42 protein-coding genes and 1 pseudogene (1 of these 43 only partly in view) are annotated in these 56,781 nt (G+C 73.0%); 20 read left to right on the top strand and 23 right to left on the bottom strand.

All coding sequences use genetic code 11. The features are described 5' to 3' along the window. The 3 genes in view from ACLIBK_RS10920 to ACLIBK_RS10910 are tightly spaced (each overlapping or abutting the next) and all read right to left on the bottom strand, a layout consistent with a single transcriptional unit that may run on beyond the window. Positions 1–1,523, bottom strand: partial view of an ABC transporter substrate-binding protein gene (locus ACLIBK_RS10920; RefSeq protein ID WP_415387287.1) — the 5' portion only. It extends 37 nt beyond the left edge of the window; 1,523 of the gene's 1,560 nt are visible here — the first part of the coding sequence; the start codon lies at positions 1,521–1,523; its stop codon lies off the left edge, out of view. Continuing rightward, on the bottom strand, positions 1,520–2,689 hold the full coding sequence (locus ACLIBK_RS10915; protein ID WP_415387286.1) for an ABC transporter ATP-binding protein: 1,170 nt from the start codon (positions 2,687–2,689) through the stop codon (positions 1,520–1,522). The genes ACLIBK_RS10920 and ACLIBK_RS10915 overlap by 4 nt, the downstream gene beginning before the upstream one ends. Then, positions 2,686–3,675 (bottom strand): ABC transporter ATP-binding protein, encoded by a 990-nt coding sequence (locus tag ACLIBK_RS10910; protein WP_415387285.1) that lies wholly within the window; start codon positions 3,673–3,675, stop codon positions 2,686–2,688. The genes ACLIBK_RS10915 and ACLIBK_RS10910 overlap by 4 nt, the downstream gene beginning before the upstream one ends. A 409-nt stretch (positions 3,676–4,084) precedes the next feature. Here ACLIBK_RS10910 and ACLIBK_RS10905 point away from each other — a divergent pair, with 409 nt between their 5' ends. Next, positions 4,085–5,593, top strand: a complete 1,509-nt coding sequence (locus tag ACLIBK_RS10905) for a YifB family Mg chelatase-like AAA ATPase (RefSeq protein WP_415387284.1) — start codon at positions 4,085–4,087, stop codon at positions 5,591–5,593. A 143-nt stretch (positions 5,594–5,736) separates the two neighbouring features. Here ACLIBK_RS10905 and ACLIBK_RS10900 read toward each other — a convergent pair whose 3' ends face one another. After that, complete coding sequence (locus ACLIBK_RS10900; RefSeq protein ID WP_415387283.1) at positions 5,737–6,114, bottom strand: YraN family protein; 378 nt, start codon at positions 6,112–6,114, stop codon at positions 5,737–5,739. A 33-nt stretch (positions 6,115–6,147) separates the two neighbouring features. Between ACLIBK_RS10900 and ggt the strand changes: the two genes are divergently transcribed. From ggt to ACLIBK_RS10885, 3 genes are all read left to right on the top strand, one after another. Beyond that, on the top strand, positions 6,148–7,986 hold the full coding sequence (gene ggt / locus ACLIBK_RS10895; RefSeq protein WP_415387282.1) for a gamma-glutamyltransferase: 1,839 nt from the start codon (positions 6,148–6,150) through the stop codon (positions 7,984–7,986). Between the two features lie 208 nt (positions 7,987–8,194). After that, positions 8,195–8,893: a MarC family protein gene (locus ACLIBK_RS10890; protein ID WP_415387281.1), complete on the top strand. Its 699-nt coding sequence runs from the start codon at positions 8,195–8,197 to the stop codon at positions 8,891–8,893. Positions 8,894–9,182: 289 nt separating this feature from the next. Next, a complete protein-coding gene (locus ACLIBK_RS10885; RefSeq protein ID WP_415387280.1) occupies positions 9,183–9,662 on the top strand; it encodes a CreA family protein in 480 nt (159 codons plus the stop codon). A gap of 112 nt (positions 9,663–9,774) precedes the next feature. Here ACLIBK_RS10885 and ACLIBK_RS10880 read toward each other — a convergent pair whose 3' ends face one another. Further along, positions 9,775–10,842: an AI-2E family transporter gene (locus ACLIBK_RS10880; protein WP_415387279.1), complete on the bottom strand. Its 1,068-nt coding sequence runs from the start codon at positions 10,840–10,842 to the stop codon at positions 9,775–9,777. A 169-nt stretch (positions 10,843–11,011) separates the two neighbouring features. Here ACLIBK_RS10880 and otnI point away from each other — a divergent pair, with 169 nt between their 5' ends. The 3 genes from otnI to ACLIBK_RS10865 all read left to right on the top strand — a co-directional run bounded on the left by otnI (position 11,012) and on the right by ACLIBK_RS10865 (position 13,894). Beyond that, positions 11,012–11,791 (top strand): 2-oxo-tetronate isomerase, encoded by a 780-nt coding sequence (gene otnI / locus ACLIBK_RS10875; protein ID WP_415387278.1) that lies wholly within the window; start codon positions 11,012–11,014, stop codon positions 11,789–11,791. A 208-nt stretch (positions 11,792–11,999) separates the two neighbouring features. After that, positions 12,000–12,872 (top strand): 2-hydroxy-3-oxopropionate reductase, encoded by an 873-nt coding sequence (locus ACLIBK_RS10870; RefSeq protein WP_415387277.1) that lies wholly within the window; start codon positions 12,000–12,002, stop codon positions 12,870–12,872. 143 nt (positions 12,873–13,015) lie between these two features. Further along, a complete protein-coding gene (locus tag ACLIBK_RS10865; RefSeq protein WP_415387276.1) occupies positions 13,016–13,894 on the top strand; it encodes a helix-turn-helix domain-containing protein in 879 nt (292 codons plus the stop codon). Between the two features lie 112 nt (positions 13,895–14,006). On the opposite strand, the gene ACLIBK_RS10860 is transcribed toward ACLIBK_RS10865, so the two are convergent. The 5 genes from ACLIBK_RS10860 to ACLIBK_RS10840 all read right to left on the bottom strand — a co-directional run bounded on the left by ACLIBK_RS10860 (position 14,007) and on the right by ACLIBK_RS10840 (position 24,674). After that, entirely contained in the window at positions 14,007–16,799 is a 2,793-nt protein-coding gene (locus ACLIBK_RS10860) for a GNAT family N-acetyltransferase (protein WP_415387275.1), read from the bottom strand. A 223-nt stretch (positions 16,800–17,022) separates the two neighbouring features. Further along, complete coding sequence (locus ACLIBK_RS10855; protein WP_415387274.1) at positions 17,023–18,696, bottom strand: thiamine pyrophosphate-dependent enzyme; 1,674 nt, start codon at positions 18,694–18,696, stop codon at positions 17,023–17,025. Positions 18,697–18,798: 102 nt separating this feature from the next. Then, entirely contained in the window at positions 18,799–20,304 is a 1,506-nt protein-coding gene (locus ACLIBK_RS10850; protein WP_415387273.1) for an amidohydrolase family protein, read from the bottom strand. A 118-nt stretch (positions 20,305–20,422) separates the two neighbouring features. Beyond that, on the bottom strand, positions 20,423–23,545 hold the full coding sequence (locus tag ACLIBK_RS10845) for an efflux RND transporter permease subunit (RefSeq protein WP_415387272.1): 3,123 nt from the start codon (positions 23,543–23,545) through the stop codon (positions 20,423–20,425). 13 nt (positions 23,546–23,558) lie between these two features. Then, positions 23,559–24,674, bottom strand: coding sequence for an efflux RND transporter periplasmic adaptor subunit (locus ACLIBK_RS10840; RefSeq protein WP_415387271.1), 1,116 nt, complete (start codon positions 24,672–24,674; stop codon positions 23,559–23,561). 295 nt (positions 24,675–24,969) lie between these two features. Between ACLIBK_RS10840 and ACLIBK_RS10835 the strand changes: the two genes are divergently transcribed. Together ACLIBK_RS10835 and ACLIBK_RS10830 are read left to right on the top strand one after the other, a co-directional pair. Further along, on the top strand, positions 24,970–25,224 hold the full coding sequence (locus tag ACLIBK_RS10835; protein ID WP_415387270.1) for an Lrp/AsnC ligand binding domain-containing protein: 255 nt from the start codon (positions 24,970–24,972) through the stop codon (positions 25,222–25,224). Between the two features lie 127 nt (positions 25,225–25,351). Next, positions 25,352–25,627 carry a hypothetical protein gene (locus ACLIBK_RS10830; protein WP_415387269.1) on the top strand — a complete coding sequence of 92 codons (276 nt, stop codon included), beginning with the start codon at positions 25,352–25,354 and terminating at the stop codon, positions 25,625–25,627. Positions 25,628–25,799: 172 nt separating this feature from the next. Here the strand turns inward: ACLIBK_RS10830 and ACLIBK_RS10825 are convergent, their stop codons facing one another. Continuing rightward, positions 25,800–26,282, bottom strand: coding sequence for an O-acetyl-ADP-ribose deacetylase (locus ACLIBK_RS10825; RefSeq protein ID WP_415387414.1), 483 nt, complete (start codon positions 26,280–26,282; stop codon positions 25,800–25,802). Positions 26,283–26,327: 45 nt separating this feature from the next. Further along, on the bottom strand, positions 26,328–27,944 hold the full coding sequence (locus ACLIBK_RS10820; RefSeq protein WP_415387413.1) for a gamma-glutamyltransferase family protein: 1,617 nt from the start codon (positions 27,942–27,944) through the stop codon (positions 26,328–26,330). 189 nt (positions 27,945–28,133) lie between these two features. Here ACLIBK_RS10820 and ACLIBK_RS10815 point away from each other — a divergent pair, with 189 nt between their 5' ends. The 4 genes from ACLIBK_RS10815 (at position 28,134) to ACLIBK_RS10800 (ending at position 30,417) form a co-directional block, all read left to right on the top strand. Continuing rightward, complete coding sequence (locus ACLIBK_RS10815) at positions 28,134–28,475, top strand: tRNA-binding protein (protein ID WP_415387268.1); 342 nt, start codon at positions 28,134–28,136, stop codon at positions 28,473–28,475. Between the two features lie 13 nt (positions 28,476–28,488). Beyond that, positions 28,489–28,977 (top strand): xanthine phosphoribosyltransferase, encoded by a 489-nt coding sequence (gpt, locus tag ACLIBK_RS10810; RefSeq protein WP_415387267.1) that lies wholly within the window; start codon positions 28,489–28,491, stop codon positions 28,975–28,977. Between the two features lie 99 nt (positions 28,978–29,076). Continuing rightward, the gene (locus tag ACLIBK_RS10805) at positions 29,077–29,625 is read left to right on the top strand and encodes a DUF4142 domain-containing protein (protein ID WP_415387266.1); all 549 of its coding nucleotides are present in this window, start codon (positions 29,077–29,079) and stop codon (positions 29,623–29,625) included. A 264-nt stretch (positions 29,626–29,889) separates the two neighbouring features. Next, positions 29,890–30,417 (top strand): DUF4142 domain-containing protein, encoded by a 528-nt coding sequence (locus ACLIBK_RS10800; RefSeq protein ID WP_415387265.1) that lies wholly within the window; start codon positions 29,890–29,892, stop codon positions 30,415–30,417. 30 nt (positions 30,418–30,447) lie between these two features. Here the strand turns inward: ACLIBK_RS10800 and ACLIBK_RS10795 are convergent, their stop codons facing one another. After that, entirely contained in the window at positions 30,448–31,749 is a 1,302-nt protein-coding gene (locus ACLIBK_RS10795) for a hemolysin family protein (protein WP_415387264.1), read from the bottom strand. 227 nt (positions 31,750–31,976) lie between these two features. Here ACLIBK_RS10795 and ACLIBK_RS10790 point away from each other — a divergent pair, with 227 nt between their 5' ends. From ACLIBK_RS10790 to ACLIBK_RS10780, 3 genes are all read left to right on the top strand, one after another. Then, positions 31,977–34,802, top strand: coding sequence for a glycosyltransferase (locus tag ACLIBK_RS10790; RefSeq protein WP_415387263.1), 2,826 nt, complete (start codon positions 31,977–31,979; stop codon positions 34,800–34,802). Beyond that, on the top strand, positions 34,795–35,244 hold the full coding sequence (locus ACLIBK_RS10785) for a DUF3429 domain-containing protein (RefSeq protein WP_415387262.1): 450 nt from the start codon (positions 34,795–34,797) through the stop codon (positions 35,242–35,244). The genes ACLIBK_RS10790 and ACLIBK_RS10785 overlap by 8 nt, the downstream gene beginning before the upstream one ends. A 78-nt stretch (positions 35,245–35,322) precedes the next feature. Continuing rightward, positions 35,323–35,586 carry a hypothetical protein gene (locus tag ACLIBK_RS10780; RefSeq protein ID WP_415387261.1) on the top strand — a complete coding sequence of 88 codons (264 nt, stop codon included), beginning with the start codon at positions 35,323–35,325 and terminating at the stop codon, positions 35,584–35,586. Positions 35,587–35,739: 153 nt separating this feature from the next. Here the strand turns inward: ACLIBK_RS10780 and ACLIBK_RS10775 are convergent, their stop codons facing one another. Beyond that, complete coding sequence (locus ACLIBK_RS10775; protein ID WP_415387260.1) at positions 35,740–37,227, bottom strand: M81 family metallopeptidase; 1,488 nt, start codon at positions 37,225–37,227, stop codon at positions 35,740–35,742. A gap of 38 nt (positions 37,228–37,265) precedes the next feature. Further along, positions 37,266–38,555, bottom strand: coding sequence for an ArgE/DapE family deacylase (locus tag ACLIBK_RS10770; RefSeq protein WP_415387259.1), 1,290 nt, complete (start codon positions 38,553–38,555; stop codon positions 37,266–37,268). A 452-nt stretch (positions 38,556–39,007) separates the two neighbouring features. On the opposite strand from ACLIBK_RS10770, the gene ACLIBK_RS10765 reads away from it, so the two are divergent. After that, positions 39,008–44,095: a DUF4347 domain-containing protein gene (locus tag ACLIBK_RS10765; RefSeq protein ID WP_415387258.1), complete on the top strand. Its 5,088-nt coding sequence runs from the start codon at positions 39,008–39,010 to the stop codon at positions 44,093–44,095. Between the two features lie 76 nt (positions 44,096–44,171). Here ACLIBK_RS10765 and ACLIBK_RS10760 read toward each other — a convergent pair whose 3' ends face one another. Both ACLIBK_RS10760 and ychF read right to left on the bottom strand, forming a co-directional pair. Further along, positions 44,172–45,242: an AbrB family transcriptional regulator gene (locus ACLIBK_RS10760; protein WP_415387257.1), complete on the bottom strand. Its 1,071-nt coding sequence runs from the start codon at positions 45,240–45,242 to the stop codon at positions 44,172–44,174. Between the two features lie 9 nt (positions 45,243–45,251). Then, positions 45,252–46,346, bottom strand: coding sequence for a redox-regulated ATPase YchF (gene ychF / locus ACLIBK_RS10755; protein WP_415387256.1), 1,095 nt, complete (start codon positions 46,344–46,346; stop codon positions 45,252–45,254). 301 nt (positions 46,347–46,647) lie between these two features. Here ychF and ACLIBK_RS10750 point away from each other — a divergent pair, with 301 nt between their 5' ends. Continuing rightward, positions 46,648–47,649, top strand: a complete 1,002-nt coding sequence (locus ACLIBK_RS10750; protein ID WP_415387255.1) for a glycosyltransferase — start codon at positions 46,648–46,650, stop codon at positions 47,647–47,649. A gap of 66 nt (positions 47,650–47,715) precedes the next feature. Here ACLIBK_RS10750 and ACLIBK_RS10745 read toward each other — a convergent pair whose 3' ends face one another. The 3 genes and pseudogenes from ACLIBK_RS10745 to ACLIBK_RS10735 form a co-directional block, all read right to left on the bottom strand. Next, positions 47,716–48,084, bottom strand: a complete 369-nt coding sequence (locus ACLIBK_RS10745) for an ArsC/Spx/MgsR family protein (protein WP_415387254.1) — start codon at positions 48,082–48,084, stop codon at positions 47,716–47,718. 45 nt (positions 48,085–48,129) lie between these two features. Then, the gene (gene pth / locus ACLIBK_RS10740) at positions 48,130–48,702 is read right to left on the bottom strand and encodes an aminoacyl-tRNA hydrolase (RefSeq protein WP_415387253.1); all 573 of its coding nucleotides are present in this window, start codon (positions 48,700–48,702) and stop codon (positions 48,130–48,132) included. A 95-nt stretch (positions 48,703–48,797) separates the two neighbouring features. Next, a pseudogene (locus ACLIBK_RS10735) lies at positions 48,798–49,448 on the bottom strand (50S ribosomal protein L25/general stress protein Ctc); the annotation flags it as partial. A 164-nt stretch (positions 49,449–49,612) separates the two neighbouring features. Here ACLIBK_RS10735 and ACLIBK_RS10730 point away from each other — a divergent pair. Continuing rightward, a complete protein-coding gene (locus tag ACLIBK_RS10730) occupies positions 49,613–52,312 on the top strand; it encodes a DUF2339 domain-containing protein (RefSeq protein ID WP_415387252.1) in 2,700 nt (899 codons plus the stop codon). Between the two features lie 359 nt (positions 52,313–52,671). On the opposite strand, the gene ACLIBK_RS10725 is transcribed toward ACLIBK_RS10730, so the two are convergent. From ACLIBK_RS10725 to ACLIBK_RS10715, 3 genes are read right to left on the bottom strand one after another with little or no spacing between them, the layout of a single operon-like run. Continuing rightward, positions 52,672–53,250, bottom strand: a complete 579-nt coding sequence (locus tag ACLIBK_RS10725) for a histidine phosphatase family protein (protein WP_415387251.1) — start codon at positions 53,248–53,250, stop codon at positions 52,672–52,674. Next, positions 53,250–53,870 carry a glutathione S-transferase family protein gene (locus ACLIBK_RS10720; protein WP_415387250.1) on the bottom strand — a complete coding sequence of 207 codons (621 nt, stop codon included), beginning with the start codon at positions 53,868–53,870 and terminating at the stop codon, positions 53,250–53,252. Before ACLIBK_RS10720 ends, ACLIBK_RS10725 begins: the two co-directional genes overlap by 1 nt. A gap of 52 nt (positions 53,871–53,922) precedes the next feature. Then, positions 53,923–54,855 carry a ribose-phosphate pyrophosphokinase gene (locus tag ACLIBK_RS10715; RefSeq protein ID WP_415387249.1) on the bottom strand — a complete coding sequence of 311 codons (933 nt, stop codon included), beginning with the start codon at positions 54,853–54,855 and terminating at the stop codon, positions 53,923–53,925. A gap of 308 nt (positions 54,856–55,163) precedes the next feature. On the opposite strand from ACLIBK_RS10715, the gene ACLIBK_RS10710 reads away from it, so the two are divergent. Continuing rightward, complete coding sequence (locus ACLIBK_RS10710) at positions 55,164–56,579, top strand: carbohydrate porin (RefSeq protein WP_415387248.1); 1,416 nt, start codon at positions 55,164–55,166, stop codon at positions 56,577–56,579. Positions 56,580–56,781 lie beyond the last annotated feature (202 nt).

Here is a 56,781-nt window from a genome sequence, read left to right as displayed (position 1 = left end):
TCGGGATGCGGGCGGAAGTTCTGCACCCGCGTGTTCATCGCGGCGATGTTGCGGATGTGCCAGAGGTAGAGGCGGGAATGGTCCTGCCGCAGCGCGATCTGCCACATGCGGCCATACAGCTCGCGCCGCTTGGCCACGTCCGGCTCGACACGGGCGGCCTCGATCAGGCGGTCCACCTCGGGGTTGCTGTACTTGTTGTCGTTCTGCCCGCCGGTGCTGTGCAGAAAGGCGTAGATGTTGCCGTCGGCGTCCGGCCGGCCGGACCAGCCGCTGAGGTAGAGCTGGAAGTCGCCGCGCGCCGCCGCCTGCAGGCCGGAGGCGAATTCCACGGCGTTGATGCGCAGGGCGAAGCCGGCCTCGGCCGCCATGGCCTGCATCACCTCCACGGCCTGGCGCTGCTCCGGGACGTTGGCGACCATGACCTCCACCGGGAAGGGGATGGGCACCCCGGCCTCGCGTAGCAGCTGCTTGGCGCGTTCCGGGTCGCGGCGGGGCAGCGGGATTTCCGGCGCGAAGAAGGGAGATTCCGGGCCCACCGACTGGGTGGCGGGGGCGAAGGCGCCGTCGAACACCACCTGGATCAGCGCCTCGCGGTCGATGGCGATTTCCAGCGCCTCGCGCACGCGGGGGTCCTGGCCCATGGGCGTCTGGGCGCGCGGGCCGTTGTTCATGTTGATGGTCAGGCCCCAGTAGCCCAGCGCGTCATTGGCCACGACGCGCATGTTGCGGGCGGCGCGGACCTCTGCCACGTCGGAGGGGGCGATGTCGTGGGTGATGTCCACCGCGCCGGAGCGCAGGTTGGCCGAGCGCACGGAACTGTCGGTGATCACCTGGTAGGTGACGCGCTCGAGGTGGATGCGCCCGGCATCCCAGTAATCCGGGAAGCGCTGCAGGGTGATGTGGTCCTGGGCCACGCGCTCCACCCAGCGGAAGGGGCCGGCGCAGACCGGGCGCATGCCGAAGTCGCGCCCGCCCGCTTCCGCCGCCTTGGGCGACACGATGATGCCGGCGCGGTCGGCGAGCTGGGACAGGAAGGGCGCGGAGGGGGCCTGGAGGCGGATGCGCACCGTCAGCGGGTCCACCACCTCGACGGCCTGCATGATGCCAATCTCGGAGCGCCGGAAGGAGCCCTGCATCGTCATGTGACGGTTCAGCGAGTAGCGCACCGCTTCGGCATCCATCGGCTCGCCGTCGTGGAACTTCACGTTGGGGCGCAGCGTGAGGATCAGCGTCCTGGGGTCTTCCCAGCGATAGCCGGTGGCGAGCTGGGGCACGACCTCCAGCTTGTCGCTGATGTCGAAGAGCTTGTCGCAGAGCCCGGCAAAGACGATGCGCCCCACCAGCGACCGCGCCAGGGTGGGGTCCATGATGTCGGGGTCGCCGTAGATGGCGACGCGCAGGTTCCCCGCGGGGGCCTGGGCCTGCGCCACGAAGGGCACGGCGGCGAGGGCGACGCCGAAGCCCGCGGCGAGGGCCGCGGCGGAGCGCGCGGCAGGTGCCGCGGCGTGGGGGCGGATGGTCATGCGGCGGCTCCGGCGTTCTTGTCCGCGAAGAAGGATTGCAGGCGTTCCAGCCGGGCGCCACCGCCGCGGTGCTCGCTGATGGCGGGCATGGCCGGCAGCACGTCCTGGAAATGGCAGGCGGCGCGGCGCAACGAAGTTTCCGTGGCGCCTGCCAGCAGCGGCTCCTGTTCCCGGCACAGCGGCTGCACGTAGGGGCAGCGGGTGTGGAAGCGGCAGGCGGCGGGTGGCGCGATTGGGCTGGGCAGGTCGCCGTGCAGCGGCGCGCCGCCGCCGGCGCCGGGCACGGAGGCCAGCAGCGCCCGCGTGTAGGGGTGGCGCGGGGAGCCGAAGACGGCGTCGGCCGGGCCTTCCTCCACGATGCGGCCGAGATACATCACCGCCACCCGGTCGGCGACGTGGCGCACCACGGCGAGGTCGTGGGAGATCAGCACGAAGGCCAGGCGCAGCTCGCGGATCAGGTCCTGGAGGAGGTTGATGACCTGGGCCTGCACGGACACGTCCAGGGCGGAGACCGGCTCGTCGCCCACGATCAGGCGGGGGCCGCTGGCGAGCGCCCGGGCAATGGCGATGCGCTGGCGCTGGCCGCCGGAGAATTCGTGCGGCCAGCGATCGGCGTGTTCCGGGCGCAGCCCGACGCGGCTGAGCAGGGAGGCGACGCGCTCGCGCTCGCCGCTGCGGGGCACGACCCCGTGCAGGCGCAGGGGTTCGGCCACCGCCTGCCCCACCGTCATGCGCGGGTCCAGGCTGGCATAAGGGTCCTGGAAGATCATCTGCATGAAACGGCGGCGGTCGCGCAGGCCGCGGGCGGAGAGCTTGCCCAGATCCTCGCCGCCGAAGCGCACCGTGCCGGCATCGGGCGTGTCCAGCCGCAGGGCGAGGCGGCCCAGGGTGGACTTGCCGCAGCCGCTCTCGCCCACCACGGCCAGGACCTCGCCCTCGGCGACCGAGAGCGAGACGCCGTCCACGGCGCGCACGGCGCCGCGCTTGCGGCCGAGGCTGTCGCGCACGGGGAAGTGGCGGACCAGCCCGTCCAGCTGCAGCAGCGGCGGCGCGGCGGAGGGGAGCGGGGCGGCCGAGGGCGCCCCGGCGGCGGCCAGGGCCGGCGGGGCCGCGTGCGGCACGGCCGTGTCGGGGCCGGCGGGGGTGTCGGTCAGCGGGGCGCTCATGCGGCCTCCAGGATCTGGTCGAGCGGCGCGCGCCAGCAGGCGGAGCGCTGGCCGGGGCCGACCTCGATTAGCGGCGGCTGCTCGTCGCACTTGGCAATACGGAAGGGGCAGCGGGCCTTGAAGCGGCAGCCCGGGGGCGGATTGGCCAGGTCGGGCACGGTGCCCTCCACGCTGGCCAGGCGGCCGCCGCGCTCGCCATCGAGGCGCGGGGCGGCGCCCAGCAGGCCGACGGTGTAGGGGTGCTGCGGGGTGGAAAGGACCTGCCGGGTGGGGCCGGTCTCGGCGATGCGGCCGGCATACATCACCACCACCTCGTCCGCATGGTCGGCCACCACGCCGAGGTCATGGGTGATCAGCAGCACCGCCGTGCCGGTGTCGCGGCGGAGGTCGTCCAGCAGACTGAGGATCTGCGCCTGCACCGTGACGTCCAGGGCAGTGGTCGGTTCGTCGGCAATCAGCACGCGCGGGCGGCAGGCCAGGGCCATGGCGATCATCACGCGCTGCCGCATCCCGCCCGAAAGCTGGTGCGGGTATTGCCGCGCCCGCCGGGCCGCTTCGGGGATGCGCACGGCGTTCAGCATGGCCACCGCCCGGGCATCGGCGGCGGCGCGGTCCAGGCCCTGGTGCAGGCGCAGCGCCTCGGCCACCTGCTCGCCCGCGGTGAAGGCGGGGTTCAGGCTGGTCATGGGTTCCTGGAAGATCATCGCCAGCTCCTGCCCGCGCAGCAGGCGGCGCTGCTCGGCCGGCAGTTCGGCGATCTCGCGGCCTTCCAGGCGGATGGTGCCGTCGATCCGGCCCGACGGGGGCAGCAGTCCCATGACGGCCAGGGAGGTGACGGACTTGCCGCAGCCGCTTTCCCCCACCAGGGCTACGGTGCGGCCGGCGGGCAGGGAAAAGCTGACCCCGTCCAGCACGCGCAGCGGCCCGCGCTCGGTGTTGAAGGTGACGGCGAGGTCGATGACCTCCAGGACGCTGTTGTGGCTCACGCGGCGATTGCCTTCCGTGGCGCGCCGTGGCGCGCGGTCGTGTCGGGCCCGCCGCGGTGGTCGCGGCTGGCCAAGAAGCGTCGGGTGCGCCCGCGGCCCCGCCCCGCGGTGCCGGGATGGGTCGCGGCCGCGCCGGGCCGTTCGTTGCGCCGCGGGCCCGGAGCACCGGCGGAACAGGAACGGGCGGCTCCGACGACGCTCAGCTCGCCGGTGGCAGGGTCACGGGCGAGAATGCTCCAACTCATGCGTCACAGTGTAAGCATATGCTGTGCCGGGCGCGAACTCGCGGCAGCCCCGGGGGCGCCGGATCCCGGTCACGCCGGCACGAGGTCCGCGCATCCCGGCCCGCGGCGGCCCGGCCCTGGCCGTCCGGTTGAGCCCTCCGGGCTGGCCCACTACCGTGCCGGGCATGACCATCGCCCGAATCGCGACCTTCGCCCTGAGCGGTATCGAGGCGGTCGCGATGGAGGTGCAGATCCAGGTATCCGCGGGCCTCCCGTCCTTTTCGGTCGTGGGCATGCCGAGCAAGGCGGTGTTCGAGAGCCGCGAGCGCGTCCGCGCCGTGCTGGGCAGCCTGGGCCTGGCGCTGCCGCCCAAGCGGGTGCTGGTGAACCTCGCGCCCGCCGACCTGCCCAAGGAAGGGACACAGTTCGACCTGCCCATCGCCCTGGCGCTGCTGGCCGCCATCGGAGTGCTGCCGCAGGAGGACCTGCTGGGCTTCGCCGCCCTGGGGGAGCTGGCGCTGGACGGTGCCATCGGGCCGGTGCCGGGGGTGCTGCCGGCGGCCATGGCGGCGGGGGCGCGCGACCTCGGGCTGATCTGCCCGGCGGCGCAGGGGCCGGAGGCCGCCTGGGCCGGCAATGTGGAGGTTCTGGCGGCCCCTGACCTGCAGAGCCTGATCGCGCATTTCGCCGGGCGGCAGCTGTTGAGCCCGCCGCAGCCCCCGGCGCTGTTGCCGGCCGCCTCGCGCGGGCCCTGCCTGGCGGAGGTGCGCGGGCAGGAAAGCGCCAAGCGGGCGCTGGAGATCGCGGCCGCTGGTGCGCACCATCTGCTGATGGTCGGCCCTCCTGGGGCCGGGAAGTCCATGCTGGCGGCGCGGCTACCCGGGCTGCTGCCCGACCTGACGCCGGCCGAAGCGCTGGAGGTCAGCCAGGTGCATTCCGTCGCCGGCACGCTGGCGGGCGGGCGCATCGAGGCGCGGCCACCCTTCCGGGATCCGCACCATTCCGCCTCGCAGGCGGCGCTGATCGGCGGCGGGCCGCGCGCCCGGCCGGGCGAGATCAGCATGGCGCATCGCGGCGTGCTGTTCCTGGACGAGCTGCCGGAATTTCCCCGCCCCGCGCTGGAAGCGCTGCGGCAGCCGCTGGAAAGCGGGCGGGTGGTGATCAGCCGGGTGGCGGCGCACGTCACCTATCCCGCACAGGTGCAGCTGGTGGCGGCGATGAACCCCTGCCGCTGCGGCTACCTGGGCGCGCCGCCGCGCGAATGCGGCCGCGCCCCGCGCTGCGGCGAGGATTACCGCAACAAGCTGTCCGGCCCGGTGCTGGACCGGCTGGACATGGTGATCGAGGTGCAGCCGATCCCGGCCGCCGAGCTGGGCTCCACTCCGGCGGGGGAGCCCAGCCGCGTGGTGGCGGCGCGGGTGGCCGCGGCGCGCGGGGCGCAGCGGGCGCGCTGGGGCGAGGACGGGCCGCGCACCAATGCGGAAGCCTCGCTGGAACAGCTTCAACCGGGCCTGCAGCCCGAGGCGTTGCGGCTGGCGGAACAGGCGATCGACCGGCTGGGCCTGTCCAACCGCGCCTTCGTGCGGACGCTGCGGGTGGCGCGCTCCATTGCCGACCTGGCCGGCAGCGCGGCAGTGGAACGCGCCCATGTGGCGGAAGCCCTGGCCTATCGGCAGCGGTCGGCAGCGCACTGAGGGGGGAAAGGCAGGAAGCCGGGGGGAAGTATCCCCCCGGACCCCCTTCTATTTTCGGGAGTCTGGGGGTGCGTCCGTGGCCACAGTGGCGCTCTTAACCCCCGAAAGAAGGAGGGGGTTCGGGGGAGTTCACTCCCCCGGCCTTACTCCTGCCGGAAGGCATCCGCGATGCGCCGCACCGCGCCCGCCGCATCCACCAGCACCACGTCGAAGCGGATACCCGCCGCGCCGTGGCCGGGGTGTTCTGCCAGCCAGACCTCCGCCGCGGCGACCAAGCGTGCACGCTGCCGCGGCCCGAGGGCGTGGGCGGCATCGGCCAGGGTGGGGCGCGCCTTGACCTCCACGAAGGCCAGCAGCCCTTCCCGTTCCACCACCAGGTCCAGCTCGCCCAGCGGGGTGCGGTAGCGGCGGGCCAGCACCGCCCAGCCGTCGCGCGTCAGCCCCGCCACCGCCGCATCCTCGGCGCGGTGGCCCCTGGTTTCGGCCGCGCGGCGCCGCGCGCGTGTCGCCTCACTGTGCATCCCCTATGGTGCGCCGCCGCAGCGGAGTCGGTCATGCAACATCTCCTCGCCCTCCTGCCGCTGCTCGGCACCCTGTTGCTCGCCGCGCCCGCCGTTCTGGCCCAGGGCACGCCGCCCGCCCTGCCGCCCCAGGCGACGCCGCCCTCCATTCTGGCCCAGGGAGCGCCGCCCACCGTTCTGCCGCAGGGGCCGGCGCCCACCGCGGCGCCACCTGCCGGGCCGGCGCGCATGGTGGTGGCGGCGCATCCCCTGGCCGCCGCCGCCGGGCTGGCCATGCTGCGCGAGGGCGGCAGCGCCGTGGACGCGGCGGTGGCGGCGCAGGCGGTGCTGGCGCTGGTGGAGCCGCAATCCTCCGGCCTCGGCGGCGGGGCGCTGCTGCTGCACTGGGACGCGGCGGCCCGGCAGGTCAGCGCGTGGGACGGGCGGGAAACCGCCCCCGCCGCGGCCCATGGCGCGCTGTTCCTGCGCGACGGGCAGCCCCTGCCCTTTGCCGAAGCCGTGCTGTCCGGCCGCGCCGTGGGCGTGCCCGGCACGATCCCGATGCTGGAAGCGGCGCACCGGGCCGGCGGCAAGCTGCCCTGGGCGCGGCTCTTTGCCCCCGCCATCGCCCTGGCGCGCGAGGGCTTTCCCATCTCGGCCCGGCTGGCCGCCACCATTGCCGGCGACGTGGAACGGCTGCGCCGCGACCCCGGCAGCCGCGCCTATTTCCTGGCGCCCGACGGCGCGCCGCTGCCGGAGGGCACGGTGCTGCGCAATCCCGCCCTGGCGGACACCTTGCAGGCAGTGGCCGAGGGCGGCGCCGCGGCCCTGCAGCGCGGGCCCATCGCGGCCGAGATCGCCGCCGCCGTGCGCACGCACGGCCAGGGCGGGCTGATGACCACGGACGACCTGGCCGGCTACGCCCCGCGGCGGCGCGAGGCGCTCTGCGGCCCGTATCGCGCCTTCGTGGTGTGCGGCTTCCCGCCGCCGTCTTCCGGCGGGGTGGCGGTGGCGCAGATCCTGGGCGTGCTGGAACATTTCGACCTGTCCACCCTGGACCCGCGCGGCGCCGACGCGGCGCAGCTGCTGGCCGAGGCCGGGCGTCTGGCCTTCGCCGACCGCGCGCTGTTCCTGGCCGACACCGACTTCGTGCCGGCGCCGATCCGCGGCCTGCTGGACCCCGCCTATCTCACGGCGCGGGCGCAGCTGGTGGACCGCGACCGCGCCATGCCGCCGCCGCGCGCCGGCAACCCGCGCTGGCGCGATCCCCGGCGCACCCCGCCGGGGGGCGATGCGGGGCCGACACCGCTGCCCGCGGCGCCCATGCCGCCGCAGCCGGAACACGGCACCAGCCACCTGTCCGTGGTGGACGCGGCCGGCGGCGCCGTGGCCATGACCACCACGGTGGAGGACAGCTTCGGCGCGCGGCTGATGGTGCGCGGCTTCCTGCTCAACAACGAGCTGACCGACTTCTCCTTCCGGCCGGAGGTGGAGGGCCGCCCCGTGGCCAACCGCGTCGAAGGCGGGAAGCGGCCGCGTTCCTCCATGTCGCCGACGCTGGTGTTCAGCCGCGACGGGCAGCTGGTGGCGGCGCTGGGCTCGGCCGGCGGGTCGCGGATCATCGGCTACGTCGCGCAGGCGGTGGTGGCCATGCTGGACTGGGGGATGGACCCGCAGGCGGCGCTGGGCCTGCCGCATGTCGGTACGGTCGGCGGGGCGGTGGAGCTGGAAGAGGGCACGGCCGCCGCCGCCCTGGCACCGGCCCTACAGGCGCGCGGCCAAGTCACGGAGCTACGGGCCATGGCCTCCGGCACCCAGGCCATCCGGGTGGTGCCGGGCGGGTTGCAGGGCGGGGTCGACCCGCGCCGCGAAGGCGCCGTGGCGGCGGAGTAGCGGGGTCGAGTCTGGAAGGAGCAGAAAGCCGGGGGGAAGTATCCCCCCGGACCCCCTTCTATTTTCGGGAGTTTTGGGGTGCGCCGGTGGTGGCCGCGGCTCTTAAACTCTCGAAAGAAGGAGGGGGTCTGGGGGAGTTCACTCCCCCGGCCTTTGACCAGCGCGGCACGGCTTGCCAGCCCCGCCCGCCTTCCGGATGATCCGGTTCATGCAGCCCGATGCGCATCCGGTGGGCAGCCTGATCGGCGCCTTCCTGCTGGCCTTTCCGGCGCTGTTCTCCATCGTCAACCCGCTGGGCGGGGCGCTGATCTTCAGCCAAGTGCTGGCCGACCGTCCGCCGGCGGAGCGCACCCGCATTGCCCGCCGGGTCGGCGCCTATTCCCTGATCGTGCTGCTGGTGTCGCTCTGGGCCGGTTCCTACGTGCTCAGCTTCTTCGGGATTTCGCTGGGCGCGCTGCGCATCGCGGGCGGGCTGGTGGTGGCGATCCGCGCCTGGGGCCTGCTGACCGAGCCCGAGGAACACGAGGCGCGCAAGGAGCAGCAGGCCGCCCCTGCCAGCGATGCCGAGGATGTCGCCTTTTTTCCTCTCACCCTGCCCTTCACCACCGGGCCGGGCAGCATTTCCGTGGCAGTGGCGCTGGGCTCGGCGCGTCCGGCCAGCGGCAGCGGCAGCGGGCTGCTGTCCTTCTTCTTCGGCGCCAGCCTGGCCGCGGCGGTGATCGCCCTGTTCGTGTGGATCGCCTACAGCTCGGCCGACCGGCTGATCGGGCTGCTCGGCTCGGCCGGGACGCGGGTGGTGATGCGGCTGGCGGCCTTCCTGCTGCTCTGCATCGGCGTGCAGATCCTGAGCACCGGCGTGCAGGACCTGCTGGAGCCGCTGCTGCACGGGGCGCGCGCGCCGGGCTGAGGGCATGGCGCCCACGGGATGCGCGGCGCGGCGGGTTGGCGGCGAGCGCGGCCCGTCCCGGCCGGTGGTGCAGCCCCACGCGGTGCCGGTGATGCCATCTACGCTGCGCCGGCGGTGCCACCCACGCCGTGTCGGCGGTGCCACCCACGCCGTGTCGGCGATGCCACCCACGCCGTATCGGCGATGCAGCCGGAAGCCGTTTCGGCGCTTTGTTCGGGGAGCTTTCCCTGCTGCGGCCCGTTGCGGCCGCGCGGCACGCTTTCCGCAGCCCCCTCCTGGAGTTCCGCGCATGACCCGCCTCCGCCTCGCCGCCCCCCTGCTCTGCCTCGCGCTCACGGCGCCGCTCGCGGCCTCGGCGGAGGAAACCAGCCAGGTCGGCTACGTGAACACCGCCATCACCAATCTCGGCCTGACACGCTCGCACCGCGTGGTGGTGGAGCGCTTCGACGACCCGGAGGTGAAAGGCGTGTCCTGCTACGTCAGCCAGGCCCGCACCGGCGGCGTGTCGGGCATGGTCGGGCTGGCTGAGGACCCCGCGCGCTTCGGGCTGAACTGCGTCGCCACCGGGCCAGTGGAAATCCAGCCCGGCGCCCGCCGCGGCGAGCGGGGCGAGCAGGTCTACGAGAGCAACACCAGCTTCTTCTTCAAGGAAACCCGGGTGCACCGCTTCATCGACGAGGCGCGCAACGTGGTGGTCTACCTGGCCTGGAGCACCAAGCTGGTGGAAGGCTCGCCCTACAACGCCGTGGCCACCGTGCCGGTCCGCTGACGCCCCGCGCAGCCATGCAATCTGGCCGCGGCGCAGCGCCGCTGCCCGGGGGGATGGGCGGAAGCGCGCGTCCAGGCGCCCCGCCCGGCCGCTGCGGCCGGGCGGGGCGCCATCACATCATCGGCCGGCGCAGGCTGCGGCCCTCGTCGGCCCATTCCTTGAGCAGGGTGAAGCCCAGCGCCAGCAGCACCGGCCCCAGGAACAGGCCCAGGAAGCCGAAGGCGAAGGCGCCGCCCAGCGCGCCCAGGATGGTCAGCAGCAGCGGCAGGTCGGCGCCGCGGGCGATCAGCCAGGGCCGGATGAAGTTGTCCACCGAGGAAATGCCGCCGGCGCCGTAGACCAGCATGAAGATGCCCCAGCCCGTGCTGCCCTGAACGAACAGGTAGATAGCGCCGGGGATCCACACCACGGGCGCGCCGATCGGCAGGATGGAGATCAGCCCCGCCGCGATGCCCCACAGCACCGGCTGCGGGATGCCGGCCAGCCAGAAGCCGAAGCCGGTCATCAGCCCCTGCACCACGGCGGTGCCCAGCAGCCCGTACACCACGCCCTGGGTGACGCTGCCCGCCAGCACCACGAGATGGCGGCCGCGCGGCCCGGCCATCTTCTCGGCCAGGCTTTCCACCGCGCCGGCGATGCGCAACCCGTCGCGGTAGAAGAAGAAGGTCAGCGCGATGGCCATCAGCAGCTCGGCCAGCCCCGACAGCAGCGCCAGCAGGCCGGACAGCAGCAGCTGCGCCGTGCTGCCGACATAGGGCTGCACCATGGAGAAGAGGCCGGACAGGTCGAGGTCCAGCTCCTCCCACCGCGCGCGCAGGAAGCCGCCCACGAAGGGGATCGAGCCGAGGAGGTCGCCGCCGCCGGACAACCCGCCGCTCACCAGCCGCTCCACCGTGCCGCGCAGGCGCTGCACGTCCTCGCCGCTGGTGGGCGCGGCCAGCGCCAGCGGCACGCCCAGCACCAGGAACATCACCAGCACCATCACCCCCGCGGCGAGGTTGGGCGACAGCCGCGCGCGGGTGGTCAGCAACCGGTAGGCCGGCCAGGTTGAGTAGGCCAGGATCGCCGCCCAGGCGAGCGCGGACAGAAAGGGCCGCAGCACCAGCAGGCACCCCGCCATCAGCGTCAGCAGCGCCAGCAGGCCCAACAGCCGCGCGGGGTGGAGCTGTTGGTCGGACATCGGTGATTCCTTCGGCGCGTGTCGGGGGCGGGAAACAGCGCGGATGGGGCGCGGCGGTTCTTTCCGTTCCGGCCCCGGCACGCCCTCCGCTCTAGCGCATCGGCCCCGGCGCGGGTAGCCAGCCGCGACCCGCGCCCCTAGCCTGTTCGCCGCTGCCGGAGGGAAACGGATGCCGCGCTTCGCCGCCAACCTGTCGATGATGTTCGGCGAGCGGCCCTTCCTGGACCGCTTCGCCGCCGCGCGGAAGGCGGGCTTCGCCGCGGTGGAGTTCCTGTTTCCCTACGAGCATCCCGCCGCCGAGATCGCGCGGCGGCTGGAGGATCACGGGCTCGACCTCGTGCTGTTCAACGCGCCGCCCGGCGACTGGGCGGGCGGCGAGCGCGGCACCGCCGCCCTGCCCGGGCGCGAGGCGGAGTTCCGCGACGGCATCGCGCGCGCGCTGGACTACGCCGCGGCGCTGCGCTGTTCGCGGCTGCACGTCATGGCCGGCATCTGCCCGTCGGGCGTCGCGCGCGACACGCTGCTGGCGCGCTACGCGGCCAACCTCGCCTGGGCGGCGGAGCAATGCGCGCCGCTGGGCGTGAAGCCGGTGCTGGAGCCGATCAACGCGCGCGACATGCCCGGCTATTTCCTGCGCACCACGGAGCAAGCCGCGGCGGTGATCGCGGCGATCGGGCCCGAGCGCGTGGGAATGCAGTTCGACCTGTATCATTGCCAGATCACCGAAGGCGACCTGGTGCGCCATGCGGAGCAGCACCTGCCGCTGATCACCCACATGCAGGTGGCCGATGTTCCCGGCCGCCACGAGCCCGGCACCGGCGAGGTGAACTGGCCCTTCGTGTTCGGGCGGCTGGACGCGATGGGGTATCGCGGCTGGATCGGCTGCGAATATCGGCCGGCGGGGGTCACGGAAGACGGTCTGGACTGGTTCGCGCCGTACCGGGCCTAGGCCCTCGCTGGCAGCGCCTGGCTGCTGCCGCGACGTTTTCCCTGCACCGGCAGCGGTGAGAAGGTTTGCGCCGCGTGGTTTGACTGGTCTAGCTTCGCGAGCGCCTTCCCGTTTCGGGATCCTTCGTCTCCGCCCTTGCGATACAGTCGCATTCGCGGACCGGGCGGAACGATCCGGTTGGCGCAACAGGGGGGGGTTGCGACTCAGTATGAAGATCGGATTCGTCGGCCTGGGCATCATGGGCCGCCCCATGGCGGCACGGCTGCGCAGCAGCGGGCATGAGATCCTGGTGCCGGAACGCGGCTCCCTGTCGGCCGAGCTGCGCGACACGCTGACGGTGCTGCCCGATGCCACCGCCGTGGCCGCGGCGGCCGAGGTCGTGATCCTGATGGTGCCCGATACGCCCGACGTGGAAGCGGCGCTGTTCAGCCCGGGCGGCGTGGCCGCGGGTCTGTCCGCCGGCAAGCTGGTGATCGACATGTCCTCGATCAGCCCCACGGCCACGGTGGGCTTCGCCGCGCGGGTGAACGCGCTGGGCTGCGATTATCTCGACGCGCCGGTGTCGGGCGGCGAGGTGGGCGCGCGGGAAGGCAGCCTGACGATCATGGTGGGCGGGCCGCAGGCCGCCTTCGACCGCGCGCTGCCGCTGTTCCAGGCCATGGGGCGCAACATCACCCTGGTGGGCGAGGCGAATGGCGCCGGGCAGACCTGCAAGGTCGCCAACCAGATCATCGTGGCGCTGAACATCGAGGCGGTGGCCGAGGCGCTGACCTTTGCCCGCCGCGCCGGGGCCGACCCGGCCCGGGTGCGCGAGGCCCTGATGGGCGGCTTCGCCGCGTCGCGCATCCTGGAGGTGCATGGCAAGCGCATGGTGGACCGGACCTTCGACCCGGGCTTCCGCATCCGGCTGCACCAGAAGGACCTGAACCTGGCGCTGCAGGCGGGGCGGGAACTCGGGGTGCCGCTGCCCAACACCGCCACGGCGCAGCAGCTGTTCAGCGCCGTTGTCGCGGCGGGCGGGGCGGACCGGGACCATTCGGGAATGGTGCTGGCGCTGGAACGCCTCGCGGGTGAAGGATAGCTCACGGTTTCGTGCGATGAGGGCGGGTTTTCTGTTGCGCAAACGAGGCAGAGGACCCAATTTACGATAGGCTGTATCGGCCGATGAGACTACATTACTACTCATGGTTGTTGTGAGTTCTGCCGGTAGGGGATTTTGGCTGTATGCGCTTCGCAGACATCGGACAGCAGTTGCGGGCCTACCGGCTCGAATCGGGTCTCCGCGCGGAGGAGATCGCCGCACGCCTGGGCGTGTCGCGAGCCGCGCTGTACCGATACGAGAAGGGCGAGGTCATCAAGCTGGACACGATCCGGCGGCTGGCCGAGCTGCTCAAGATCTCCCCCCTGTCGCTGCTCGGGATCGGGGTGGAATATTTTTCCCGCTCTCAGGCGCTGCAGGAGCGGCTGCGGCAGGTGGAGGAGCAGACCGACCAGATCCTCCAGGTCGGCGGCGCGCTCTGCACCCAGGTGACCACGGAAGCGTTGGAAAGCGCGCTGAGCGAGTCGCTGGCCGAAGCCGTGGACGCCGCGCCCGAGCGCTTGCAGGCCCGCGCCACGGCGGACCAGGCGCTGAGCCAGCTGGCAGCCCGCAAGCGACTCTACGCGCAGCGCCGCCCCTCCATCATCGCCATGCTGGGCGAGGGCGCGCTGCGGCGCCTGCTGGCCGAGGGCGTGGCCCCCGGCACCCCCCTGTCCGAGCGCACGCGCAGCCGCTGCCGCATCGCCGCGCGGGCGGAAGCCGAGAACATCGCCCAGCTGATGCAGAGCGAGCCGATGGGTCTGCAGCTCGGGCTGCTGCCGGGCTCCGACCCTTCGGGGCCCTTCGTGGTGCTGCGCGGGCGCGACCGGGCGCATCTCTGCGCCAACCCTTTCTCGCCGGAGATCCTGCCCTTCGCCACCGTGGGCGTCGGCATGGTGACGGCGGCGGACGAGGCGGTGGCCATCCACCAGCGCGTGGCGGAAACCGTGTGGCGCGACGCGCTGAAGGGCAGCGCCGCCGCCGAGCGCGTGCGGGCGCTGATCCGGGAAGCCGAAGCGGCCTGATCGGGGCCACCTGACCGGGGCGGCCCGGGCGAGGCGGCCTGACCGAGGTCGCCGGGCCGGGGTGACCTGACGGCGGTCGCCTGACCGGGGCGGCCAAGCCGGAGCGGCGTTTTCAGCCGGCCGGGGTTTCGAGTTCCAGGCTGGCTTCCAGCAGGTCGTCCTCCAGCCGGCGCAGGGTGAAGCCCAGCGCGGTCACGAAGCGCTGCATCGGCACGTTCTCGGCCAGCACCTGGCCCGTGACGCGGCGGACGCCGACGCTGCGGCCCCAGTCCAGCACGTGCCGCATCAGCGCGCGGCCCAGCCCCTGCCCCTTCCAGGGTGGCGTCACCAGCACTGCGAACTCGGCCTGGCCGCCATCGCCCTCGCGCACCAGGCGGGACACACCCACCGTGCGGTCCGGCAGGCCCGGCCGGGCTTCGGCGGCGATGAAGGCCATCTCGCGGTCGTAGTCGATCTGGGTGAGCCGGGCGATCTGCGCCGGGGGCAGCACCCGTAGCGGGCTGAAGAAGCGGCGACGGATGTCCTCGGGGTCCAGGGCCCGGAAGGTTTCCGCATGCGCCTCGGCATCCTCGGGGCGGATGGGGCGGATCAGCACGCGGCGCCCGTCGCGCGCCGTCCAGGGTGCCGCGAGTTCCGCGGGATAGGGCGGGATGGCCAGCAGCGCCGCCTCGCCGGGCGGGCGCAGCCGCAGGTCGGCATCCAGCGCCAGCACGCCCGAAGGGTCCGCGTGCAGCGGGTTGATCGTGGCGTCGCGGATCTCGGGGAAGTCCACCGCCAGGGCGGACAGCCGCACCAGCGCGTCGGCCAGCGCGTCCAGCGCCACGGCCGGGTGGTCGCGCCAGCCGCGCAGGCGGCGCACCAGCCGGGTGCGGTTGATCAGCGCCTGCGCCAGGGTGCGGTTCAGCGGCGGCAGGTCGAAGGCCTCGTCGGCGTGGAGGTCGGCCGCGGTGCCGCCGGCGCCGAAGCCGATCCAGGGGCCGAACATCGCGTCCTCGCCCAGCCGCAGCCGCAGCTCGGCCGCGGGCGGCGCCTGCTGCTGCACCAGCAACCCGTCGATCCGCACCCCCGGCCGCGAGGCAGCGAGGCGGTCCAGCATGGCGCGGCCGGCGGCGCGCACGCCGCGCACGTCGCGCAGGTTCAGCACCACGCCGCCGACCTCGGTCTTGCCCGGCAGGTCGGGGCTGAGCACCTTGAGCGCCACGGGAAAGCCCAGCTGCATCGCGGCCTGGCCGGCTTCCTCCGGCCGGCGCACCACGCGGCGAGGCACGGTGGGCAGCCCGTAGGCGTCCAGCACGTCCAGCGCTTCGGCCTCGTTCAGGGAACGGCGGTTCTCGGCCCGCGCGACGTCCAGCAGGCGGCGCACGGCGGCGCGGTCGGGGGACAGGTCCAGCACGTCGCGCGGCGGCAGTTCCGCCGCGGCTTCCCGGTTGCGCTGGTCCTGCGCCAGATGCAGCGCGCCGCGCACCGCGGCCTCGGGGGTGGCGAAAACGGCGGCGCCGGCTTCCGCCAGGGCGTGGCGCTGCGGGGCAGCGGTGAACTGGCCGAGCCAGCCGACGAGCACGGGCGCGCGACGGGAGGACCCGGCTGCGCGCCCGGCCGGGACGGCGGCGCTGCCCGCCGCCGCGGTTCCGGGTTCCGCCCCGTCCGGTGCAGCCGCGGCGGCACTGCCGGCCAGCGGACGCACCGTGCCCACCAGCGCCGCCATGGCGGCCGCCGCGGTGTCGCCGTCCTCCTCCGGGGCGGGGGCGTGGATGGCCACCACGGCGCCGACTTCCGGCAGGGTGGCCAGCATCGCCGCGGTTTCCGCCAGCCGGTGCCCCTGCCCCGGCGGCAGCACCAGCGGGTTGCTGCCGTGCCAGCCTTCCGGCAGGGCGAGGTCCAGCATCAGCCGCGCCGCCGCCGGGATGACGGCGAGCTGGCCGCCGCCGGCCAGGGCGGCATCGGCCGCCAGCAGCCCGGGGCCGAGGGCATTGGCCACCACGGCGATGCGGTCGGCCTCTGTGCGGCCGCGCAGCGTGGCGGGGCGGATGCGGGCCAGGGTTTCGGCGGCGGAGAGCAGCTCGCCCAGGCCGGACACCCGCAGCACCCCGGCGCGGCGCAGCACGGCGGCCATCACCGCATCGCTGACGCCGCCATCGCCGGCAAAGGGCGTGTCCGCCCCGGGGGCGCCGAGGCCGTCGGCGATGCCGGTGCGGCCGCCGGCGCGCAGCGCCACCACCGGGCGGGTGCTGGCGGTGGCTCGGGCGGCGGAGATGAACTGCCGCCGGTTCTTGATGCGGCGCAGTTCCAGAAGCACGGCGCCGGTGCGGGTGTCGCGCGCCAGCCAGTCCAACGCGCCGGCGAAACCGTAATCGGCGTTGCTGCCGATGCCGCAGATCAGGCTGAAGCCGACGCCCTGTTCCGCCGCCCAGTCCAGCACCACCCGCGCCACGGCGGCGGACTGGCACAGCAGCGCCAGGCGGCCCGGCCGGGGGGCGATGTGCGACAGGGTGGCGTTCAGGCCGAGGGCGGGGATGGCCAAGCCGAAGGAGCGTTGCCCGAGGGCGCGCAGGCCGGCGCGCTTCGCCTCGGCCGCCAGGTCGGGGGAGGCCACCGGCACCACGACCGCGCGGCAGCCCTGGGCCGCCAGCGCGGCGAAGGCGGCGAGCTGATCGGCGGGCGGCAGGGCCACCACGGCGAGGTCGGGCGGGGCGTCCAGCACTTCCACCGTGGCGGCGTGGGCGAGGCCTTCCCAGGGCGCGCCCACCGCGTGGAGCGCGCCCTGGAATCCGCCCGCCAGCAGGTTGCGCGCGAGAATGGCAGCTTCCGGCAGGGCGGGGTCGGCCAGCAGCGCCACGCGGCGTGGCGCGAAGAGGGAAGCGGCCCGGAAACCCGGTCGGTGGCGGCTGGGCGGGATGTTCACCATCACCGGGCAAGGTGGGGGGTGTTGCCGCAGCGCACAACGATGCGGGGGGCGGCCTCGCCGGGCCTTTGTTCTGGGCGGACGGGAAGCAGCAGGCCGGGGGGAAGTATCCCCCCGGACCCCCTTCTATTTTCGGGAGTTTGGGGGCGCCTTTCAGGGCACCCCCAAACTCCCGAAAAAAGGAGGGGGACCGGGGGAGTTCACTCCCCCGGCCTTCCCTGCCCCGTCAGCCCCCCTGGGCGCGCAGCTGCGCGATGCTGGCGCGGTGGGTCACCTGCTCGGGGTCCGTGCGGATCTCGATCACCGCGGGAAGCTTGCTGGCGCGGGCGCGCCGGAAGGCGGGCACCAGTTCCTCCGTCGCGGTGACGGTTTCGCCGTGGCCACCGTAGGCCGCGATCAAGCGGGCGAAGTCGGGGTTAGTCAGGGCGGTGCCGGACACGCGGCCGGGAAAGGCGCGCTCCTGGTACATGCGGATCGTGCCGTACATGTTGTTGTTGAACACCAGGATGATCGGCGCCACCCCGGCCTGGAAGGCCGTGGCCAGTTCCGAGCCCGTCATGCCGAAGCCGCCATCGCCCACCAGCCCGATCACGCAGCGGCCGGGATGCAGGATGGCCGCGCCCACCGCCGCCGGCACGGCGTAGCCCATGGCGCCGTTGGTGGGGCCGAGGAACTCCTGCTCGTCGGTCAGGTGCAGGAAGCGGTTCGGCCAGGTGGCGAAGTTGCCGGCGTCGCAGGTGTAGATGGTGTCGGCCGGGATCTCCTTCTCCAGCGCCTGCAGGGCGCGGGCGAGGTTGAGGGGGCCGGGATAGTCCGGCGGTTCCGCCTGGGACAGGCGGCGGGCGCGCAGGTCGCGGGTCCAGCCGGACCAGGGGCGCTCGGCCACGCTGCGGCCGCGCAGCGTGGCGGCGAAGGCGTTGAGGTCGGCGGTGATGCCCAGGGCGGGGCGGAAGACGCGGCCGAGCTCGGACTGGTCGGGGTGGACCTGGATGATCGGGGTGCCGCCGGCGGCGTCGAACAGGGTGTAGCCCTGCGACACCGCTTCGCCGAGGCGGGTGCCGATCGCCAGGATCAGGTCGGCCTCGCGCACCTTGCCCACCAGCCCGGCTTCCGCGCCGACGCCGAGGTCGCCGACGTATTGCGGCAGCGTGCCGTCGAACAGGCCCTGGCGGCGGAAGCCGACGGTGACGGGCAGGTCGTTGTTGACGCAGAAGTCGCGGATGTCGCGGCGCCCTTCCGGCGTCCAGCGGGAACCGCCCAGGATCACCAGCGGCCGCTGCGCCGCGGCGAGGCAGCCCATGATGGCCTCCGCGGCTTCGGGCGCGGGATGCGGCGGCAGGATGCGCGCGGGGCCGATGTCGGGAACGGCGACGCGGTGCTTCTGCATCTCCTCGGAGATGGCGATCACCACCGGGCCGGGGCGGCCGGAGGTGGCGACGTCGAAGGCGTGCGCCACCAGCTCGGGGATGCGCGCGGCGTCGTCGATCTGCGTCACCCACTTGGCGAGCGGCGCGAACATCCGGCGGTAGTCGACTTCCTGGAAGCTGTCGCGGTCGGTTTCGGCGAAGGGGATCTGGCCGATGATCAGCACCAGCGGCGTGCTGTCCTGCATGGCGACGTGGACGCCGATGCTGGCGTGGCAGGCGCCGGGGCCGCGGGTGACGATGGCGACGCCGGGGCGGCCGGTCAGCTTGCCGTGGGCTTCGGCCATGTGGACGGCGCCGGCCTCGAAGCGGCAGGTCACCAGCTCGATGCGGTTGCCCACCGCGTAGAAGCCGTCGAGCACGTCGAGGAAGCTCTCGCCGGGCACGGAAAAGGCGTGGGTGACGCCCTGCGCCAGCAGGGCCTCGGCCAGGAGGCGCCCGCCGCTGCGTTCCGGTGGCGATGCTTCGCTGCTCATGCCCTGCGCTCCCTGCCCGTCGCGAACGGGGCGCAGGTTAGTGTTTCCCGGGCGGGGCAGACAGTCCCCGCCCCGCCTGCCGGTTGCCGGCGGCGCCGCGGCTCAGCCGCCGCAGCCCGGGCAGTTCGGGGGCGCCAGCACGCCGCCGGTCTGCTGGCGGACGCGCAGTGAGGAGGCCTTGGCGTCCCGCACGATGGTTTCGGTGTCGAAGGCCACCAGCCGCCCGCCGCGCTTGAGGATGCGGCCGTCGGCCAGCACCGTGTCCACGTTGGCGGGGGTGGCGGACTGCACGATGGTGGTCTCGATCTGGCCGATCGGCGCGGTGTTGAGCGCGTCGGCCCGCACCACCAGCAGGTCGGCGCGCTTGCCGGGCGTCAGCGAGCCCGTGACCTCGCCCAACCCCAGCGCGCGGGCGCCGTTGATCGTCGCCATGGCGATGGTTTCGCGGTGGCCGAGCGGCGCCTGCCCTTCCGACGGCGTGCCCTTCCAGGGCACCGACATGGCCCAGGTCACGCGCATCAGCTCGAACATGTTGGGCGGCGTGAGGGAGGCGGCGTCGAAGGACAGGGTCAGGGTGACGCCGGCCTTGCGCATGGCCATCAGCGCGGCGCGCGGGTCGCCGTCCGCGCCCAGCCGGAACTCCGAATGCGTGGAGAAGGAGAGCGGCGTGTTCGTGCGCGCCAGCACGGCGAAATCCTCGGGGCTGCCGACGATGTAGTGGCAGAGCAGGAAGTCGGGGCCCAGGAAGCCGCGGCGTTCGTAGTCGGCGGCCTTGATGCGGTTGGGACCGGCCTGCCCGGCATGGGTCGCGAAGGGCAGGCCGCGCTCGCGCACCAGGCCGATCTCGCGGAAGAACACCGCCTCCTCGCTCTGGCCGGGGCCACGCAGGTTGACGCCGAGATGGACCAGCCCCTCGAAGGGCGGGGCGTCGCCGAACCATTCGCGCCGGACGCGGTCGATGTCGGCGAAGTTGATCAGCTCGTTGCGCGGCAGCCCGTCGCGGTGGCCGTAAGCGAAGCGTGCGCGCAGCAGGGAATCGCGGTGGGCGCGCAGCTCGGCATCGGCGTGCTCGGGCGAGCGGGTGTTGTTGCACCAGTTGTGCACGGTGGTGACGCCGGCATTGGCGAGTTCCGCCAGGCCGAGGCGGACGCTGTTGTAGAAATCCGCCGGCGCGTAGTGCGGCGCGGTGGCGTTCTTGGCCTGGAAGTATTCGTAGCCGCCGTCGCCGATGTAGTTGCGGCCGAGCGCGCTCCACATGTGGTAGTGGCTGTCCACCAGCCCGGGCATCACGATGCAGTCGGCCGCGTCGATCACCTCCGCGCCGGGCGCGTCGAGGTCGGGGCCGACGCGCTCGATGACACCGTCGTTCACCAGCACGTCGGCGCGGGGCAGCGTGCCCAGCGCCGGGTCCACGGTGATCACCGCGCCGCCCTTCACGAGGTAGCGGCCGCGCGGCGGGGCCGCGGCGAGCGGGGCGGCGGCGAGCGGGGCGGCGGCGAGCGGGGCGGCGGCGGGCTGCGCCGCGGCGCGGCGGAGGGCCGGAGCGGCGAGCGTGCTGCCCAGCACCACGCAGGCGAGTTGGCGGCCGAGGGTGCGGCGCGTCAGCATGGCGGAACTTCCTTGGCGGTGCGGCGGGCGCGTTGGTGGGACCCACGCCGCGAGGCAATCAGCGTGCCATGCGCGGGTGCCGTTCCGGCGGCACCGCCCTGACCGTCGCTGCGGGGCGCTATTCCGCCGCCGGCAGCGCCACCGCGCGCTCGTCGCGTTCCAGGTCGCGCAGCTTGGTCGCCACCGCGCCGATCGGGCGGGTATAGGGCGCCAGCAGCAGGTAGAGCGCCGGCACGGCGTAGAGAGTGACGATCGTGGACAGGGTGATGCCGCCCACGATCACCACCCCCAGCGCCTGCCGGCTTTCCGCCCCCGCGCCGGATGCGAAGGCCAGCGGCACGGCACCCAGCACCGTGGCGATGGAGGTCATCAGGATCGGCCGCAGCCGCACCACCGAGGCTTCCAGCACCGCTTCCAGCACGGACATGCCGCGGTCGCGCAACTGGTTGGCAAATTCCACCACCAGGATGCCGTTCTTCGCCATCAGCCCGATCAGCAGGATCATGCCGATCTGCGAGAAGATGTTGAGCGACTGGCCGGTGACGAAGAGCGCCAGCAACCCGCCGGTCAGCGCCAGCGGGGTGGAGAGCAGGATCACGAAGGGGTGGATGAAGCTCTCGAACTGCGCCGCCAGTACCAGGAACACCACCAGCAGGGCGAAGGCGAAGGTGAAGTAGAGGCTGCTGCCGCTCTCGCGGAATTCCAGGCTCTGGCCGCGATAGGAGATGCGGGCGTCGGGCGGCAGCACCTCGCGCGCCGCGGCGTCGAGGAAGTCCAGCGCCTCACCCAGCGAGTAGCCCACGGCGGGGGTGGCGGAGATGGTGATGGCGCGGGTGCGGTCCTCGCGCGCCAGGGATTGGGCGCGGGCGCGCTCAGCCAGCTGCACCACGTTGCTCATGGGAACCAGGCCGCCGCCGGCGGTGCGGACGAAGATGTTCTGCAGGTCGTAGGGGGTGGCGCGGAACTCGTCGCGCGCCTGGAGGAGGATCTTGTATTCCTCGCCGCCCACGACGTAGGAGCCGACCTCGCGCGAGCCCAGCATGGTCTCGATGGTGCGGCCCACCGCCTGGATGGAGACGCCGAGGTCGGCGGCCTTGCGGCGGTCCACGTCGACGCGGATTTCCGGCTTGGTTTCGCGGTAGTTGCTGTCGAGGTTGAGCAGCCGCGGTTCCTGCCGCACGCGGTCCAGGAAGCGGTCGCGCCACTGCACCAGCGTGGCGAAGTCCGGCCCGCCGATCACGAACTGGATCGGCGGCTGGAAGCCGCGCTGGCCCAGCGAGGGCGGATTGAGCGGAAAGGCGCGCATGCCGGGGATCGCGGTCATGCGCGGAAACACCGCCGCCACGATCTCCTGCTGCTTCACCGTGCGGCTTTCCCAGGGCGCCAGGCGGACGAACATGTTGGCCTGGTTGCCCTGCGGCGGACGGGTGAAGCCGCCCAGGGTGGAGAACACCACCACCGCGTCGCCGTTGCGCAGGTAGGGCTCCATCACCTGCTCGGCCAGTTGGACCTGCTGGCGGGTGTAGTTGAAGGAGGCTCCTTCCGGCGCGGTCATCGGGATGATCACCGTGGCGCGGTCCTCCACGGGGGCGAATTCCTTGGGCAGGGCCCCGAACAGCGCGACGCCCACGGCGCAGAGCAGGGCGGAAGCGCCCAGCACCAGGATCGGCGCCCGCAGCGCGCGGGCCAGCGTCCAGCGCAGCCCGCCGTTGAGGCCCAGGAAGAAGGGCTCCGTCAGCCGCACCAGCCAGGTTTCGCCCTGGTGCGGCTGCAGCAGCTTGGAACACATCATCGGCGTCAGCGTCAGCGCGATCAGGCCGGAGAAGAGCACCGAGGCCGCGAGGGCGAAGCCGAACTCGGAGAAGAGGCGGCCGGTGTTGCCGCCCATGAAGGAGAGCGGGACGAAGACGGCCACCAGCACCAGGGTGGTGGCGATCACCGCGAAGGCGATCTCGCGCGAGCCGCGGATGGAGGCGAGCAGGACAGGCTCGCCTTCCTCGATGCGGCGGTGGACGTTTTCCAGCACCACGATGGCGTCGTCCACCACCAGGCCGATGGCCAGCACCAGCCCCAGCAACGTCAGCACGTTCACCGAGAAGCCCATCGCCGCCATGGCGATGAAGCTCGCGATGATGGAAACGGGGATGGCCACGGCGGGGATCAGCGTGGCGCGGAAGGAGCGCAGGAACAGGAAGATCACCACCACCACCAGCACCAGGGCGGTGATCAGGGCGTGCTCCACCTCGAAGATGGACTGCGCGATGAACTGGCTCTCGTCGTAGCCGATCTCGACGTTGATGCCTTCGGGCAGGGTTTCGGCGATGCGCGCGACCTCGGCCTTGACGCCGTCGGCGACGGAGAGCGTGTTGGCGGTGCTCTGGCGCTGGATCCCGAGGCCGATGCCGGGCTTGCCGTTGATGCGGTATTCGCCGCGCGTGTCCTCGGGCGCGATCTCGACATCGGCCACGTCGCCCAGCAGCACCTGGGCGCCGGTGGCGGTGCGCGACAGCACGATGCGGCGGAACTCGTCGGGCTGGGTCAGGCGGGTGTCGGTGCGCACCGTCAGCTCGCGCTGCGTGCTCTCGATGCGGCCGCCGGGGAGTTCGACGTTCTCGCGCCGGATGGCGTCTTCCACGTCCTGCACGGTCATGCCGCGGGCGGCCAGGGCCTGGCGGTCCAGCCAGATGCGCATGGAATACTTGCGCTCGCCCTGGATCAGCACCTGCGCCACGCCTTCCACGATGGCGAGGCGGTCGTTGAAGCGGGAGCGGGCGATCTCCGTCAGCTCCATGCCCGAGAAGCGGTCGGAGGTCAGCGCGACCCAGAGGATCGGGCGGCTGTCGCCGTCCACCTTGGCCACCACGGGGGTGTCGGCCTGTTCGGGCAGGCGGGCGGCGGCGCGGGCGACCTTGTCGCGCACGTCGTTGGCCGCGGCGTCCACGTTGCGGTTGAGGCGGAATTCCAGCGTGACCTGGGAGCGCTCGTCGCGGCTCTGCGACGACATCACCTTGACGCCCTCGATGCCGGCCACCGCGGCCTCGATCAGCTCGGTGATCTGGGTGTCCACCACCGCCGCCGAGGCGCCGGCATAGGTGGTGGTGACGGACACGATCGGCGGGTCGATGGCGGGGTATTCGCGCACCGGCAGGCGCAGCAGGCTGAAGGCGCCCAGCACCACCAGCAGCAGGCTGACCACGGTGGCGAAAACCGGGCGCTTGATGGAAACGTCGCTCAACACCATGGCGGCGTGGCCTTCAGCTGGTGGGACGGGTCATGGTCTCGGTGACGCGCACGGGGGCGTCGTTGCGCAGGCGCTGGATGCCGCGCACCACCACCATGTCGCCGGCGGCGAGGCCGGAGCGCACCTCCACCTCCCCGGGCAGGCGCTGGCCGAGGGCGATCTCCACCCGCTTGGCGCGGTCGCCGCGCACCACGAACACGAAGGCGCGGTCGCCCACGGGGTCCAGGGCTTCCTCGGGGATCAGCAGGGCGCCAGGGCGTTCTTCCAGCAGCAGTTCCACCGTCAGGAACAGGCCGGGGCGCAGCGCCTCGTCGGCGTTGTCGAACTCGCTGATCAGGCGGACGGTGCGGGTGGCGGCGTCGATGCGGGTGTCGGCCACCGCCACCTGGCCCACGAAGCGGCGGTCGCCGAACGCGGCGGAGCGGGCCGTGACGCGGCTGCCCTGGCGGACGCGGGCGACGTAGAGCTCGGGCACGGAGAACTCGACCCGGACGCGGGCGGTGTCGTCCAGGGTGGTGATCACCGTGCCGGGCTGGATCAGGGCGCCCAGGCTGACCTGGCGCAGCCCGACCCGGCCGGCGAAGGGCGCGGTGATCCGCATCTCGTTCATCTTGGCCTCGGCCTGGCGGACACGGCCCTCGGCCTGGCGGGCCACGGCGGCCAGGGTGTCCACCCGCTGCTCGGCGATGGACTGGCCGGCGACGAGGCGCTGGGCGCGCTGCAGCTGCGAGCGGGCATCGTCCAGCTGGGCGCGGGCCTGGTCCAGCTCGGCGCGCAGGGCGGCGTCGTCCAGCAGGATCAGCGGTTCGCCTTCCCGGACCTTCTGGCCTTCGGTGAAGCGCACGGCGGTGATCATGCCGGTGACCTTGCCGGTGATGGTCACGGCGTCGCGGGCGCGCACGGTGCCGACGCTTTCCGTGCGTTCCGTCACCGTGCCGGTGCGGACGGGGGCCACGGCGACGTTGGTGGGGCCGCCCCCGGCGTTGCGCGCGGCCTGGGCGGCGGGGGCCGCTTCCAGCCCGATCAGGGCGAGCGGGCGCGGCAGCCCGTAGCGGGGGCCGTAGACCTGCCACCCCGCACCCGCGGCCGCCAGGGCGGCCAGGATCAGCAATTGAGTTCGAGCCCGCATGGTTCCGCCAGGAAAACTGGCTCGCTTATGCGGAATGGCGCCGCGGCGTCGCAAGCCTTTGTGAGAATTGTTTCAGAAAATCCATCCGACAGCTGTCGATTTCCGCCGGGCCGGGGGAGTGTTCCGGCGGAACCGGTACCTGCCCGTGTGAGGCTCGCAACCGGCGCGGCGCTTCGGGCTGCCCCGCGCCGCCCGCAATCCGCCGGGCCGGCCGGGTCCTGGGCGGGCGCTTCTGCTAGGCTGCCGGGATGGCCGCCGCCGGTGCGGCGGGACCGGAAACCGGGGGAGAGCGGGCGTGCGGGCGATCTTCGTACAAATCAAGTGCGAGATGGGGCAGTCCTACCGCGTGGCGCGGGACATGGCGGACGGGATGCCGGAACTGTCGGAGATGCATTCCACCAGCGGGCAGTACGACCTGCTGGGCAAGTTCTACCTGGAAGCGGACCAGGATATCGGCCTCTTCGTGGTGGAGAAGGTGCAGACCGTGCCGGGGGTGAAGGACACCTACACGATCCAGACCTTCAACGCCTTCACCGCGGAGGAGCGCTGACGCCCGGCCCGCTGCCGCGGGCGGTTGCCATGAAATGGCCCCGGGCTGCCCCGCTGCGGCCCGGATCGCGCCGCGGGCGTGCCGCAGGCGCAACGTTTCATGGTGGGCGTACCGGAGGTCCCACACCATGCGCATGCGCTTCCTTCCCGCCCTCGCCCTGGCCGCCTGCCTGGGCACCGCGGCCTGCCAGCATCCGGACGGCTCGACCGACTGGGGCAGCACCCTGGCGCTGGGCGCCGGCGTCGGGCTGGCCGGGGCGCTGATCGCGGGGGCGGCCTCCGATGACGGGCCGCGGCACGGCTACCGGTCCTCGCGCCGCTACGACGGCGGGGGCGGCTACGGGCGGGGCGGCTATGGCCGGTCCTCCTATGCCCAGGGCTATGGCCGCGGTGGGCGCTGGTAAGGGGCGGTCCTGCGGCTGGAGGGGTTGGGAAGGCCGGGGGAGTGAACTCCCCCGGACCCCCTCCTTCTTTCGGGAGTAAGAGCACTCCGGTGACCACCGGCGCCCCCGAAGACTCCCGAAAATAGAAGGGGGTCCGGGGGGATACTTCCCCCCGGCTTTCCGGAGCCCGCCTCTACGTCAGCTCGGCCTCGTAGAGCGCCAGGGTGGCGGCGTCGAAGCAGGCGAAGGTGATGTCCAGCTCCGCCGCCTCCGGGCGCACCGTGCCGACCGCGATGCGGGCGGCCGGAGCGGGCGGGAAGCCGTAGATGCCGGTGGAGATGGCGGGAAAGGCGATGCTGCGGCCGCCGGCCCGCCGCAGCAGGGCGAGGCTCTCGCGGTAGCAGCTGGCCAGCAGCTCCGCCTCCCCCGACCCGCCGCCGCGCCAGACCGGGCCCACCGCGTGGATGACGTGGCGGGCGGGCAGCCGGAAGCCCGGGGTGATGCGGGCCTGCCCGGTCGGGCAAGGCGCCAGGGCGAGGGAGGCGCGCAGCAGTTCCGGCCCGGCGGCGCGGTGGATCGCGCCGTCCACCCCGCCGCCGCCGGCTAGGGCGGTGTTGGCGGCGTTGACGATCGCGTCCACCGCCAGGGTGGTGATGTCCACGCGCAGGGCACGCATCGGCACGGTTCTGTCCTCCTTCGCGGCCCCGGGCGGGCGCCGGGGTCAGTAGCCCAGCGCGACGCCGTCCTTGCGCGGGTCGGAGCCGCCGATCAGCACGCCGCGCTCATGGTCGATCAGGATGGCCTGGCCGCCGCCATGCGGCTTGTCGATCAGCGAGCAGGCATGGCCGAGGCGTTCCAGCCCGGTGATCGCGGCGCCAGGGATGCCCTTCTCCACCTGGATCTTGCCGCCCGTCGGGAAGAGCCGCGCCAGGTCCAGCGCCGCCTGCGGGTCCAGGCCGAACTCGAAGTGGTTGCTCAGGAACAGGGTCTGCCCCATCGGCTGGAAGTGCCCGCCCATCACGCCGTAGGGCATGATGGGGCGGCCGTTCTGCATCACCATGCCGGGGATGATGGTGTGCAGCGGGCGCTTGTTGGGGGCGATGCAGTTGGGGTGGCCTTCCTGCAGCCGGAAGCCGAAGCCGCGGTTCTGCAGCATCACGCCCGACTTCTCGGCCAGGATGCCGGAGCCGAAGCCCTCGAAGAGGGAGTTGATGAAGGAGCAGGCGTTGCCGTCCCGGTCCACCACGCAGAGGTAGACGGTGTCCTTGTGGCGGACCCAGTCGGCGGAGCCGGAGGGTTCTCCGGCCGGCGGCAGTTCCGGCAGGGCGCGGTCGTCGCGGATCAGGGCGCGCACGGCGTCGGCATAGGCGGGGGAGCAGAGGTGCTCCACCGGCACCTCGACCTGGGATGGGTCGGCCAGGAAGGCGTCGCGGTCGCGGTAGGCGAAGCGGGCGGCCTCGATGTGGCGGTGCAGGCGCTCGACCGAGAGCGGGCCGGCGGCAGGGGTTTCGAAGCCGCCGAGGATGTTGAGCAGCATCAGCACCAGCATGCCCGAACCGTTGGGCGGGCACTGGAACACCTCCATGCCGCGCCAGCTCGTGCGGATCGGCTGCACGAATTCGGCGACGTGCTGGCCGGCGGCGAAATCGGCTTCCGTGTGCAGGCCGCCAGCCTCGCGCAGCGCGTTCACCATGTCGGCCGCGATGGCGCCGGTGTAGAAGGCGGCCGCGCCGTCGCGGGCGATCGCGCGCAGCGTGCTGCCCAGGGCGGGGTTGCGGAAGATGTCGCCCACGCCGGGGGCCTTGCCGTCCACCAGGAAGTGCCGCGCGGCGGCGGGGTGGCGCGCCAGCTTGGCCGCCGAACTCGCCCAGTCGCTGGCGACGCGGGGCGTGACGGGGTGGCCGTCCTCGGCGAAGCGGATGGCGGGCTGCAGCAGCGCGTCCAGCCCGAGCCGGCCATGCGTGCGCGAGAGCAGGTCCCAGGCGGAGATCGCGCCGGGCACAGTGACGGAATGGGCCGACGTGTTGACCATCTCCGTCAGCCCGGCGGCGCGCAGGGCCTCGGGCGTGGCGGCGGCGGGGGCACGGCCGGAACCGTTCAGCGCCACCACCTCGCCGGTGCCGGCGGGGGCGTAGAGGCAGAAGCAGTCGCCGCCGATGCCGGTGCTCTGCGGCTCGATCACCGCCAGCACGGCCGCGGCGGCGATGGCGCCGTCCATGGCGTTGCCGCCGGCGCGCAGGATGTCCAGCGCGGCCAGGGTGGCGGCGGTCATGGAGGTGGCGGCCATGCCATTGGCGGAGATCGCCGGGCTACGGCCGGGGCTGTGGAAATCGCGGATCACGGCGGGCCCTTCACGTTTGTCGGGCAACACGCCCGCATGCACCGCCCGACGCTGCCACGCGGGGACCGGGCCAGCAACCGCGGGGCATGCCCCCTTTTCCGGTCCACCTTTCCCGGGGCCGCTGGCCGCCCTGCCCTGCCCCTTGCCCCCTTTCCGGGCCGCGGCGGCTCGGCTAGGGGAACATCCATGGCCGCCCCCGCGACGATCGAGGAATTCGACCGGATCGAGATCCGCGCCGGCACGGTGCTGCGTGCCGAACCCTTTCCCGAGGCACGCAAGCCGGCGATCAAGCTCTGGGTGGATTTCGGCGGGGAGATCGGCGTGAAGCAGTCTTCCGCGCAGGTCACCGTGCACTACGAGCCGGCCGGGCTGGTGGGGCGGCAGGTGCTGGCGGTGGTGAACTTCGCGCCGCGCCGCATCGCGGGCTTCCCGAGCGAAGTGCTGGTGCTGGGCGTGCCGGACGAGAACGGGGCCGTGGTGCTGCTGCGGCCCGACCAGCCCGTGCCGAACGGCGCGCGGCTCTTCTGAGGGATCGAGCTTCATGCCGCCGCGCTACTACATCGTGAGCTGGGACCAGCTGCACCGCGACGCCAAGGCGCTGGCCTGGCGGCTGATGGACAAGGGACCCGATGGCGGCCCCTGGAAGGGCATCGTCGCCATCACCCGCGGCGGGCTGATCCCGGCCGCGATCATCGCGCGCGAGCTGGAATGCCGGCTGATCGAGAGCGTGTCGGTGGTGACCTACGACGAGGAGCAGCGCGGCACCCCCAACGTCGTCAAGTCGCCCGATGCGGCCGGCGACGGCGAAGGCTGGCTGCTGCTGGACGACCTGGTGGACACCGGCACCACGGCCAAGGTGGTGCGCACCATCCTGCCCAAGGCGCATTTCGCCACCGTTTATGCCAAGCCCGCCGGCAAGCCTGTCGTGGACACCTTCGTGACCGAGGTCAGCCAGGACACCTGGATCCTGTTCCCCTGGGACACGGAGCCGCAATTCGTCGCGCCGCTGGCCAAGACCGCCGCGCGCTGACGCTTTCCTGAAAGCGGCGCGGGGAACCCTCTCTCCCCGGCCGCCGTTTCCCTGGCCTGTTCGGCACCGCGCGTGCCCCAGCCCGAGGAAACCCACGGCATGTTCGACCGACGCACCCTGACGCTGGCCATTGCCGGCGGCACCATCCTGGCCGCCCAGAGCACGCTGGTCAGCGGCGTCATGGCGCAGAATCCGGCCTCGCCGCCGGGCACCCTGACCAACCTCGACCCCGCCCGGGTGATGGACATGGCGCATGCCGGCGGGTCCTTCCTGCTCCAGGCCGCGCGGATCGGCATGGAAAAGGCGCAGCGGCCGGAGGTGAAGCGCTTCGCCCAGTTCGAGGCGCGCGAGCAGGACGGCATCGCCGAGGCCATGCGCATCGCCGGCCACGAGCCGGGCAAGCCGACGCCGGAACTGCCGCCCGAGAAGCGCCAGGCGATCCAGCGGCTGCAGACCACCAACGGCGCGGCCTTCGATCCGGCCTTCCTGGAGGTGATGAATGCCGGCCACCAGGAAGCGCTGAATGTGTTCACCGCCCTGCAGGAAGGCAACCAGCCGCCGCCGGTGAAGATCATCGCCCTGCTCGCCACCAACACGATCCGCGAGCACCTGATCCTGATCGACACGCTGCAGAACGGCACGCGCTGAAACGGCGCCGGCGGTTCTTCCGGCCGCCCCGCCTTTGCGGCCCGCCGGATGCCGGTGGGCCGCCGTCGAGTGCCCCGGTCCCGCCGCCCGACGGCCTTGTTCGGCGCGGTTGCTGCGCGCGGGTCGCGCGATGCGGTTGCAGCCTGCCGGGGACTTAACGTTGCCGTGCAGGATCGGAAAGAACGGCAACCGCCGCCGCCGGGAATCCTTTTTCCGAGACGCCGCCCCCGCTGGCGTCCCCCCAATTTCCTGGAGACTTCCCCCATGCTGAACCGCCGCACCCTCGCCGTCGCCCTGGCCGGCACCGCCCTGCTCGGCCGTGCCACCCTGGCGCAGACCAACCCTGCTGCCGTGCAGCAGAACCTCCAGGGCCTGAGCCCGGACGCGCTGCGCACCCTGGCCCTGCAGGGCGGCGCTTTCCTGATGCAGTCGGCGCAGATTGCCGTGGACAAGCCGACCCGCGCGCCGCTGAAGCAGTTCGCCCAGTTCGAGGTGGATGAGCAGCAGGGCATCATGCGGACGCTGCAGCTGGCGGGCTACCAGGTGGCCCCGCCGGCGCTGACGCCGGACAAGACGATGCTGCTGCAGCGCCTGACCAGCGCCACCGAGAATGGCTTCGAGCCGCTCTTCGTGGAAGCGCAGATGACCGCGCATCAGGAAGCGGCCAACGTCTACAACGCGATGGTGCGCTCCACCGCCGCGCCGCTGCCCGACCGGGTGCTGGCCAGCCTCGCCCTGGGCCGGATCGACGAGCACATGAAGATGCTGGCGGGGATGCTGGCGGCGCGCTGAGGCGGCACGCTGCCGCGGCGGCCGGGGCATTCAGCCGGCCGCCGCTTCCTCGCGCGAGGCACGCACGGTGTCGACGCGCCGCCCGTCCATCTCCACCACCTCGAACTGCCAGCCGGACCAGACGATGCGGTCCCCGGCCTTGGGCACGCGGCGCAGCAGCGCCAGGATCAGCCCGCCCACCGTGTGGTAGCTGCCTTCCTGCGGCAGCGCCGGCAGGTCCAGCCGGGCCTTCAGTTCATCCGACGGCATCATGCCGTCCAGCATCAGGCTGCCTTCCTCCTCCTGCTCGGCCCGGCCGGGTTCCGGCGCCGGCTCGCCGCCCAGCTCGCCCACGATGGCTTCCAGCAGGTCGGAGGCAGTGACCACGCCCTCGAAGGAGCCGTATTCGTCCATCACCAGGGCCATGCCCAGCCGGTCGGCGCGCATCCGTTCCAGCGCGTCCAGGGCCGGCAGGTTGTCGGGCAGCACCATGGGCTGCCGCAGCGCCTGGGCCAGGGACAGCGGCTCCCCGGCCAGCAGCTGGTCCAGCAGGTCCTTGGTAACCACCAGCCCCACCACGTTATCCACCCGCCCATCCGCCACCACGAAGCGGGTGACGCCGCTGCCGCGCAGCCGGGCCGCGAGCTGGTCCGGCGGGTCGGCGCGGTCGAGCCATTCCACCTCCGTGCGCGGGGTCATCAGGGCGCGCACGGGCTTGTCGGCGAGGCGGAGGACGCGCTCGATCATGTGGCGCTCCTCGTCTTCCAGGGCGCCGGCCTCGGCGCCTTCGGCCACCACGGCCTTCACCTCCTCTTCCGTCACCGACTGTTCCACCGGGCGCGAGGCGCCGAGCAGCTTCAGCACCAGGGTGGAGGAGCCGCTGAGCAGCCACACGGCCGGCGAGGCGACGCGCGACACGACCGCCAGCGGCCGGGCCAGGGTGCAGGCGATGCCTTCGGGGTCGCGCAGCGCCAGGGTCTTGGGCACCAGCTCGCCCAGGATCAGCGACAGGTAGGTGATGGCCAGCACCACCAGCCCGAAGGCGAGGTTGTCGGCATAGGGTGCCAGGCCCGGGATCTGCGACAGCGGTCCTTGCAGGGACGCGGACAGCCGGGCGCCGCCGAAGGCGCCGGCCAGGATGCCCACCAGCGTGATGCCGATCTGCACCGTGGGCAGCATGCGCTCGGGGTTCTCGGCCATCGCCAGCGCCGCGGTGGCGCCGACGCGGCCGTTGCGCTGCAGCGCCAGCAGCCGGGCGCGCCGGGCGGAAACCACTGCCAGCTCCCCCATCGCGAAGGCGCCGTTGAGCAGCACCAGCACGAGGATAATCCCGATCTCGATCAGCGCGGACATGCGCGGTTGTTTAGGGGAGGCGTGCACGGCGGGGTAGCACCCGAGGGTTGCGGGACACGGCGGTTTTTTGTTGCGCCGCAAAAATGCCCCATTTGCGGCCGACCGGCGCCGCAGCCGCTTCGTTTCATCAGGACTACGCGAGGTCCTCGAATCGGCCGCGCCGCCCGGACCCGCCGGGGGGCGCGTCGTCCGGAACGGGACCGCCGCGGTGTGACGCCGGACCCGAGATGAACGCCCGTTTCGAGCAATCCCCCTGGTCCCCCCCGACGGCCGCGCCGTCCCAGTCCGGGGCGCGGCCCCGCCGTTCTTCCCCGCATGCCGGTACGCTGCTGGTGCTGCTGCTGGTGGCCCTGGCGCATCTGGGCGCCTGGTGGGCCTGGAACCGCCCGGTGGCGATGCCGGATTTCCGCGGCCAGGTGAACGGCCTGGCCTTCGCGCCCTACCAGCGCGGGCAGAGCGCCGAAGGCAATAACTGGCCCACCGCCGAGCAGATCGAGGGCGACCTGCGCCGCGTGGCGCCGCTGACCCGGCGCGTGCGCACCTACGCCGTGCATGGCGGGCTGGAGCGCATCCCGCAGCTCGCCTGGAACAGCGGGCTGGACCTGCGGGTGACGCTGGGCTCCTGGCTCGACCGCCGGCTGGACCGCAACGCGGCGGAGATCCGCTCGCTGGTGCAGGTGGCGCGGGAATCGCGCAACGTCGACCGCGTGCTGGTGGGCAACGAGGCGGTGCTGCGCGGCGACCTCAGCGCGCAGCAGCTGGCCGGCTACGTGCAGCAGGTGCGCCGGCAGGTGCGCCAGCCGGTGTCCACCGCCGAGCCCTGGCACGTCTGGCTCGACCACCCCGAGCTGGGCGAGGCCGTGGACTTCATCACCATCCACCTGCTGCCCTACTGGGAAGGTCTGCCGGTGGACGCGGCGCTGGACTTCATCATGGAGAAGTTCGACGCCGTGCAGGCGCGCTTCCCCGGCAAGCCCGTGGTGATCGGCGAGGTCGGCTGGCCGTCCGACGGACGCGACATCGGCGCGGCGCGGGCCACGCGCGTCAACCAGGCGATGTTCCTGCGCAAGTTCTTCAACATCGCTGAGCGGCGCGGGCTCGACTACTTCGTGATGGAGGCTTTCGACCAGCCCTGGAAGGTGAGCTTCGAGGGCCGCGCCGCCGGCTACTGGGGCATGCTGGACCTGGACCGGCAGGCGAAGTGGCCGATGGTGGGCGCGGTGCAGGAAACGCCGGGCTGGGCCGGCTGGGCGCTGGGGGCGAGCTTCTTCGCCTTTGCCGCCAGCCTGTTCTTCCTGGCCCGCCGCCCGGATATCCGGCTGCCCGGCAAGCTGCTGATGGCCGGGCTGGCGCAGCTGTTCACGACGGGCACCACGCTGGTGGTCCTGGCGATGAGCGAGACCTACCTGTCCGCCAGCGCCGGCGCCGTTTGGAGCGTGCTGATCGCCGGCCAGCTGCTGCTACTGGCGCTGCTGCTGAGCGACAGCTTCGAGCTGGCGGAAACCGTCTGGGGCCGGGTGAGCAAGCGGCGCTGGCCCGCCCTGCCCGCTGCCACGGGCGCGGCGCTGCCCAAGGTGTCGCTGCACCTGCCCATCTGCAACGAGCCGCCGCAGATGGTGCGCGACACGCTGGATGCGCTGGCCGCGCTGGACTACCCCGATTTCGAGGTGCTGGTGGTGGACAACAACACCACCGACCCGGCGCTGTGGGAACCGGTGGCGGAGCATTGCGCCCGGCTGGGGCCGAAGTTCCGCTTCTTCCATCTCGGCCGGTGGAAGGGCTTCAAGGCGGGGGCGCTGAACTTCGCGCTGCGGGAAACGGCGGCGGACGCCACGGTGATCGGCGTGCTGGACAGCGACTACGCCGTGCGGCCGGACTGGCTGCGCCGCATGGCGCCCTTCTTCGACCGGCCGGAGGTCGGCTTCACCCAGTCGCCGCAGGACTACCGCGACGCGCATGAGGGTTGGTTCAAGCGGGTGATGTTCTGGGAGTACGCCGGCTTCTTCCGCGCCGGCATGGTCACCCGCAACGAGCGCAACGCCATCATCCAGCACGGCACCATGACGCTGATCCGCCGGAGCGCGCTGGAAGGCGCCGGCGGCTGGGCGGAATGGTGCATCTGCGAGGACAGCGAGCTCGGCCTGAAGCTGATGCGGCAGGGCTGGGAAGCCGTGTACTGCCCGGACAGCATGGGCCGCGGCGTGATGCCGGACGACTTCGCCGCCTATCGCAAGCAGCGGCACCGCTGGGCCTTCGGCGCGATGCAGATCGTCAAGGGCCACTGGCGGGCGCTGCTAAACCCCTTCGACCGGTCCCTGTCCCAGGGCCAGCGCTTCCACTTCGTAATGGGCTGGATGCCCTGGTTCGGCGACGCGCTGGGGCTGGCCTTCGTGTTGGGCGGGTTGTTCTGGTCGCTGGGGCTGATCCTGCTGCCGATCAGCAACCCCCTCGCCTATCCCGAACTGCACGAGGCACTGGCGGGCTTCGGCATCGGCGCTGGCTTCTGGACCGCGCTGCGGACGGCGGCGCAGGCGGTGGGGATGAGCAACGAGTTCCCCATCCTGCTGTTCATGCTGCCCAGCCTCGGCCTGTTCGGCTTCAAGCTGTTCCAGATCTGGACGCTGTATGCCGCGCGCGTGGCCTGCGGCGCCGGTGATCGGCTGGCGGCGGCGCTGGGCGGCTTGGCGCTGACCCACACCATCGGCAAGGCGGTGTGGCAGGGGCTGTTCAAGCGCCGGGCGCATTTCGCCCGCACGCCCAAGATGGCCAATGCCCCCGCCTTGGTGCAGGGCCTGGCCACGGCGCGCGAGGAGCTGATCCTGCTCGCGCTGCTGTGGATGGCGGCAGTCGGCATCACCGCCGTACACCGGGGCGGAACCTGGGAAGCCGTGCTGTGGACCGTGATCCTGCTGGTGCAGTCCGTGCCGTATCTGGCGGCGACCACCATGGCCGTGATGGCGGCGCTGCCGGCGTCGCGCAGCGCGGCGGTGCCGGGGGCGGTGTCCGCCACCTCGGCGGCCGGGCAGGCCATGGCGCGCAGCGGTGGTGACTGAAGGCCCGGGCGGCTGGCGCCTGCCGGCCGCCGCGACGCTGCTGGGGCTGGCGGGGCTGCTGCCCTTCGCCGGCCTCGCCGCCCTGGCGGCCGCGGGGGAGGACTGGGCGCGCCCCTGGCTGGTGGGTTACGGCGCCAGCATCCTGAGCTTCCTGGGCGCGGTGCACTGGGGCGCGGCGCTGCGGGCGCCCGAGGCGGAGGCGGGCTGGGACTGGCCGCGCTTCGGGCTGGGCGTGGTGCCCTCGCTGGTGGCGGCCGTGGCGCTGCAGCTGCAGCCCGCCACGGCGGCCGCGGTGCTGGCGGCGGCGATCCTGCTCACGGCGGCGGGCGAGGCGGTGGCGGCGACGGGCGGCGCAGTGTCGCCGCGCTGGGTGCGGCTGCGCTGGATCCTGTCGATCGGGGCGGGGCTGCTGCTGCTGGCCGGGGAATTTCTCGGCCAATAAGATTTGCCTCATGCAACGGGACGGCTTAAGTCTTCGTTAAGGTGCCGCACTGAGCGCCAGCCGACGAGGTTCCTCCCGATGCAGACCGGCAACGTGATCGCCTTTCCCGCCACGCCGAAGAACCGGCTCGCCGTCGCGCTGTGCCGGTTGCAGATGGCGCAGGCGGAACAGCGCGCGGCGCTGGGGCAGCTGCGCGCCTCGCTGGGGCAGCTGCGGACGGAAACGGCGCGGCTGGAACGGTCGACCCTGGACTGGGATGGGGAGGTCCGCTCCCTCGGTCAGGCGGCGGCCGCGGCGCGCGAGGCGGCCGCGGCGCTGCAGCGGACCGCCGACCGGTTGTGATAAGAGCGGGGGAGTGAACTCCCCCACACCCCCTCCTTCTTTCGGGAGTTTGGGGGTGCGTGCGTGACCGTTGCGCCACCCCCTGACTCCCGAAAATAGAAGGGGGTCCGGGGGATACTTCCCCCGGCTTGCCTTCCTTACCGGCGCAACGCTTCAGCCCGCCCCGGGCCGGAGCCGCAATCCGGGGCGCAGGTGCCGGAAGGGCAGCGTCGCCGGGTCGGCCACCACGGGCCCCGGGGCTGCCACCACCAGCACCTTTTCCGCGATCGGCCCGAAATCGGCGCGGAAGTGCACGCTGGACTTCAGCGCCAGGATCTTTTCCCGCGCCGGCTCCACGCCGAGGTGCCGCAGGATTGCCTGGTCGTAGGCCTGCATCTTGCGGCTGTTCACGATCACCTTGACCCCGTTGGCCGAGATCAGCGCCGAATCCCCGAGATCGGCCGGGTTGCCCGCGGCCATGGGGCCGGTGCAGGTGAAGCGGCCATCCGACACGCGCAGCACCTTGGCCGTGACGTCCAGCGGCCGGCCGTCGGAACGGCCGCCCAGGCGCAGCGACAGGCTGGCCCCTTCCCCCGCCGCGCGGCAGGCGGCGGCGCTGGCGGCGTCGTTGATCGTGGCCAGCACGGCGCCGCGGGCTCCCTGGCGCACCAGCTCGGCCAGCAGGCCGGTGGTGTCGCCGTGGCCGCCACCGCCGGGATTGTCCTGGGTGTCGGCCAGGATCACCGGGCGCGTGGCCTTGGCGGAGAGGCGGATCGCCTCGGCCACGCCTTCCCCTGCCGGGAGGATGTCGGAGCGGAACTCGGCCTCATGCGTGCGCAGCCAGCGCAGCATCTCCTCGGCGGCCGCAACGGCGCTGGGCTCGTCGACGGCGTAGCAGGCGATTGCGGCGCCGCAATCGGGGAAGTCGGCGTAGGGGAAGCCGAAGCACAGGCCCAGCTCCGCGACCCCGTGACGCAGGGCGATGCGGTCGCGCTCGGCCATCGCCTCGGCCATGGGGGGCACCAGCGTGCATTGCGCGGTGATGGGGAGCAGGAAGTCCAGTTGCCGGAAGGCGCGGGCGAAGGGGCGGCCGCGGCGGGCGCGCTCCACCAGCAGGCGCAGCGCGCGGGCGCCGGCGGGCTTCATGTCGACGTGCGGATAGGTGCGGAAGGGGGACAGGGCGTCGGCGCGTTCTACCATCGCGGCGGTCAGGTTGCAGTGCGGGTCCAGGCTGGCCACCAGGGGCGTCGCCGGGCCAGCCACGGCGCGGACGCGGCGCAGCAGCTCGCCCTCGGCGTCGGGGAAGCCTTCGGCCAGCATGGCGCCGTGCAGGTCCAGGAAGATGCCGTCCAGCGGCCCGGCGGCCAGGGCGTCCTGCAGGTCGGACAGCAGCAGGGAGGAGATGCGTTCGAAGGCCTCGGCCGTCACGGGGCCGCCGGGATTGGCCAGGCACCAGGTCAGCGGCGCCAGGGTGAAGCCCATGGCCCCGGCAGCGGCGATGGCGCCGGCAATGGGGGTGCTGGTGTTGCGCAGGGCGGCCAGCAGCCCGGGCGGGCGCTGCAGGGCGGGCCAGCCGCCAGGGTGGAGGAACTCGTCCCAGCCGGTGGGGGTGGGGGCGAAGGAATGGCTCTCGTGCTGGAAGCCGCCGACGGCGATGCGCATGGGTGGTGTCCGTCAGCCCCGGTCCGGCGCGGCGGCGCTCACGCCGCGCGCTCCAGGCCGCACCATTCGGCCATCGTCAGGGCGATGGTGCGGGTGATGCTGTGCATGCTGTCCAGGCCGACGCTCTCGTCGATGCCGTGGATTTCCTGCGCCTCGGGGCCGAAGCAGGCGACGGGGGTGTCGGCGTAGAGCGCGAAGAAGCGGCCGTCGGTCAGGCCGGTGGCGGGGAACTGGCGCAGCTCGGTGCCGGCGGCTGCCGCGTAATGGTGGCGGGCGAGGCGGACGATGTCGCTCTCCATGTCGAAGACGCAGGGGTCGGCGAGGAAGCCGCGGAATTCCAGTGCCAGCTTGGCGCCGCGCAGGGCCTCGCTGCCGGCGAGGCGCGCCACGATCGCCTCGATATCGGCCCGCACGGCGGCGGCAGTGTTGCCCATCATCACGCCCACCCGCAGCCCCAGCCGCGCGCGGGTGGGAACGGAGGAGTTCCACTCCCCGCCCTCCAGCGTGCCGATGTTGACGTTCACCGGGTGGTTCACGCCGTGAAAGGCGACGTGGACGTGCTCGGCGCGGTTCATCCGCGCCTCGTACTCCTTGAAGGCGGCGGCCACGGTCATGGCGGCCTCAATGGCGTTCACGCCGGACTGCATGTCGCGCACATGGGCGGGGCGGCCGGTCACGGTGACCCAGGCCCAGACCACGCCGACCTCGGCGGAATAGAGGCCGGCGAAGCCAGGGCCAGGTTCGGGGATGATGGCGGCGTCGGTGCGCGGCAGGGCCAGCATCGTGGCCAGGGCGCCGTTGCCGGTGCATTCCTCCTCGATCACCGCCTGCAGCTGCACGGGGGCGGCGGGCTGCAGCCCGGCCAGGCGCAGCGCCCGGAAGGCGAAGAGGTAGGACACCAGCCCGGCCTTCATGTCCCCGGCGCCGCGGCCGAACATGCGGCCTTCGCGCAGCGCGGGCTCGAAGGGCGGGGTGGTCCAAAGGTCCGCAGCACCTTCCGGCACCACGTCCACGTGGCCTTGCAGCGTCAGCGAGCGGCCCTTGCCTTCGCGCGGGGTGAAGAGCGCGGCGACGTTGTCGCGGCCCGCGTAGGAGATCAGCGGCGGCGAGAATCCGGGATGGTCGCGCAGGGCTTCCGGCACGGTGGGGATGCGGCGCGGTTCCAGCCCGAGCGCGGCGAAATGGCGCGCCATCTCCTCCAGCGCGCCCGCTTCCTCCCCCAGGGTGGAGCGGCAGCGCACGAGCCGCGCCAGCGCCTCCACCGCCTCGCTCTCCAGGGCGGCGACGGCGTCGAGGATGGCGCGCTCGGCACCGGGGTCGATGGTCATCGGAAATCCTCGCGGCCGGGCGGAGCACCGGGCCGGCGGTGGCAAAGGCTACAGGCCGCGGTCGGACGCGGACAAGGGTGGGCCGCCCCTGCCCTCGGTTCGGCACGCGACTCCGGCCGGGCGGGCGCCGGGGCTGAGGGCACGAGCCGGCCTGGCCCGAGTCGTGCGCGATTCGGCGAAACGGGAGGCGGCGTGCAGCGCGGCGCGGCGCCGTTCGCCGGGGGCGGGCCGTGCTGCAGATCCGGCGTGGGAACACAGGATTCTGGCAGGGACGGCCTCCCCTGGCCGGGCGCGGCGGGGATCGGGCCGGCGACCTTCAAGCTCCGGTAATTCTTCTCCCGGCAAGATGAGCGGCGTCGGTGAGACCCGCACTGCAACCCTTTCCGGTTCCGAGATCGGCGGAGGCATGGGGCGCGGTGGGCATCGATCCCTCAACTCCGATCGGGAAATCCATGAGCCAGTCCCTCACGTCCACCGGGTCCCAGCCTGCCGCCCGCGAAATCCTGTTCGTCGATGCCGGCGTGCCGGAAGCGGAAATCCTGCTGGCGGGCCTTTCGCCGACCGTGGAGGTGGTCCGCCTGGCCGCGGACCGTGACGGCCTCGACCAGATCACCGAAGCCCTGGCCGGCCGCAGCGGCATCACCGCACTGCACGTGCTGGGCCATGGCGCCGAGGGTGAGTTCAACCTGGGCAACGCCGCCGTGACCGCCGGCACGGTGGACGCGCGGGCCGAACAGATCGCCTCCTGGCAGTCCGCCCTGACGGCGGATGCCGACATCCTGCTCTACGGCTGCGACGTGGCGGGCTCGGCCGGCGGCGAAGCGCTGCTGTCCAGGCTGGCCGCGGCCAGCGGCGCCGACGTGGCGGCCTCCACAGACCTGACGGGTGCGGCGGCGCTGGGCGGCGACTGGGAGCTGGAAGCGCAGACCGGCAGCATCGAGGCCTCCCTGCCCTTCTCGGCCGAGGCGGTGGAGAACTGGCAGCACACGCTGAACCATTTCCGCTACGCCACCATGTCCTGGGAACCGGTGGCCGGTTCGCCCAACACGGTGCTGATCAAGGGCAGCGTGGACTGGACGGCCAACCACAGCTTCACCGGCGGCGCCGCGGTGGGCGCCATCGCGCCGAGCATGATCACGCTCGACTTCGGTGATGGCACCACGCAGAACGTGTCCTTCCGCATCCTGTCGCGCGACCCCACCACCAACGACGCGATCACCGAGTTCGTCACCGACCTGAACGGCAACGGCACCATCGAGGCCAACGAGGTCGGCGTCCAGCACACCTACGCCACGGGCGGCGAGCACGTCGTGACCTGGAGCGGCGGGGCCCGCGAAACCGCCAGGAACCTGGTCAACACCAACTGGCAGCAGACGATGACCGTCGACCTCGACGACGTCGGCAATCGCTCGCCGATCGTCGCGGTACCGGCGGTGGTGCAGGTGCCCGACAACGCGGTGTTCACCTACCAGATCGTCGCCGCCGACCCGAACCGCGACACGCTGCGCTTCCGCTATGGCACGCAGGATGAGTTCTACAACAACAACATCAACACGGAGGCGACCCGCCCCACCGGCCTGACCATCACGCCCAACGGGCTGATCACCTGGGACGTCACCGACGCCGCCGTCGCCACCGCGACCAATGACCGCTGGCAGGTCACGGTGATGGTGGAGGACCTGGATGCGCAGGGCAACGTCCTGTCCTCCGTGCCCGTGGACTTCGTGTTCAAGATCGTCCCGGCCGGCTCGCAGTCGCCGGTGATCGAGGAGATCGCCAGCACCACGCAGCAGGCCGTGGTGAACGAGATGTTCCACACCCACGTGGTGATGGACGACCCCGACAGCGACACGCCGCCGGTGCTGACCGTGCTGAACCCGCCCAGCACCGATCCGGCGATCTTTTCCACCGAAACCAGCAGCGAGGGCGGCAAGACCACCCTGCACATCAAGTTCATCCCCACCCCCGACATGCGCGGGGACTCCTACGTGCTCAACATCCGCGGCCGCGACGGCACGGGGATGACCACGGACCAGAGCATCACCATCGAGGTGCCCAGCACCTCCCTGCGGCTCACGGCGGCCACCGACACCGGCCGGTCCGACAGCGACGGGCTGACCAAGGTGGCGGCGCCCACCATCGCCGGCGAAACCGTGGCCAACTACACGGTGGAGCTGAAGCTGGACGGCAGCACGCTGACCACCGTGACGGCCGGGGCCGACGGCAAGTGGAGCTACACGCTTCCCGGCAACCTGGCCGACGGCCCGCACGAGATCACCGCCGTCGCCTCCGACGGTTCCTCCGGCGCCCTGACCACCCCGGTGGTGCTGTCGGTGGAGGTGGACACCGCCGCCCCGACCACGCTGGCGGCGCCCGTGCGCGACGGCTCGGACGCCCATGACACCACGCCCACCGTGTCCGGCACGGCCGTGGCCGGCGACTACGTGACGCTGAACCTGGACGGCGTGGCCACCGCCACGGTGACCGCGGGCAGCGACGGCACCTGGCAGCACACCTTCTCCGCCCTCGCCCCTGGCGCCCACACAGTGACGGCGGTGGCGACCGATGCGGCGGGCAACGAGTCCGTCGCCTCGGCCCCGCTGGCGCTCTACATCAACAGCCCCACCACCGGCAGCGTCACGGTCGACGGCAGCGCCGCGCAGGGCGAGGTCCTGACCGCCAACACGAGCGCCATGGCCGACGCCGACGGGGTCGGCACCCTGGCCTACCTGTGGCAGCGCGATGACGGCAACGGCGGCTGGACGGCCATCACCGGCGCCACGGGCAGCACCTACCAGCTCGGGCAGGCGGATGTCGGCCATTCGGTGCGGGTGGTGACCAGCTTCACCGACGGCGCGGGCCTCACGGAATCCGTGACCAGCGCGGCCCTGGCGACCCCCGTGGCCAATGTGGACGATGCGCCGGGCGGCACGGTCACGATCAGCGGCACCGTCGAGGAAGGCGGGACGCTGACGGTGACGGACACGCTGACCGATGCGGACGGGCTGGGTGCGATCACCTATCGCTGGCAGCGCGATGACGGCCAGGGCGGCTGGAGTGACATCGACGGCGCCACCGGCAGCACCTACGGCCTGGTGCAGGCGGATGCCGGCCACAGCGTGCGCGCCGTCGCTTCCTTCACCGACGGTTTCGGTCATGCGGAGGAGGTGGCCAGCGCCGCCACCGGCACGCCGGTGGCCAACGTGAACGACGCGCCGGGGGGCGCGGTCACGATCAGCGGCACCCCCGGCCAGGGCGAGTTGCTGATCGCCAGCAACACGCTGACCGATGCCGACGGCCTCGGCCCGATCACCTATCGCTGGCAGCGCGATGACGAAGGGGGCAACTGGTCCGACATCGCCGGCGCCACGGGCAGCACCTACACCCTGGGCCAGGACGATGTGGGCCACGCGGTGCGCGCCGTCGCTTCCTTCACCGACGGCTTCGGCACGGCGGAGGAAGTGGCCAGCGCCGCCACCACCTCCTCCGTGGCCAATGTGGACGATGCGCCGGGCGGCACGGTCACGATCAGCGGCACCGTCGAGGAAGGCGGGACGCTGACGGTGACGGACACGCTGACCGATGCGGACGGGCTGGGTGCGATCACCTATCGCTGGCAGCGCGATGACGGCCAGGGCGGCTGGAGTGACATCGACGGCGCCACCGGCAGCACCTACGGCCTGGTGCAGGCGGATGCCGGCCACAGCGTGCGCGCCGTCGCTTCCTTCACCGACGGTTTCGGTCATGCGGAGGAGGTGGCCAGCGCCGCCACCGGCACGCCGGTGGCCAACGTGAACGACGCGCCGGGGGGCGCGGTCACGATCAGCGGCACCCCCGGCCAGGGCGAGTTGCTGATCGCCAGCAACACGCTGACCGATGCCGACGGCCTCGGCCCGATCACCTATCGCTGGCAGCGCGATGACGAAGGGGGCAACTGGTCCGACATCGCCGGCGCCACGGGCAGCACCTACACCCTGGGCCAGGACGATGTGGGCCACGCGGTGCGCGCCGTCGCTTCCTTCACCGACGGCTTCGGCACGGCGGAGGAAGTGGCCAGCGCCGCCACCACCTCCTCCGTGGCCAATGTGGACGACGCCCCGACCGGCGCCGTGACGGTCACCGGCGACCCCGCCCAGGGCGCGCTGCTGACCGCCGACACCTCCGGCCTGGCGGATGCGGACGGGCTCGGCGCCCTCAGCTACCGCTGGCAGCGCGATGACGGCCAGGGCGGCTGGAGCGACGTGAACGGCGCCACCGGCAGCACCTACCGCCTGGGCCAGGAGGATGTGGGCCACAGCGTGCGCACGGTGGTGTCCTTCACCGACGGCTTCGGCCATGCCGAGCAGGTGACCGGCATCGGCACGGCCGCGCCGGTGGCCAATGTCGACGATGCGCCGACGGGCAACGTCGCCCTGTCCGGCACGCCGATGCGCGGTGAGACCCTGGTCGCCACGCGCGCCTTCGACGATGCCGACGGGGTGGGCGATGTCAGCTACCGCTGGCAGCGCGAGGACGGCCAGGGCGGCTGGGCGGATATCAGCGGCGCCGCGGGCACCGAGCACCAGCTGGTGCGTGAGGATATCGGCCACGCGGTGCGGGCCGTGGCCTCCTACACGGACGGTTTCGGCCATGCGGAGCAGGTGTTCAGCGCCAATGCCGCGGTGCAGGCCCGTCCGGTGCCGCTGCCGCCGCCGGTGGAGCAGGTGTCGCATGCCCCCACCATGAGCTCCACCGAGATCGCCGTGCGCCTCGCCGATGGCGACACGCTGGCGCCCTCCTCCGACACGGGCACGGTGGTGTTGCAGGACGGGCTGCTGAGCTTCGGGGCGAACACGGACGCGTCCTTCCTGACCCGTCTCTACCTCGGCATCCTCGACCGGGCGGGCGAGGCGAACGGCCTGTCCTACTGGGCAAAGGACCTGGGCAAGACCCTGGACAAGACCGACGTGGCCCGCGGCTTCCTGGAAGGCACCGAGTACAAGGCGCAGCACGGCGAGCAAACGGACGACGAGTTCATCAGCACCCTGTACGGGAACGTGCTGCACCGCGAGGGCGAGGCCGAGGGCCAGGCCTTCTACCGGCAGCAGCTGACGGACGGGCTGTCCCGCGCCCAGGTGCTGGTGAACTTCGTCGACTCGGCGGAAGCCAAGGACGTGTGGAAGAGCGCGACCGAGGCCGGCATCTTCGTGCCGGGCGAGAATATCGGCTTCATCCGCGCGGCCTACATCACCGCCTTCGACCGCGACGCGGAGAGCGCCGGCCTCGCCTACTACGCGGATAACATGCAGCAGGGCATGACGCGCGAGGAGTTCAGCAACGCCATCGAGAACTCGCCCGAATTCCAGACCTACTACCGCAACGTCAGCGACCAGACCTTCCTCAACGCCCTTTACCAGAACGCGCTGGAACGGGACGGCGAGGCGGACGGGATGGCCTACTACGAGGGCAAGCTGGCCGACCACAGCATGGACCGCGGCGACGTCGTGATGGTCTTCGCCCTGTCCCCCGAGGCGCAGCAGAACCTGGAATGGTCGCTGTAGCCTCCGTTCGGCCGCGGCTGGGGGAACCCCGCCGCGGCCACTTTTCGGGGATGCGGCGGTGCGACCCCGCCGCGCCTCAGATCCAGCCCCAGCGCCCGAACAACGCGCAGATCGGCTGCACCAGCAGCGCCGTCAGGAAGATCCGCACGAGGTGGAAGGCCACAACGATCGGCACGTCCAGGGCCATGGCCTGCGCGGTGATGGACATTTCCGCCACGCCGCCCGGCGCCGTGGCCAGCACCAGCACCCCGGGCGAGGCGCGCCCCGTGAACGCCAGCAGCAGCCCCACCAGGGCGCAGCCCGCCGTCAGCAGCCCGACATGCAGCAGCGCCACGGTCAGCAGCCGGCGGCCGCCCAGAAAGGTCGCGCGCTCGAACTGGGTGCCGAGCTGGGCGCCCAGCAGCACCTGCGCCGTGCCGGTGACCCAGGAGGGCATGCCCGTCAGCGAAATATCCGAGGCGGTGAAGCCCAGCGCCGCCACCAGCCCGCCCAGCAGCCAAGCGTTGCGCAGCCGCGCCTTGGTCAGCACGAAGACGCCGACGCCGCCCAGCGCCAGCAGCAGCAGGAAGCCCGGCCAGTGCAGTGCCCCCCCGACGCCCCCCGCGGCGCGCGAGGAATGCAGCCCGCCCAGCAGGGCCAGGCCACTGGGCACCAGCACCACCACCCCCACCACGCGCAGCAGCTGCAGCACCGCCACGATGGCCGGGCGCGCGCCCATGCCTTCCGCCAGCAGCGCCATGTCGGCCGCGCCCCCGGGCAGGGAGGAGAGCAGCGCGGTGCGGCGGTCGATCCGCGCCAGCCAGGCCAGCACGGGCATCAGCAGCAGCCCCACCAGGATGGTGGCCAGCGCCGCGCCGAGGCAGAGCGGCACGTCGCGCAGCAGGCGCTCCGCCGCGGCGGGGGTGAAGTTCAGCCCCAGGGCGCAGCCCAGCACCAGCGCGGCGATGTTGCGCGCCCGGCGGGAGGCCGCCAGCGGCAGCCCGGCCAGCTGCGCCGCGGCCACCGCGCACAACGCGCCCAGCATCCAGGGCAGCGGCGTGTGGATCAGGAAGAACAGCGCCCCGCCCAGGGCCGCCACGGCGTAGCAGAGCGCTTGCTGCCGGAAGGCGTCCCGGCCGGGGAAGGAAAGGCTCGCCGGCAGGGCCACGCGACGCGGTCAGACGTTGAAGCGGAACAGCAGGACGTCGCCGTCCTTGACGACGTATTCCTTGCCCTCGACCCGCATCTTGCCGGCCTCCTTGGCGCCGGCCTCGCCGCCCAGGGCGACGTAATCCGCGTAGGCGATGGTTTCCGCCGCGATGAAGCCGCGCTCGAAGTCGTTGTGGATCACCGCCGCAGCCTGCGGCGCCTTGGTGCCGGCGGTGATGGTCCAGGCGCGCGCTTCCTTGGGGCCGCAGGTGAAGTAGGTCACCAGCCCCAGCAGCGCGTAGCCGGCGCGGATGATGCGGTCCAGGCCGCTGTCTTCCAGGCCGAGGCTTTCCAGGAACTCGGCGCGGTCGGCGGCGGGCATCTGGCTGATCTCCGCCTCGATGGCGGCGGACACCACCACGGCCGAGGTGCCTTCGGCCGCGGCGCGCTCGGCGACGCGGGCGGAATGGGCGTTGCCGGTGGCGGCCGAGCCTTCCTCCACGTTGCAGACGTAGAGCACGGGCTTGGTGGTCATCAGCTGCAGCCGTGCCACGGCCGCTTCCTCGCCGGCGGGAACCGCGGTGCGGGCGGGCCGGCCGGCGGTGAGGGCCGCGATCAGCGGCTCCATCAGCGCCACCAGGGCGATGCTCTCCTTGTCGCCGCCCTTGGCCTTCTTCTGCGCCGCCGGCAGCCGCTTCTCCAGGCTGTCGAGGTCGGCCAGCATCAGTTCGGTCTCGACCGTCTCGGCATCGCGGATCGGGTCCACGCTGCCTTCGACATGGGTGATGTCGCCATCCTCGAAGCAGCGCAGGACGTGGATGATGGCGTCCACCTCGCGGATGTTGGCCAGGAACTGGTTGCCCAGCCCCTCCCCGCGCGAGGCGCCGCGCACCAGCCCGGCGATGTCCACGAATTCCAGGCTGGTGGGCACGATCTTCTGCGACTTGCCGACGCGGGCCAGCGCGTCCAGCCGCGGATCGGGCACGGCGACGCGGCCGATATTCGGCTCGATGGTGCAGAAGGGGTAGTTGGCCGCCTGCGCCGCCGCCGTTTGCGTGAGGGCGTTGAACAGGGTGGACTTGCCCACGTTCGGCAGGCCCACGATGCCGCAGTTGAAACCCATGCTCGCCCTTTTCCCCGTGGGGATTGCCGTTCCGGGCCCTGCCCTTACGCCGCCCGGCCGGTCACGGCCAGGGGGAAGCGGGCGGGGCGGGAAAGGCCGGGGGAGTGAACTCCCCCGGACCCCCTCCTTCTTTCGGGAGTCTTTGAGGGCGCCCGTGGCCAGGCAAGCGCCCCCAAACTCCCGAAAATAGAAGGGGGTCCGGGGGGATACTTCCCCCCGGCTTCCTGTTCTTCTGCCCCGCCGAAGCGAGGCCCCGGCGGGCAGCTTCCCGGGCCGCGCCGTTCCGGGGCAGCATCGGCCCATGCAGGCCCCGCCACGCATCCTGGAAATCGGCGAGTTCTGCCTGTTCCGCCGGACCTGGCCGGACAGCACGGTGTTCATTCAGGCCGGGCCGGACAGCGCCGCGGTGGCGCCGCTGATCTCCGCCTATTTCCGGCCGCGGCACTGGCAGCGGCCGGGGCGCTTCGACCTGATCGTCGCGCATCCGCCGCTGCGCTCGCCCGGCAACCCCGAGATGCTGCGCCGCCTCCTGTCCCCGCGGCGCAGCGCGGATGCGCGGCGGGGCATCGCCTGGGGCCTGGCAAGCCGCCTGCCGCCGGGCCGCGGCGCCGCCCCGCTGGCGGTGCTGGACATGCATGACGAACGGGAGGTCGCGCCGCACTGCCTGCCGCTGCTCGACCATTGCCGGCACTACTTCAAGCGGGAACTGCCGGCCGACCCCGCCAAGGCGTTCCGGCTGCCGCTGCGCGACGCGCGGCTGCCGGGGCGGATGGAGAAGCTGCGCCCGATCTCGCTGGGCCTGTCGGCGGAGGTGGTGACGGCCGCGCCGCCGCCCCTGCCCAAGACGGTGGACCTGTTCTTTGCCGGCAGCACCCGGCACGCCCCGGCGATCCGCGCCGAGGGGCTGCGCCGGATCGAGGCGCTGGCGGCGCGCGGGGTGCGGGTGGACATCGCCCGCGAGGCGCTGCCGCGCGAGGAGTTCCTGCGCCGCTGCGGCCGGGCCTGGCTCACCTTCTCGCCGGAAGGGTTAGGATGGGACTGTTTCCGGCACTACGAGGCGGCGCTTTGCCGCTCCGTGCCGGTGATCAACCAGCCCACGATCCGCCGCCACGCGCCGCTGCGCGAGGGCGAGCACGCGCTGCACTACGAGGTCGAGGGGGACGGGCTGGAGCGGGTGGTGCTGGCGGCGCTGGCCGATCCCGGCCGGCTGGCGCGCATGGCCGAGGCCGCCCGCGCGCAGGTGCTGGAACACCACACGCACGAGGCGCTGTGCCGCTATGTCGTGGCGAGTTGCCTGGGCTGAGGGCGCCGTCGCGCCCGGGCGCGGGGCCGCGCCGGGTTCAGGCGGGCGGCCGCGGCGCCGGGCGCGTCACAGCATCGCGGCGGGCAGGATCTCGCGCAGCCGCTCGGGCGGGCGGCACAGCCGGACGCCGTCGGGGGTGAAGACCAGGGGGCGCTCGATCAGCAGCGGATGCGCGGCCAGGGTGTCCAGTAGGGCCGGCGCGTCCAGCGCCAGCACCGCGTCCGGGTCCAGCCCGGCGGCCGCGATGCTCTTACGGCGCAGCAGCTCGGCTGGGGCGAGGCCCGCTGCCGCGCAGGCCGCGGCGAGGCTGTCGCGGGTGGGAGGCGTCTTCAGGTACTCCACCACCGCGGGTTCGTGACCGGCGGCGCGGATCGCCGCCAGCACGCCGCGCGAGGTGCCGCAGGCCGGGTTGTGCCAGATGGTGACGGTGCTCATGGCGGCGCCGATGCGCGATCGGCCCTGCCCGGTCAACTGCGGCGACTAGGCCGGCTGGGTCAGCAGCGCCACGCGGGTCATGAAGTCCTCGGGCTTGCCGGTGGCCAGCAACGGCGCGGCGTCGGCCACCGCGTCCAGCAGCTCCGGCACCCAGGTGTCCACCTTGCTGAAGTCGCCCAGCACGTGGCCGTGCACGCGGTCCTTGTGGCCGGGATGGCCGATGCCCAGCCGCACCCGCCAGAAATCGGGGGAGCCGAAGGCGCGCTGCATGTCGCGCAGGCCGTTATGGCCGGCGGCCCCGCCACCCTTCTTCACCCGCACCTTGCCGGGCGCGAGGTCGAGTTCGTCGTGAAAGGCCCAGACATCGGCGGGGGAAATCTTGTGAAAGGCGGCGGCCGGCTGCACCGAGTTGCCGCTGTCGTTCATGTAAGTTTGCGGCTTCAGCAGCGTCACGCGCTGGCCGCCCACCGTGCCGTCCGCCACCTCGCCCTTGAAGCGGCTCCGCCACGGCCCGAAGCCGTGGCGGCGCGCGATGGCGTCCACCGCCAGGAAGCCGATGTTGTGGCGCTGCCGCGCGTGTTCCCGGCCCGGATTGCCCAGGCCCACCCACAGCAGCACCGCTCCCGGCCCCCTTGCGGCCGTCCTTACTTCTTGCCGCCGGCCTTCTTGGCCGGCGCGGCGGGGGCGGCCGGGGCCGCCTTGCCGGCGGCGCCCTTGGCAGCCGGGGCGGCCTTGCCGCCCTTGCCCTTGGCGGGCTCGGCCGCGGCCGGGGCCGCCTCGGCGACGATCTCCTCGTCCACCGTCGGCGGGGCGATGGTGGCCACCACGAAATCGCGGCCCAGCGTCGCCTCGGCGCCGAAGGTGTCCTTCACGGCGGACCAGCGCAGCGTGTCGCCGATGGCGGCTTCCGCGAGGTCGATCTCGAAGGCTTCCGGCACCTGGTCCGGGTCCACCATCACTTCCAGCTCGCGCCGGACGGCGTTGACCGCGCCGCCGGCCTTGATGCCGGGCGAGGTCGCCTCGTTCAGGAAGTGCACCGGCACCTGGACGCGGATCTTCTGACCGGCGGCGAGGCGCTGGAAGTCCACGTGCAGCGGACGGTCGGTGACGGGGTGGAACTGCACCTCGCGCATCAGAGTGCGCACGGGCTCCGCGCCGGGCACCGCCACCTCATACAGGTGGGAGCGCCAGCCGCCCTTCTGCAGCTCCTTCATCACGACGCGCGGGTCGAGCGAGATCAGGGTCGCTTCCTGCTTGGCGCCATAGATAACGGCAGGAACCTGTCCTGCCCGCCGGGTCGCGCGTGCTGCCCCCTTACCTGCCTGCTCGCGCGACTCGGCCTCGATCCGGATGGTCTGGACCATTGCCGTGATACTCCTGCGGTGAAATGGGAACGCGCCGGCCTCCAGGGGTGCCAGCGCGCGGCGGGGCTTAGCGCAGGCGGGGCACGGGCGCAATCGTTCCCGCGCGCGAGCAGTTCCGCGGTGGCGCGCTTGACCGCCGGGCCATGGGGCCGAAGGGTGACGGAATGGACGCCTGGGACCTGTTGGAAGACCTGCTGCCGCTGCTGTTGCTGGGGCTGCTGGCCCTGCCCGTGCTGGCGATCATGGGCTTCGTGCGGGCCGGCCGCGCCCTGCGGGAGGTCGCGGCGCTGCGGCTGGCCCTGGCGCAGGCCGGGGTGCTGCACGGGGCGAACCGCCCCTTCGCCGCAGCCCCCGCCCCCACCGCGCGGCCCTGGGAGATTCCGGCGCCGCTGCCGGACGGCGCGGTGGCGGAGCCCGCCGCGCCGCCCGAGGCCGTAGTGGTGGGGGGCGGAGTTCTGGAACCTGCCCTGGATGACGTCGCGCCGGCTGATCCCGCCCCGCCGCGCCCCCCTGCCCAGCCCTCGCGCGGGTTGGAGGAATTGCTGACGCAGCGCTGGGGCATCTGGCTCGGCGCCGCGGCGCTGCTGCTGGCGGCGGTGTTCCTGGTGCGCACGGCGCTGGAGGAAGGCTGGCTCGGCCCGGCCGAGCGCTGCGGGCTGGCGGCGATCCTGGGCGTGGCGCTGATCGGCGGGGCGGAATGGCTGCACCGGCGCGGGGCGGCCGAGGGCGCCTCCCCCTGGCCGGACCAGGCTCCGGCGGGGCTGGCGGCGGGCGGCATGGCGGCACTGTTCGCCGCGGCCTATGCGGCGTCGGAATTGTACGGGCTGCTCGGGCCGCTGGGCGGCTTCGTGGCCATGGCGGCGGCGGCGGCGATCGGGCTGCTGCTGGCGCTGCGCTTCGGGCCGGCGGTGGGCGCGCTGGGGCTGGCGGGGGCTTACCTCACCCCGGCGCTGGTGCAGACCGCCGATCCTTCCTGGCCCGGGCTGTTCGCCTACCTGCTGCTGGTGTCGGCCGCGGTGTCCGTGGTGGTGCGCTTCACCGGGTGGGCCTGGCTGGGCTGGTGCGGCGCCGTGGCGGGGGCGGGCTGGGCGCTGCTGGGCGGGGTGTCCGCCGAGGGCGACGCGGCCTGGGCGCCCGCGCTGTTCGTGCCGGCGGCCGCGGCGCTGCAGCTGGGGGCGCTTCCGGCCGAGGCGCTGGACCATCCCGTGGGGCGGCGCCTCGCCTGGGTGCCTCTGCTGCTGCTGGGGCTGGCGGCGGTGCTGCCTTCCTTCGGCAGCACTGCCCTGCCGCCGATGGTGGCGGGGCTGCTGCTGGGCGTCGTGGCGCTGTGGCGTGGCGGCACGCAGCCGCGGCTCGACCACCTGCCCCGCATCGCCGCCGCCCTGGGGCTGCTGGCCCTGGCCGGCTGGGCACTGCCGGACTGGGCGGCAACCGGCGAGGCGGTGATCGTGGAGGGTAACGTGCTGGCCGTGCTGCCCGGCCCGATGCTGCCCGAGGCGCTGCGCCCCTTCCTGGCCGTGGCCGGGCTGCTGGCGGCGCTGAACCTGCTGGGCGGGCTGTGGTGGGAAGGTCGCGCCCCGGCGGAGCGCGCCTGGCGCTGGGCCGGGCTGGCCGCGGCGGTGCCGGTGCTGGTTCTGCTGGTGGCCTATGCCCGGGTGCGCGGCTTCGCCCCCGATGGGCGCTGGGCCCTGGGCGCGGTGGCCGTGGCGGCGGTGCTGACGGTCGCCACCACCCGCAGCGCCCGCGCCGGGCGCGACGCCGCCGCGGGGGCGCATGCCGCGGGGGCCGTGGCGGCGCTGGCGCTGGGCTGCGCGATGCTGCTGCGCGACCAGTGGCTGAGCGTCGCGGTGTCGCTGTTCCTGCCGCCCTTGGCGCTGATCGAGGCGCGCAGCGGCCTGACACCGCTGCGGCGAGTGGCGGCGGCGGTGGCCGCCGTGGTGCTGGTGCGGCTGCTGCTGAACCCGGCGGTGCTGGACTACGCCCTGGGCGGCGCGCCGGTGCTGAACGGGCTGCTGCCGGCCTACGGCTTGCCGGCCCTGAGCTTCGCGGTGGCGGCCTTCCTGTTCGCACGCGGCGGGCGCGACCGCTGCGTCGCGCTGCTGGTGGCCGGCTCGGCGGCGCTGTTCTCGGCGCTGGTGCTGCTGGAAATCCGGCACTTCGTGCTGGGCGGGCAGCTCGCCGGGCCGGCGGTCGGCTTCGGCGAAACAGCGCTCTACACCACGGCGCTGGGGGTGCTGGCGCTGCTGTTCCTGTGGCTGGACCGCCGCCTGGGGCAGCCGGTGCTGGGCTGGATCGGGCGCATTCAGGCCGGGGTGGCGGTGCTGCTGGAAGCCGGGCTGCTGCTGAACAACCCCGCCCTGACCGGCGACCCCGTGCTGGGGACGGCGGTGTTCAACACGCTGCTGCCGGCCTACGCGCTGCCCGCCCTGCTGGCCGCCGCCGCGCTGGTGCTGCCGGAAACCGCCCGCCCGCGCCCGCTGCGGCCGGTGCTGGCGGCGATGGCCATGCTGGCGACGTTGTGCTGGGTGACGCTGGAAATCCGCCGCGGCTTCCACGGCAGCGCGATCGGGCTGGACGACGTCCCCGTGCTGGATGCGGAGCTCTGGGCCTGGTCGGGCGCCTGGATCGCGCTGGGGGCGGCGGTGCTGTTGTTCGGGCTGCGGCGCAACCTGCCGGCGCTGCGGCTGGGCGGTCTGGCGCTGCTGGTGCTGGCCACCGCCAAGGTCTTCCTGGTGGACGTGGCCCGGCTGGGCGGGCTGTGGCGGGTGCTGTCCTTCCTGGGCCTCGGGCTGGCGCTGATCGGGCTGGGCGCGCTGTACCGCCGCCTGCGCCCCGCCGCGTCCGCTCCGGGCCAGCCCTCGTGATGTCGGTGACCCGCGGGCTCCAGGCCGTACTCCGCTCCGGTCCGGTTGCGCCTGGATGTTCGGCCGCGGCCAAGGGGGCTCCGCCCCCTTGGAGCCCCCGCGAGGAGCTTAGGCTCCTCGACCTCATGAGTGCCTCCGGCGGGGGCGGGCTCGGACAACGTGTGCCACTCGGACGACGTCGGCCATCCCGCCCCCGCCGGAGGCACTCAGCGCGGGGTCCGGGGAGTTCGTAACTCCCCGGCTCGGGACAAAGGCTTCGCCTTTGCCCTGGGGTCCAGGGGCAGCGCCCCTGGCCAACGTCAGGACACCCAGGCGCAACCGAACCGGAGCCGAGAGCCGTCCGGGGACCGCCGGGGTTGTCAGGCCGGCAGGTTGGCTGGGGTAAAGCGCCAGGCGGCTTCGCCGGCGGCGGGCGGTTCTACCCAGAGCGGCAGGGCGTTGGGCGTGCGGACATTGGCCGGCAGGCCGGCGGCTTGGCGGAAGGCGCGCCACAGGGCGCCGTGGGCCACCACCAGTACGGGGGCGGGCAGCGCCAGGGCGCGGTTGATGGCGGCCACGGTGCGCACGCGCAGGTCGGCGAAGGATTCCGCCCCCTCGGGGGTCAGGCGGCCTTCCACCCAGTCGTCGAACCAGTCCGACATGGGCTGGCCTTCCTGCACGCCGAAGCTGACCTCGCGCAGTTCCGGGTCGGTGGAAAAGGGCAGCTGCAGGGTTTCCGCCACGATCTGCGCGGTGCGCTGCGCCCGGCCCAGTGGCGAGGCGATGATCGTGGCGATGCCGCGGCCCAGCAGGGCAGCGGCGGCGCGGCGGGCCTGTTCCTCGCCCACCGCGTTGAGCGGCACCTCCACGCTGCCCTGGCTGAGCCCGCGCGCGTTCCAGTCGGTTTCCCCGTGGCGGAGGAACCAGAAGGGGATGCGGTCGGGCTCGGCGCCGGGCATCAGGCCGCGAGGCCTTCCTGCTGCAGGGCGCGCTGCACGGCCGGGCGGGCCAGCATGGCCTCTAGGTGGCGCGCCAGCTTGGGCGGCAGCGTCATGCCGGAACGACGGGTCGCCCAGTATTCCGTGTAGAACAGCGCCGCATCGGCCACGGAATAGCCCGAGGGCAGGACCCATTCCTCGCCGTGCCACAGCTTTTCCAGGTTGCCGAAGCCCTTGGCGGCCATCTCCTTGCCCTGTTCCACCACCTTGGGCTGGTCGGCCTCGCTGGGGGTGAAGTTGGCGGGGCGGAACTGCCGGGTGAAGCCCTGGGCGTGGATGTTGCCCACCACGTAGTCGAGCGCTTCCAGGCAGCGCGCCTGGGCGTCCGGTGCCGCCGGCCAGAGCTGGGCCTCGGGGTTGGAGGCGCCCAGCCACAGGGCGATGGCGGGGAATTCGGTGATCACGGTGCTGCCGGTGTCGAGTGCCGGCACCTTGGCCTTGGGGTTCACCGCCAGGTATTCCGGCTTGTGCTGCGCGCCGTCCTTCAGCGCCACCGCCGACAGCTCGTAGGGCTTGCCGATCTCTTCCAGGATGACGTGGATGCCGAGGCTGCAGGCGCCGGGCGCGTAGTAGAGCTTCATCGGGACGTTTCCTTTTCCGTGGTGGAGCCGCGCCGCTGGGGGCGGGACGCGCTCAGCAGAACAGCGTGGACACCGAGGATTCCTCGCTGATGCGGCGCATCGCCTCCGCCAGCAACGGCGCGACGGTGAGCTGGCGGATGTTGGAGGACACGCGCACCGCTTCCGTGGCCTGGATGCTGTCGGTGACCACCATCTGCTCGATCGGCGAGGCGCCGATGCGCGCCACGGCGCCGCCCGAGAACACGCCGTGCGTGACGTAGACGGACACCGAGCGCGCGCCGTTCTTCAGCAGCGCGTCGGCGGCGTTGCACAGGGTACCGCCGCTGTCCACGATGTCGTCCACCAGGATGCAGTCGCGGCCTTCCACGTCGCCGATGACGTTCATCACCTCCGACACGCCGGCGCGGGGGCGGCGCTTGTCGATGATGGCGAGGTCGGTGTGCAGCCGCGTCGCGATGGCCCGCGCCCGCACCACGCCGCCGACATCGGGGGAGACCACCATCAGGTCGCGGCCCTTGAAGCGGTCATGGATGTCGCGCGCGAAGAAGGGGGCGGCGAAGAGGTTGTCCACGGGGATGTCGAAGAAGCCCTGGATCTGCCCGGCATGCAGGTCCAGCGTGAGGACGCGGTTGGCGCCGGCCTCGGTGATCAGGTTGGCGACCAGCTTGGCCGAGATCGGCGTGCGCGGGCCGGCCTTCCGGTCCTGCCGGGCATAGCCGAAATAGGGGATCACCGCCGTGATGCGGCGTGCCGAGGCGCGACGCAGGGCGTCGAGCGTGATCAGCAGCTCCATCAGGTTGTCGTTGGCGGGGTAGCTGGTGCTCTGCACCACGAAGACGTCCTCGCCGCGGACGTTCTCGTGGATCTCGACGAAGATCTCCATGTCGGCGAAGCGCCGCACGGAAGCCTGGATGAGCGGCAGGTTCAGCGCAGCGCCCACGGCCTCGGCCAGTGGGCGGTTGCTGTTGCAGGCGAGGATCTTCATCCGGAGGATAGGCTCACTGGAGAGGCGGAGCCGGGGATAGCAACCTCACCGACGGGTGTCCATCGCGCCCGCCGCATGGCACGGGCCCACCGGCCGGGTCGGGCGCGGGTATTGATACGTTATAACATATTGTGCAACCTCGCCGCCTCGGGCCCGGCCGAGTGCAGGGCGGTGCGCGACCTCCTTCCGCGACAGCGGCGGGACGCCGCATGCTCCGCCCGGCCGGCGGGCCCGCGACGGGGCGCCGCCGTGCCGGACCGGCACGGGGGATTTCCCGGCGCAGCATTCCAGGGAAGGCCAGCGACGCGATGACCACACCCGTTTCCCGCCACGCCGCGGACGGCAGGCCGCACCCGGGCGGGGTGGCCGCCCGGCTCGGCGCGCTGGCGCTGCTGGGCGGGCTGGCCGCCCCGCCGGTCCGGGCGCAGGAGGCGCCGCCGCGCGGCGAGCCGACCTGCGACGAGGGCGTCGGGATCGCCGCCGGCACCTGCCTGTCGGGCGAGGCCCTGGTTGACGGCTTCGCCAACCTGCGCGGCGGGGTGCATCGCGGCGTGGCGGCCTTCACCCAGTTCAAGCTCGGGCTGGGCGTGGATCTCGGCGCCCAGGCGGAGGCCCTGCAGGGCTGGTCCTTCCAGGCCAGCGGCTTCGGCATCTACGGGCGCCAGCCCACCCCCACGCTGACCGGCAGCTTCGCGCCGCTGAGCAATGCGGAGGCGCTGTCCTCCCTGCGGCTGTCGGAGCTCTGGCTGGAGCGCGGCTTCGGGGACTACGGCTCGGTGCGCTTCGGCCAGCTGGCGGCGGATGCCGAGTTCTTCACCGCCGCCGCGGCGGGCGGGCTGACCAACGGCACCTTCGGCTGGCCGCTGGCGGCCTCCACCGCCCTGCCCTCCGGCGGTCCGGCCTATCCCTTCGCCGCGCCGGGGGTGCGGGTGGCGCTGGGCGACCCGGACGAGGCCGGCGGCCTGCGGCTCGGGGTGTTCTCCGGCGATCCCGGGGGCCACTACGGCGACGGCACCGACCCGCAGCGGCACAACCGCTACGGGGTGAACTTCAGCCTCGCCGGCGGCGCCCTGTTCCTGGCCGAGGCGGTGACCGGCGCGTCGGCCCCCGTCGGGAGCGACGGGCCGCAGCCCTGGGTCGCCAAGCTGGGCGGGTGGTTCCACAACGGCGGCTTCGACGACCAGCGCCGCGCCGCCTTCGACGTGAACAGCGACCCGCTGTCCTCCGGGCTGCTGGCCGATCCGGGGGGCTCCGGCACGCCGTTCCGGCGCAACAACAACCACGGGGTCTACGGGGTCGGCGAGGTGACGCTGTGGCGCGGCGGGGGCGGCAGCATCGCCGCCTTCGCGCGGGCGTCCTGGACGCCGCCCAGCCGCAACCTGCTGGGCTTCTACGCCGATGGCGGCCTGGCCTGGCGCGGCCCCTTCGGCCGCCGGGGCGACACGCTGTCGCTGGGCGTCGCCTACGCGCGGGCCAGCGGCGAGGGCCGCCGCTACGACCGCGATCGCGACCGGCTGGCGGATGCCGGCGTGCCGCTGCGCAACCGCGAAACGGTGCTGGAAGCGGATTACGAGTTCCAGCTGGTGCCGGACACGCTGTTCCTGCGGCCGCTGGTGCAGTGGATCAGCCAGCCCGCCGCCAACATCCCCGACGCGCGCTACCGCCGCGATGCCGGGTTGCGCGACGTGGTGGTGCTGGGCCTACGGGTTCGCGCCACGCTGTGAGGAGCGGTGCGGCCGGTGCGTGCTGCCCGCGTGCGCGGCGCGAACCGCCCGATGACGGTGCCGGCCGGGCGGCGCCGGGGTGGCCGCCGCACCGTTTCGCGGACCGGGGCTCCGTCGGCCGGGTCGCCTAGCGGCCGGCGGGGCGCCCGCCCGGCACGGCGCCGGGCGCGGGCGGCGCGCTGCCCGTGGCCGGCGGCGCCGC

The sequence above is a fragment of the Roseomonas sp. BN140053 genome (assembly GCF_047690175.1).
Lineage (GTDB): Bacteria > Pseudomonadota > Alphaproteobacteria > Acetobacterales > Acetobacteraceae > Roseomonas.
Note: the sequence above shows the minus strand (reverse complement) of the source record. Positions and strands in the feature narration are given on the sequence as shown.

What these genes read in the sequence shown, in the direction of transcription:
- ACLIBK_RS10855 (WP_415387274.1), bottom strand. Translation starts at nt 18,696, where the DNA reads ATGAGCAGCGAAGCATCGCCACCGGAACGCAGCGGCGGGCGCCTCCTG.
- ACLIBK_RS10805 (WP_415387266.1), top strand. Translation starts at nt 29,077, where the DNA reads ATGTTCGACCGACGCACCCTGACGCTGGCCATTGCCGGCGGCACCATC.
- ACLIBK_RS10725 (WP_415387251.1), bottom strand. Translation starts at nt 53,250, where the DNA reads ATGCCCGGCGCCGAGCCCGACCGCATCCCCTTCTGGTTCCTCCGCCAC.
- ACLIBK_RS10860 (WP_415387275.1), bottom strand. Translation starts at nt 16,799, where the DNA reads ATGGTGAACATCCCGCCCAGCCGCCACCGACCGGGTTTCCGGGCCGCT.
- ACLIBK_RS10850 (WP_415387273.1), bottom strand. Translation starts at nt 20,304, where the DNA reads ATGCTGACGCGCCGCACCCTCGGCCGCCAACTCGCCTGCGTGGTGCTG.
- ACLIBK_RS10745 (WP_415387254.1), bottom strand. Translation starts at nt 48,084, where the DNA reads ATGAGCACCGTCACCATCTGGCACAACCCGGCCTGCGGCACCTCGCGC.
- ACLIBK_RS10730 (WP_415387252.1), top strand. Translation starts at nt 49,613, where the DNA reads ATGGACGCCTGGGACCTGTTGGAAGACCTGCTGCCGCTGCTGTTGCTG.
- ACLIBK_RS10885 (WP_415387280.1), top strand. Translation starts at nt 9,183, where the DNA reads ATGACCCGCCTCCGCCTCGCCGCCCCCCTGCTCTGCCTCGCGCTCACG.
- ACLIBK_RS10905 (WP_415387284.1), top strand. Translation starts at nt 4,085, where the DNA reads ATGACCATCGCCCGAATCGCGACCTTCGCCCTGAGCGGTATCGAGGCG.
- gpt (WP_415387267.1), top strand. Translation starts at nt 28,489, where the DNA reads ATGCCGCCGCGCTACTACATCGTGAGCTGGGACCAGCTGCACCGCGAC.
- ACLIBK_RS10915 (WP_415387286.1), bottom strand. Translation starts at nt 2,689, where the DNA reads ATGAGCGCCCCGCTGACCGACACCCCCGCCGGCCCCGACACGGCCGTG.
- ACLIBK_RS10765 (WP_415387258.1), top strand. Translation starts at nt 39,008, where the DNA reads ATGAGCCAGTCCCTCACGTCCACCGGGTCCCAGCCTGCCGCCCGCGAA.
- ACLIBK_RS10770 (WP_415387259.1), bottom strand. Translation starts at nt 38,555, where the DNA reads ATGACCATCGACCCCGGTGCCGAGCGCGCCATCCTCGACGCCGTCGCC.
- ACLIBK_RS10845 (WP_415387272.1), bottom strand. Translation starts at nt 23,545, where the DNA reads ATGGTGTTGAGCGACGTTTCCATCAAGCGCCCGGTTTTCGCCACCGTG.
- ACLIBK_RS10780 (WP_415387261.1), top strand. Translation starts at nt 35,323, where the DNA reads ATGCAGACCGGCAACGTGATCGCCTTTCCCGCCACGCCGAAGAACCGG.
- ACLIBK_RS10720 (WP_415387250.1), bottom strand. Translation starts at nt 53,870, where the DNA reads ATGAAGCTCTACTACGCGCCCGGCGCCTGCAGCCTCGGCATCCACGTC.
- otnI (WP_415387278.1), top strand. Translation starts at nt 11,012, where the DNA reads ATGCCGCGCTTCGCCGCCAACCTGTCGATGATGTTCGGCGAGCGGCCC.
- ACLIBK_RS10840 (WP_415387271.1), bottom strand. Translation starts at nt 24,674, where the DNA reads ATGCGGGCTCGAACTCAATTGCTGATCCTGGCCGCCCTGGCGGCCGCG.
- ACLIBK_RS10865 (WP_415387276.1), top strand. Translation starts at nt 13,016, where the DNA reads ATGCGCTTCGCAGACATCGGACAGCAGTTGCGGGCCTACCGGCTCGAA.
- ggt (WP_415387282.1), top strand. Translation starts at nt 6,148, where the DNA reads ATGCAACATCTCCTCGCCCTCCTGCCGCTGCTCGGCACCCTGTTGCTC.
- ACLIBK_RS10775 (WP_415387260.1), bottom strand. Translation starts at nt 37,227, where the DNA reads ATGCGCATCGCCGTCGGCGGCTTCCAGCACGAGAGCCATTCCTTCGCC.
- ACLIBK_RS10800 (WP_415387265.1), top strand. Translation starts at nt 29,890, where the DNA reads ATGCTGAACCGCCGCACCCTCGCCGTCGCCCTGGCCGGCACCGCCCTG.
- ACLIBK_RS10715 (WP_415387249.1), bottom strand. Translation starts at nt 54,855, where the DNA reads ATGAAGATCCTCGCCTGCAACAGCAACCGCCCACTGGCCGAGGCCGTG.
- ychF (WP_415387256.1), bottom strand. Translation starts at nt 46,346, where the DNA reads ATGGGTTTCAACTGCGGCATCGTGGGCCTGCCGAACGTGGGCAAGTCC.
- ACLIBK_RS10900 (WP_415387283.1), bottom strand. Translation starts at nt 6,114, where the DNA reads ATGCACAGTGAGGCGACACGCGCGCGGCGCCGCGCGGCCGAAACCAGG.
- ACLIBK_RS10750 (WP_415387255.1), top strand. Translation starts at nt 46,648, where the DNA reads ATGCAGGCCCCGCCACGCATCCTGGAAATCGGCGAGTTCTGCCTGTTC.
- ACLIBK_RS10790 (WP_415387263.1), top strand. Translation starts at nt 31,977, where the DNA reads ATGAACGCCCGTTTCGAGCAATCCCCCTGGTCCCCCCCGACGGCCGCG.
- ACLIBK_RS10815 (WP_415387268.1), top strand. Translation starts at nt 28,134, where the DNA reads ATGGCCGCCCCCGCGACGATCGAGGAATTCGACCGGATCGAGATCCGC.
- ACLIBK_RS10880 (WP_415387279.1), bottom strand. Translation starts at nt 10,842, where the DNA reads ATGTCCGACCAACAGCTCCACCCCGCGCGGCTGTTGGGCCTGCTGGCG.
- ACLIBK_RS10825 (WP_415387414.1), bottom strand. Translation starts at nt 26,282, where the DNA reads ATGCGTGCCCTGCGCGTGGACATCACCACCCTGGCGGTGGACGCGATC.
- ACLIBK_RS10890 (WP_415387281.1), top strand. Translation starts at nt 8,195, where the DNA reads ATGCAGCCCGATGCGCATCCGGTGGGCAGCCTGATCGGCGCCTTCCTG.
- ACLIBK_RS10795 (WP_415387264.1), bottom strand. Translation starts at nt 31,749, where the DNA reads ATGTCCGCGCTGATCGAGATCGGGATTATCCTCGTGCTGGTGCTGCTC.
- ACLIBK_RS10710 (WP_415387248.1), top strand. Translation starts at nt 55,164, where the DNA reads ATGACCACACCCGTTTCCCGCCACGCCGCGGACGGCAGGCCGCACCCG.
- ACLIBK_RS10870 (WP_415387277.1), top strand. Translation starts at nt 12,000, where the DNA reads ATGAAGATCGGATTCGTCGGCCTGGGCATCATGGGCCGCCCCATGGCG.
- ACLIBK_RS10830 (WP_415387269.1), top strand. Translation starts at nt 25,352, where the DNA reads ATGCGCATGCGCTTCCTTCCCGCCCTCGCCCTGGCCGCCTGCCTGGGC.